At 43.4% G+C, this 57,671-nt stretch carries 42 protein-coding genes and 1 tRNA gene (2 of these 43 only partly in view); 19 read left to right on the forward strand and 24 right to left on the reverse strand.

Annotated features, from left to right (window positions below; translation table 11 throughout):
* The 6 genes from KIH87_RS12915 to KIH87_RS12940 form a co-directional block, all read right to left on the reverse strand.
* Nucleotides 1–9,358 carry the 5' end (the start) of a hypothetical protein gene (locus tag KIH87_RS12915; RefSeq protein WP_232358281.1) on the reverse strand. It extends 13,688 nt beyond the left edge of the window, so 9,358 of the gene's 23,046 nt are visible here — the first part of the coding sequence; it begins with the start codon at nucleotides 9,356–9,358; its stop codon lies beyond the left edge, outside the window.
* A 16-nt stretch (nucleotides 9,359–9,374) separates the two neighbouring features.
* A complete protein-coding gene (locus KIH87_RS12920) occupies nucleotides 9,375–11,129 on the reverse strand; it encodes a ShlB/FhaC/HecB family hemolysin secretion/activation protein (protein ID WP_232358282.1) in 1,755 nt (584 codons plus the stop codon).
* Nucleotides 11,130–11,947: 818 nt separating this feature from the next.
* On the reverse strand, nucleotides 11,948–13,096 hold the full coding sequence (locus KIH87_RS12925) for a DUF4785 domain-containing protein (RefSeq protein ID WP_232358283.1): 1,149 nt from the start codon (nucleotides 13,094–13,096) through the stop codon (nucleotides 11,948–11,950).
* Between the two features lie 13 nt (nucleotides 13,097–13,109).
* On the reverse strand, nucleotides 13,110–13,937 hold the full coding sequence (locus tag KIH87_RS12930) for a lipase family protein (RefSeq protein WP_232361481.1): 828 nt from the start codon (nucleotides 13,935–13,937) through the stop codon (nucleotides 13,110–13,112).
* 364 nt (nucleotides 13,938–14,301) lie between these two features.
* Entirely contained in the window at nucleotides 14,302–15,450 is a 1,149-nt protein-coding gene (locus KIH87_RS12935; RefSeq protein WP_232358283.1) for a DUF4785 domain-containing protein, read from the reverse strand.
* Nucleotides 15,451–15,463: 13 nt separating this feature from the next.
* Entirely contained in the window at nucleotides 15,464–16,291 is an 828-nt protein-coding gene (locus KIH87_RS12940; RefSeq protein ID WP_232361482.1) for a lipase family protein, read from the reverse strand.
* A gap of 573 nt (nucleotides 16,292–16,864) precedes the next feature.
* On the opposite strand from KIH87_RS12940, the gene KIH87_RS12945 reads away from it, so the two are divergent.
* Both KIH87_RS12945 and KIH87_RS12950 read left to right on the forward strand, forming a co-directional pair.
* Nucleotides 16,865–17,617 (forward strand): TonB-dependent receptor, encoded by a 753-nt coding sequence (locus KIH87_RS12945; protein ID WP_232358284.1) that lies wholly within the window; start codon nucleotides 16,865–16,867, stop codon nucleotides 17,615–17,617.
* 45 nt (nucleotides 17,618–17,662) lie between these two features.
* Nucleotides 17,663–18,502 carry a crotonase/enoyl-CoA hydratase family protein gene (locus tag KIH87_RS12950; RefSeq protein WP_232358285.1) on the forward strand — a complete coding sequence of 280 codons (840 nt, stop codon included), beginning with the start codon at nucleotides 17,663–17,665 and terminating at the stop codon, nucleotides 18,500–18,502.
* Nucleotides 18,503–18,616: 114 nt separating this feature from the next.
* On the opposite strand, the gene KIH87_RS12955 is transcribed toward KIH87_RS12950, so the two are convergent.
* The 5 genes from KIH87_RS12955 to KIH87_RS12975 form a co-directional block, all read right to left on the reverse strand.
* A complete protein-coding gene (locus KIH87_RS12955; RefSeq protein ID WP_232358286.1) occupies nucleotides 18,617–19,105 on the reverse strand; it encodes a GAF domain-containing protein in 489 nt (162 codons plus the stop codon).
* Between the two features lie 198 nt (nucleotides 19,106–19,303).
* Nucleotides 19,304–19,753 (reverse strand): DUF3106 domain-containing protein, encoded by a 450-nt coding sequence (locus KIH87_RS12960; RefSeq protein WP_232358287.1) that lies wholly within the window; start codon nucleotides 19,751–19,753, stop codon nucleotides 19,304–19,306.
* A complete protein-coding gene (locus tag KIH87_RS12965; RefSeq protein ID WP_232358288.1) occupies nucleotides 19,750–20,016 on the reverse strand; it encodes a hypothetical protein in 267 nt (88 codons plus the stop codon). The genes KIH87_RS12960 and KIH87_RS12965 overlap by 4 nt, the downstream gene beginning before the upstream one ends.
* Nucleotide 20,017: 1 nt before the next feature.
* On the reverse strand, nucleotides 20,018–20,443 hold the full coding sequence (locus tag KIH87_RS12970; RefSeq protein WP_232358289.1) for a DUF3619 family protein: 426 nt from the start codon (nucleotides 20,441–20,443) through the stop codon (nucleotides 20,018–20,020).
* A complete protein-coding gene (locus KIH87_RS12975) occupies nucleotides 20,427–21,005 on the reverse strand; it encodes an RNA polymerase sigma factor (protein WP_232358290.1) in 579 nt (192 codons plus the stop codon). The genes KIH87_RS12970 and KIH87_RS12975 overlap by 17 nt, the downstream gene beginning before the upstream one ends.
* Nucleotides 21,006–21,305: 300 nt before the next feature.
* On the opposite strand from KIH87_RS12975, the gene rpsT reads away from it, so the two are divergent.
* Entirely contained in the window at nucleotides 21,306–21,569 is a 264-nt protein-coding gene (rpsT, locus tag KIH87_RS12980; RefSeq protein ID WP_232358291.1) for a 30S ribosomal protein S20, read from the forward strand.
* A gap of 76 nt (nucleotides 21,570–21,645) precedes the next feature.
* Here the strand turns inward: rpsT and KIH87_RS12985 are convergent, their stop codons facing one another.
* On the reverse strand, nucleotides 21,646–23,022 hold the full coding sequence (locus tag KIH87_RS12985) for a hypothetical protein (protein ID WP_232358292.1): 1,377 nt from the start codon (nucleotides 23,020–23,022) through the stop codon (nucleotides 21,646–21,648).
* Between the two features lie 184 nt (nucleotides 23,023–23,206).
* Between KIH87_RS12985 and KIH87_RS12990 the strand changes: the two genes are divergently transcribed.
* From KIH87_RS12990 to pulA, 5 genes are all read left to right on the forward strand, one after another.
* Complete coding sequence (locus KIH87_RS12990) at nucleotides 23,207–24,616, forward strand: M28 family peptidase (RefSeq protein ID WP_232358293.1); 1,410 nt, start codon at nucleotides 23,207–23,209, stop codon at nucleotides 24,614–24,616.
* A gap of 18 nt (nucleotides 24,617–24,634) precedes the next feature.
* Entirely contained in the window at nucleotides 24,635–24,967 is a 333-nt protein-coding gene (locus tag KIH87_RS12995) for a hypothetical protein (protein WP_232358294.1), read from the forward strand.
* A gap of 163 nt (nucleotides 24,968–25,130) precedes the next feature.
* Nucleotides 25,131–25,943 (forward strand): UDP-2,3-diacylglucosamine diphosphatase, encoded by an 813-nt coding sequence (locus tag KIH87_RS13000; protein WP_232358295.1) that lies wholly within the window; start codon nucleotides 25,131–25,133, stop codon nucleotides 25,941–25,943.
* Between the two features lie 115 nt (nucleotides 25,944–26,058).
* Nucleotides 26,059–27,780, forward strand: coding sequence for a GNAT family N-acyltransferase (locus KIH87_RS13005; RefSeq protein ID WP_232358296.1), 1,722 nt, complete (start codon nucleotides 26,059–26,061; stop codon nucleotides 27,778–27,780).
* Between the two features lie 470 nt (nucleotides 27,781–28,250).
* Entirely contained in the window at nucleotides 28,251–32,429 is a 4,179-nt protein-coding gene (gene pulA / locus KIH87_RS13010) for a pullulanase-type alpha-1,6-glucosidase (RefSeq protein WP_232358297.1), read from the forward strand.
* Nucleotides 32,430–32,510: 81 nt separating this feature from the next.
* On the opposite strand, the gene dapE is transcribed toward pulA, so the two are convergent.
* The 5 genes from dapE to KIH87_RS13035 form a co-directional block, all read right to left on the reverse strand.
* Nucleotides 32,511–33,683 carry a succinyl-diaminopimelate desuccinylase gene (dapE, locus tag KIH87_RS13015; protein ID WP_232358298.1) on the reverse strand — a complete coding sequence of 391 codons (1,173 nt, stop codon included), beginning with the start codon at nucleotides 33,681–33,683 and terminating at the stop codon, nucleotides 32,511–32,513.
* A 466-nt stretch (nucleotides 33,684–34,149) separates the two neighbouring features.
* Nucleotides 34,150–35,280 carry a sodium ion-translocating decarboxylase subunit beta gene (locus KIH87_RS13020; RefSeq protein WP_232358299.1) on the reverse strand — a complete coding sequence of 377 codons (1,131 nt, stop codon included), beginning with the start codon at nucleotides 35,278–35,280 and terminating at the stop codon, nucleotides 34,150–34,152.
* Nucleotides 35,281–35,286: 6 nt separating this feature from the next.
* Complete coding sequence (oadA, locus tag KIH87_RS13025) at nucleotides 35,287–37,104, reverse strand: sodium-extruding oxaloacetate decarboxylase subunit alpha (RefSeq protein WP_232358300.1); 1,818 nt, start codon at nucleotides 37,102–37,104, stop codon at nucleotides 35,287–35,289.
* Nucleotides 37,105–37,131: 27 nt separating this feature from the next.
* A complete protein-coding gene (locus tag KIH87_RS13030) occupies nucleotides 37,132–37,479 on the reverse strand; it encodes an OadG family transporter subunit (RefSeq protein WP_232358301.1) in 348 nt (115 codons plus the stop codon).
* Nucleotides 37,480–37,546: 67 nt separating this feature from the next.
* Entirely contained in the window at nucleotides 37,547–40,594 is a 3,048-nt protein-coding gene (locus tag KIH87_RS13035) for an FG-GAP-like repeat-containing protein (RefSeq protein ID WP_232358302.1), read from the reverse strand.
* A gap of 1,024 nt (nucleotides 40,595–41,618) precedes the next feature.
* Between KIH87_RS13035 and KIH87_RS13040 the strand changes: the two genes are divergently transcribed.
* On the forward strand, nucleotides 41,619–41,876 hold the full coding sequence (locus tag KIH87_RS13040; RefSeq protein ID WP_232358303.1) for a helix-turn-helix transcriptional regulator: 258 nt from the start codon (nucleotides 41,619–41,621) through the stop codon (nucleotides 41,874–41,876).
* Nucleotides 41,877–42,348: 472 nt separating this feature from the next.
* Here KIH87_RS13040 and KIH87_RS13045 read toward each other — a convergent pair whose 3' ends face one another.
* A complete protein-coding gene (locus KIH87_RS13045; protein ID WP_232358304.1) occupies nucleotides 42,349–44,754 on the reverse strand; it encodes a TonB-dependent receptor plug domain-containing protein in 2,406 nt (801 codons plus the stop codon).
* Between the two features lie 236 nt (nucleotides 44,755–44,990).
* On the opposite strand from KIH87_RS13045, the gene KIH87_RS13050 reads away from it, so the two are divergent.
* Both KIH87_RS13050 and KIH87_RS13055 read left to right on the forward strand, forming a co-directional pair.
* Nucleotides 44,991–45,875, forward strand: coding sequence for an NAD(P)-dependent oxidoreductase (locus tag KIH87_RS13050; RefSeq protein WP_232358305.1), 885 nt, complete (start codon nucleotides 44,991–44,993; stop codon nucleotides 45,873–45,875).
* Between the two features lie 206 nt (nucleotides 45,876–46,081).
* Nucleotides 46,082–46,158 (forward strand) — tRNA-Ile (locus tag KIH87_RS13055).
* Nucleotides 46,159–46,244: 86 nt separating this feature from the next.
* On the opposite strand, the gene KIH87_RS13060 is transcribed toward KIH87_RS13055, so the two are convergent.
* The gene (locus tag KIH87_RS13060; protein ID WP_232358306.1) at nucleotides 46,245–46,628 is read right to left on the reverse strand and encodes a hypothetical protein; all 384 of its coding nucleotides are present in this window, start codon (nucleotides 46,626–46,628) and stop codon (nucleotides 46,245–46,247) included.
* Entirely contained in the window at nucleotides 46,615–47,187 is a 573-nt protein-coding gene (locus tag KIH87_RS13065; RefSeq protein ID WP_232358307.1) for a hypothetical protein, read from the reverse strand. Before KIH87_RS13065 ends, KIH87_RS13060 begins: the two co-directional genes overlap by 14 nt.
* A gap of 342 nt (nucleotides 47,188–47,529) precedes the next feature.
* On the opposite strand from KIH87_RS13065, the gene KIH87_RS13070 reads away from it, so the two are divergent.
* Entirely contained in the window at nucleotides 47,530–47,673 is a 144-nt protein-coding gene (locus tag KIH87_RS13070; protein WP_232358308.1) for a phage integrase N-terminal SAM-like domain-containing protein, read from the forward strand.
* 328 nt (nucleotides 47,674–48,001) lie between these two features.
* Here the strand turns inward: KIH87_RS13070 and KIH87_RS13075 are convergent, their stop codons facing one another.
* Nucleotides 48,002–49,534 carry a hypothetical protein gene (locus tag KIH87_RS13075; protein WP_232358309.1) on the reverse strand — a complete coding sequence of 511 codons (1,533 nt, stop codon included), beginning with the start codon at nucleotides 49,532–49,534 and terminating at the stop codon, nucleotides 48,002–48,004.
* 374 nt (nucleotides 49,535–49,908) lie between these two features.
* On the opposite strand from KIH87_RS13075, the gene KIH87_RS13080 reads away from it, so the two are divergent.
* The 7 genes from KIH87_RS13080 to KIH87_RS13110 all read left to right on the forward strand — a co-directional run bounded on the left by KIH87_RS13080 (nucleotide 49,909) and on the right by KIH87_RS13110 (nucleotide 55,439).
* The gene (locus KIH87_RS13080) at nucleotides 49,909–50,130 is read left to right on the forward strand and encodes a DUF4177 domain-containing protein (RefSeq protein ID WP_232358310.1); all 222 of its coding nucleotides are present in this window, start codon (nucleotides 49,909–49,911) and stop codon (nucleotides 50,128–50,130) included.
* Nucleotides 50,123–50,347: a membrane protein insertion efficiency factor YidD gene (gene yidD, locus KIH87_RS13085; RefSeq protein ID WP_232358311.1), complete on the forward strand. Its 225-nt coding sequence runs from the start codon at nucleotides 50,123–50,125 to the stop codon at nucleotides 50,345–50,347. The genes KIH87_RS13080 and yidD overlap by 8 nt, the downstream gene beginning before the upstream one ends.
* Nucleotides 50,348–50,362: 15 nt before the next feature.
* On the forward strand, nucleotides 50,363–50,758 hold the full coding sequence (locus KIH87_RS13090) for a TM2 domain-containing protein (RefSeq protein WP_232358312.1): 396 nt from the start codon (nucleotides 50,363–50,365) through the stop codon (nucleotides 50,756–50,758).
* A complete protein-coding gene (locus KIH87_RS13095) occupies nucleotides 50,748–51,491 on the forward strand; it encodes a M48 family metallopeptidase (RefSeq protein WP_232358313.1) in 744 nt (247 codons plus the stop codon). Before KIH87_RS13090 ends, KIH87_RS13095 begins: the two co-directional genes overlap by 11 nt.
* Before the next feature lie 245 nt (nucleotides 51,492–51,736).
* Nucleotides 51,737–53,011, forward strand: a complete 1,275-nt coding sequence (locus KIH87_RS13100) for an APC family permease (protein WP_232358314.1) — start codon at nucleotides 51,737–51,739, stop codon at nucleotides 53,009–53,011.
* A 140-nt stretch (nucleotides 53,012–53,151) separates the two neighbouring features.
* Nucleotides 53,152–54,885 (forward strand): SDR family oxidoreductase, encoded by a 1,734-nt coding sequence (locus KIH87_RS13105; RefSeq protein ID WP_232358315.1) that lies wholly within the window; start codon nucleotides 53,152–53,154, stop codon nucleotides 54,883–54,885.
* Nucleotides 54,886–55,052: 167 nt separating this feature from the next.
* Nucleotides 55,053–55,439, forward strand: coding sequence for a hypothetical protein (locus KIH87_RS13110; RefSeq protein ID WP_232358316.1), 387 nt, complete (start codon nucleotides 55,053–55,055; stop codon nucleotides 55,437–55,439).
* Between the two features lie 87 nt (nucleotides 55,440–55,526).
* On the opposite strand, the gene KIH87_RS13115 is transcribed toward KIH87_RS13110, so the two are convergent.
* The 3 genes in view from KIH87_RS13115 to KIH87_RS13125 are tightly spaced (at most 4 nt apart) and all read right to left on the reverse strand, a layout consistent with a single transcriptional unit that may run on beyond the window.
* On the reverse strand, nucleotides 55,527–56,228 hold the full coding sequence (locus KIH87_RS13115) for a histidine phosphatase family protein (protein ID WP_232358317.1): 702 nt from the start codon (nucleotides 56,226–56,228) through the stop codon (nucleotides 55,527–55,529).
* 4 nt (nucleotides 56,229–56,232) lie between these two features.
* Complete coding sequence (locus KIH87_RS13120; RefSeq protein WP_408635746.1) at nucleotides 56,233–57,381, reverse strand: phosphotransferase family protein; 1,149 nt, start codon at nucleotides 57,379–57,381, stop codon at nucleotides 56,233–56,235.
* Nucleotides 57,374–57,671: the end of an SDR family oxidoreductase gene (locus tag KIH87_RS13125; RefSeq protein ID WP_232358318.1), read on the reverse strand. Its footprint extends 548 nt past the window's final position; 298 of the gene's 846 nt are visible here — the last part of the coding sequence; the start codon falls outside the window, past its right edge — the gene reads right to left on this strand; it ends in the stop codon at nucleotides 57,374–57,376. Before KIH87_RS13125 ends, KIH87_RS13120 begins: the two co-directional genes overlap by 8 nt.

Here is a 57,671-nt window from a genome sequence, read left to right on the forward strand (position 1 = left end):
CGCCACTATTAATCAGGCTATTCGCAGTAAGGGTCAACTGAGCAGTGTCGATATTGCCCTGATTATTGACGTTGGTACTTTGAATATTCAGTGTTTGAGCACCAATGTCGCCACCGTTGAGTAAGTTCTGAGACTGAATATTCAATTCAGCATTAGATAAAATCTGGCCTGCATTGCTGTTATCAATCGATGTTCCGTTAACGATAAGCTGATCGCTACCTTCATGTTTGATAACACCTTGCTGGTTGTTCAAATCAGCAGTTGAGATTTGCGCAATTTCACCCGAGCCGTGAATAGTGCCAGACTGGTTATCAATGCTGGTGGTTGCTTGAATATTAAGGCTGGTTCCTGTCGTACCGTTCGCCAGAACCAAGCCGTTTTGGTTGTTTAAGGTATCGGTGGTCAGCGTTAAATTACTATCTGCCAGCAACAGTCCATTGGTGTTGATAATGTTTTGAACATCAGCGCTTAGATTATCAGTAATGATACGCCCGGCCTGATTATTTAGCGTAGAAGCGGTCAGATTCAAATCGCCGCTGGTGTAGATCAAACCCGCTTGGTTTTGAAGTGTATTTAAGGCATCAATAGTCAGCACGCCTGTACCAAAATGCAGAATATCGCCAGCGGTGTTGTCGATAGTCATGTTCTGCAATTTAAGCTGTTCACCGCTACTAACAATGGTTCCACTGTTGCTCAGGCTATTCGCCAATAACTGTAATGATTCGCCTTGTGTTGCCGCAGCAGCAATACGCCCAGAGTTGGTCAAGGCATCCAGAGATAATTGAATGGTGTCGGCTTCAACCAGTCCCTGATTATTAAGAGTCTGGGCGGTCAGACTAATATCATCAGCCAACACACTTCCGGTATTGCTCATGATGTCGCTGGTTAGTTGAGCCTTGGCAACACTGATTTCACCCGCATTCAAAAGCTCTGTACTTGTAGTGATTAAAGTACCGTTACTGGACAACACACCTGCGGCTAAATTGTGTAGCGTAGCTGCATTAATGGTCAGTTCACCTGTACCAGCATGTGCGATATTGCCTGAATTAGACAATGTCGCAGCACTAATACGGGTAGCGTCACCCGCAGAATAAATATCGCCTGTATTGCTTAGTGTATTTGCAACAGCAATGTTCATTGCATCGCCTTGCGTAGAAAAGGCTGAAATATTGGCATTGGCACTGTTGTTCAGTTCATCGGCAGTAATGCTCAAGGTATCTGACTGAATACTGCCTTCATCATTGTTTAGCGTGTCAGTTGTCAACGCCATGGTTCCAGCACTGACGATTGCTCCCTGATTAGTCAGAGTTGTAGCTTGCGCTGTTAATGAGGTTTCTGTCTGAATAGTACCGGAATTTAGTAAAGTAGTAGCTTGCAGCTCTGCCTGATCTGCTTGCAGACTTCCTGCATTGATTAAGGTTTGGCTATTGATTGCCAATTGCTCAGCCAGCACTTGACCATCAACGTTATTGTTCAAAATAGCGGCGTTCAGATTAACGCTATTACCCGAAATCGAGCCATTGTTTTGCAGATTAGTAGCGGTCAAGGTAAGCGTGCTATTGGCATGTAGCTGACCAGCTTGAGTATTGTCGATATTGGTAATATTCAGGTTGGCATTCTCAGCCGCAACCTGACCTTGCTGATTCACCAATGACTGAGCAGTGATAGCCAAATCACCTTGCACTTGCAGCACACCGTTGCTATTCGCCAATTGGTTGGCATTGATAACCGTCTGCAGACTATTAGCAGCAATAGTCCCGGCTTCATTGTTTAACGTATTAGCAACGTCGATGCTCAGAGCATCAGCACCTAAAGCAGCAATACTGCCTTGGCTGTTATCCAGCGCTTGAACATTAATACCCAGAGCTCCCGTTGCTTCGATCTGCCCCAAGGTGTTAGTCAAGTTGGTCGCATTAACCTGCAATGTTCCATCTGCCGCCAGTTGACCCGCATTAACAAGATCTGTGACATTCAGCAATGTATTAGCAGCATTGACCGAACCGGCATTGTTAAGACTATCTGCAGTAACGTTCAAATCGCCCGCGACGATTTCGCCCGTGTTCTGGTTATCAATAGTGCTAATTGCCAGATTCATTTGCCCCTGACTGCTGATCAGGCTACTTGATGTCAGATTGGTCGCGTTAATCGTCAGACCTGCGTTTGAGGCAATAGAACCACTGCCAGAATGGGTGATATTGGCAGCATCAAGTTGCAATACGCCTAATCCGGCATAGTGAATATCACCGTTGTGATTCAGAATTTGATTAGCAGTAATAGACGCATTTTCACCTGCGCCGTAAATCAGGCCGTCGGTATTGGTCAAAGAGCCGGAAAGCTGAATGTTCAGGGAAGTACCTGTCGTTCCCATTGCCAATAACTGTCCCGCAGTGTTGTTTAAATTGGCGGCATTTAAGGTAATTTGAGCGGCTTCAATCTGACCATTCTGGTTATCAATCAGGTTGGTTACCAGCAACTGCAATAGTTGTTCGCCCAACAACGTGATTTCACCATTATTGTTGGTTAAATCATTTAATTGAATATTGGCGGCATCGGCGATCTGCAACAGTCCATTACTGTTGTTCAAGCTGTCGGCGGTAAGCTGTAGCTGCCCACTGGTGATAATGCTACCAGCTATATTTTGCAGTTCACCTAACGTATCAAGGGTTAATACGCCAGTACCAAAGTGCAACAGGTTTCCGGCATTGTTGTTGATTGACGCATTTTGTAATGCGAAGTCCTGACCGTTGCTGGCAATCGTACCGGTATTGGTCAAATCAGACACATTCAGACTCAGGCTTTCTTGTTGCGTACCGGAAATAGCCAAAGTGCCGCTGTTATTAATAGTTGCGACATTAATCGACGCGGTTTGAGCACCAATAGTGCCGCTATTGAGTAACGCATTGCTGTTTAAAGACAGGTTTTGTGCCGCAGAAACCGTGCCGGAATTATCAACTTGAGTAGCTTGAAGATTAAGCGTGTTAGCACTTAACGAACCGACGTTGTTTAACGTGTCTGAAGTTAAGGACAAAGTACCATTGGCAGAAATAGAACCGGTTCCAAGGTTATCCAGTTGTGTTGCTGTCAAGGCTAACTCGCCATTTCCAGCTAAATTGATTTGTCCGTTGTTGTTAGTTAAGACTGGGGTAGTGATAACGCCAGATTCACCGGCACCAAGGATTTGTCCATTGCTATTATTCAGACTATTGGCTATTTGCAGATTGAGCGATTGCCCAATGTCATTCGTCGCCAGTATTTGCCCAGATGTGTTGTTCAATACATCTGCTGTCACCTGAATGTGGCTACCAACCAACGCACCATTGCTATTGTCGATACCTACTGCGGTGATATTTAAGACACCGCCCGCATTAATATTACCTTGAGCATTGTTCAATGACGTTAAGGTCAGGTTAGACGCATTAGTTGATTGAACCAGACCTTGGGTGTTAGTCAGTGTTTCAGCCACTAAATCTAACTGACCATTGCTGATAATCTCCCCCTGGTTATTATTAAGTTCTGCCAAGGCTTCAATACTCAGTACACCCGTTCCCGCATGAACAATAGAGCCTGACTCGTTGTTCAACGACAGATTAGTCAGGTTCAGGTTTTCACCTTGGCTAATAATCAACCCAGAGTTTGTCAGGCTGTTGGTGGTAATTTGTAAAGACTCTAGCTGTGAACCTGTGGCGGAAAGCGTACCTGAATTATTGATAAGGGGGGCATTGATGCTCAGTTGCTCCGCCTGAATCAATCCTTCATTCGCCAGGTCATCTGTGGTCAATGTCATTTGACCGCCAGCCACAATTTCGCCAGTCCCTGTGTTGTTAATATCTGTGACAGTTAAATCCAGATCGCCCGCAATGTTCAGATTACCATTAGTATTCTCAAGGACTGCTGCACTGATACTATTTGTTGCACCAGCACTGGAAATCACCCCATCGGTGTTGGTAATGGCATTGGCGACCTGCAATTGAATGCCTGTTCCATCAGCATCAAACGCGGCTATTTGACCATTTTCGTTATTTAACGCATCAATCTGGATATTGATGCCACCACCATTCACTTGCCCTTGCGAGTTATTCAGCTCTTGTGTGCTAATGTTTAACTGCCCGGCAACATCAATCACCCCATTTTGGTTAGTGACATTAAGCACCGTGATATCCACTTGCGAGCTATTAGCCTGAATAACACCATCGTTATTATTCAGCGTATCGGCGATATTAAATGTAAGGGCATCGGTTCCCTGCAAAATAATACTGCCCGCTTCATTATTCACATCTTGCAAATTGATGTCGGCACTTTGCGCAACGCTCAATACCCCTTTACGGTTATCCAGTGTTTGAGCATTAAAGACCAATGAACCATCGGTACTAATGACACCGCCCTGATTATTCAGATCATTAAGCGCCTCAATCGTCAGCACACCTAAGCCCTGATGCACAATACGGCCATCCTGATTATTAATGTCCATATTGGTCAGGCTAAAATCAGTGGCATTAGTGATGATGGCGCCTTGATTATTCAAGCTTTCGGCAGTAAGGGTAAAGGTGGTTGAACCATCCTCACCAAGCACTTGTATATAGCCACTGTTATCAAGATTGGTGAGCGCTATTGTTGCCGTTTGTGCATCGATCAAACCCGAGTTTGTCAATGTTTCAGCATTGAGTGTTAATTCTGTGGCTTGCAAATCGCCGCTATTGGAAATAGTAGTGGTATTGATATCAACCAATGTGCCAGAAACAATACCTTCACTGACGATATCGGTAGCCGTTAATTGCAAACCGGCATCAGAGACTATCTGCCCTTTACCTGTGTTGTCGATAGTCGCACTTTCTATGTTTAGGGCGCCGTCACCCGACTGGCTGATAACACCATTTAAATTGGTAAGCGTTTGCGCATTAATACGGGTTCCTGAACCGCTAATACTCAAGACACCATCGGTATTATCAAATTGCTCACCTGCATTAATCACAACCGTACTGTTATTGATTTGAATAGTACCGTTTTGATTACTCAACGAACTTGTGTCGATAGAAACATTACCAGCAGAATTTTCATTCCCCGCAACCAGTACGCCATTGCTATTGATAAGCGTACCAGCGCTAATGTTTACGTCTGTCGCAGAAAGCGCAATTGTGCCTCCTGAGTTATCTAAACTCCCTCGAACATTCAGTGATGAAAGACTGCCACCTTGCCCGTTAATGGTGCCATTGTTGTTTTGAAGGGAGGAAGCTGTGATGTTTAGCGCACTTCCTGACTGCACCACGCCTTTAGTGTTATTGAAGCTGGATGTACTGATTGTCGCTTCGCCGCCAGTCACTATCTGCCCATCGGCGTTATTGATACCATTGGAGTTCAGCACCAAAGAACCATCGGTATAAATTAATCCTGAACGATTATCTAACTCCGATTGAAATTCAAGACGCAACACTCCCGAACCTAAATGAACAATCTCTCCACCGTTGTTATTGATGGTGATTTGTGACAAGTCAAAACCATTACCGCGACTTTCAATACGCCCACTATTATTAAGACTGCCAGCATTGAGAGTGAAGGAATTAGAATGGGTTCCTGTGGCTAGCAATAAGCCCGCGTTATTAATACTGCCGCTGTTAATGGTTAGGCTCGAGCCATTGATGGCACTGCCATTTCCAACATTTAATGAATTAGCATTCAGATTGACTTGCTGCCCATTAACCAAGCCATTTAGCCCCAAATCAAACTGATTGGTCTTAATATCGACCTGATTAGCAGCCTGGAGCGTTGCCCCTTGAGCATTAATGTTACTGGCATCAATGGCGAGATCATTTTCCGCAACGATAATGCCATTTGTCGTGGTGAGGGTATTGGTTTGAATATCCAGATTTGCACCTGCAATCAAATTACCACCGGAATTGCTTAGTTGTTGTGCGGAAATGGATAAGTTATTGGTAGCCGAAATGCTGCCTTCTTCATTGTTTAAAGAAGTGGAGTTCAAAACGGTATTGGTTGCAGCCGCAATAGTGCCTTGCTGATTATTTAATGCTGTGGCTGTAATGCTGACATCAGCGTTTTCGGCATAGATAGTCCCGGAGGTGTTATCGATCTCTTCAGCATTTAAGACTAACGCGCCATCATCGGACTGAGTGGCAACCAGAACGCCGGAATGATTATTGATGCTTTGAGCTGTGAGCGAGATCTGTTCTGCAACCAGTCGCCCACCACTGTTATCAATCTCATCACTTTCAAGATTAATCACCGTTGCGCTGATTTGACCATTTTGGTTGATGAGGCTGTCAGCATTAATTGATGAACTTTGAACGCCCTGAATCACACCGTCATTATTGGATAAAGTAGCAACATCAACACTGATATTATTGGCAACAAGGGTTCCCAAATCGTTGTTGAAACTGTCACCTGATATTGAGAGGCTTCCCAGTGCGGACAAGATTCCTTCATTGGAATTAATCGTTGTTGCGCTAATACTCATATCACCGTTAGTCACCAACGAACCCGCGACATTACTCAAAGTAAGCGCCTCTATCGTTAAGACACCCAGGCCAACATGCGCAATACGCCCCGCATCATTGTTTAGGCTATTGGTATTTAAGGTAAGATTTTCTGCATGGCTTTCAATGGTTCCGTCATTACTGTTATCAATGGATTCACTGAAATCAATAGCTAGTGCAATATTGCCCTGCTCGTCCGCCGAATCAGCATTTTCATCATCCGATGCCGCTAATTGAGCAGCGATAATACCGCCCTGATTGATCAAGGAATTACCTGACAAGGACACATTTTCACCAAACAATGTGCCGGCACTGTTATCCAGTGAATAGGCTGAAACTGTTAATGTTTCTGCGGTAATCAGGCCATTTTCATTGCTCAGTGAACCTGCATTGATTTGCATTTCAGTGGTGGCCTGGATCACGCCATCGGTATTCGCTAAAGCATCCAATACCTCAAGGCTTAAAACGCCTAATCCGGTCAATGCAATGGTTCCAGAGCTGTTATTTAGAGAGTTAGCACTGATATTCAAATTCTGACTTTGCGACAGAATAACACCCGATTGGTTATTCAAATCGCCACTTAACGTAATATTGAGCGCATCAGCTTCCGTATCCAGGCTGATAATCTGGCCTTGCGTGTTATCAAGAGTCACGCCCTCAATATTCAGATTATTGGCTTGCAGTGTTCCTTCAATGTTAGTGATTTGCTCACCTGAGATACTCAACTCACCAGCACTGATGACGCCCGCATTGTTACTAATATCAACACCGTTCAGGGCAATATTGCTATTACTAAGAAGCTGTCCGTTGTCGTTATTAATATCATTAGCAACAATGTTGGTGCTTCCCTCTTCCGCCAGCAGAAGAATTTGCCCTTGTTGGTTGGTAAAGCTGTTTGTCTCAATAGATAAATTGGTTGTGGATTGAAGAATACCGTTGTCGTTGTTAATGGATTCACTAAAAGATAACTCAGGAGCATTTTCACCATTGAAAATCAGGGTACCTGAATTCTGCAATTGCTCACCGGAAATAGAGGTGTTCTGCTGAGTTTGTAATGTACCGCTGTTAGCTAATGTGCCTGTTTCAATGGTTAACTGTCCATTAGCCAGCCACTCTCCGGCATTGCTAACAGATTCAACAGCGTTAACATTTGCAGCTCCTTCATGGGCGATTAATCCCGCCTCAATATTAATCTGCTGATTGGTAATATTAAGTTGCCCGTCGGCACTGGACTGGTAAATCAAACCACCCGTTTGATTCAATTGCTCGCTGGTGATGGTGATATTTTCAGCCTGAATCGTGCCCGAGTTGGTTAAGGATGTACCATCAAGGGACAAATCACTTGCCAGCAACAATCCCTGATTCTCCGCCTGAGCAATGTTTCCGGTTACTGTATTCGATTGAATAGTACCCGTTTCAGTATTCACTAATCCGTTGGCATTGATATTGACTTCACCCAGGCTGAGCATAGTCCCGGTATTAACAATGTTGCCCTGCGCATTGAGAGAAATATTAGAAACATTAGTTAGCTGCCCTTGCTCATCAATTCCGGCATAAAGCTGCCCATTCTGGTTCACATCATTAGCGGTAACAGTAATATCTGAGTTTGAAGTCACTGTTCCGGTATTTTCAAATGTCGCGCCAGCGTTAATTGCGACATTTTGCCCATGAGTGCTACCACTCAATATCACATCGCCATTGACCGAGTTGATTGAGGCTTGCCCGTTGGTGACGGTATCCTTGAGACGAATTTGGCCATCGACAGTTAATTCCAGCTGGTTAGTGGAGCTGATTAAACCGTCACTTCTCACACCTAGCCCGGCTTGTGTACCAATCAACTTAATACTGTTGACGTACATGGAACCTAGCGCTGAGGCATCTAATGCAAATAGGGGTTGAGTTTCACTAGCCTGATTAGCAAGTTGACGGACTTCTTCTGATTGATAACTAATGTAGTTATTGCCGGTATAAACATTAAGTTCATTGGCATACAAAGCAGCATTCAGGTACATAGCCTGAGTCAAAATATCAAACTTGCTGATATTGGAAGCATTTAAGCCGTAACCATCAATAACCACACTACCGGAATTAATATTGAAACCGAGTAATTGCCCACCTTGAACATCGGCAGCACCTGTTGCAAAGGTCACTCTGGGGGTATTGATAAAACCACAGCCATTACAGGTTATGCCGTTACGGTTGGCTAAAACAAACTCTGCTGAATCGCCTAATATTTCGGTGAACCCCAGCAAGGTAGAAGCCGAACCACCTGTTACCTCAGCCAAAATAATGCTAGCCGTGCCGCCAGCCAAACGGCGGTTACCGTCGGTCCAGCCACCCAATTGAGAAATGATAGGATCCAGGCTGTTATTCAGGATTAAACCGTTTGCATCAACATTAAACTTGCTGAACAAGTTATGGGATACACCCGCTTGAGAAGCCTCGGCAATATCAATTACCGTAGTGCCATTCGCGGATTCTTTCATTCCCATACCATCGCCAACGGTAGGATCAATCTCAATACCGGTTGATGAATTCTGTTGTGGCAATGCAAATGCTGCTTGCTGCTCAGCCTGAGCGCTTTGAGCAGCTTGTGCTTGCTGTACCGCTTGTGCTGATTGAGTTTGCTGAACTTGTTGCTGCGCCTGTTGTTGAGCAATCTGCATCTGAGCATTTTGCACTTGCTCAGAGTTGCTGGTTGGAATATACCCCTGACCATACACACCCGTTTGTCCAATACGAACCAAACCATGTAAATCCTTGTCTGTATTTAATACTCCAACAACACCTTTAGCCGCTACAACCGCCGGGTTTAGCAGCATAATCAAAGTCAGAAGTTTTGCAGTCAATTGCTTGGCGTTATTACTCAACATTATGATTTACCGTCCGTTAAAAGCTCACTCTGAGTGAAAAGTCCAATTCATGTTCTTCTACATCCAGATAATCAGGCGTTCTTAGTGCGTGAGCGTAGGAAACATTCAAATTCAAAGATTCGTAGTACAGCTGAAGCCCCAAAATAGAACCGGCCACCCAGTCTGTATGATGGCGCTCCAGAATATAGGGGGTGTTACTTGCGCCAACATCCAACCCAAAATGCAGCTGCGCCCCAATTCCCCAAGGCAATTGCCAAGGTAAAGGAGCATGAAAATCAGTACGTAGATAACCGCCTCGATATCCAGATAACCCCTGCGATAGCCCTCGCACAGAATAACGACCACCGACACTGACACCTTCCGATACCAGTATCTGATTCGGGGCATATAACAGGTGCAGACTGGTGCGGTATTGGATTGGGTGAGCTAGTAACTCGAATTTCGATGAAAAGCCCACATCAGCAAAATATTTGGTGAACTGAAAATCGTCTTCGGCAACAGCCAATTCGCGTTTGGCATCCCACCATGGAACGCTTTTGTTCACATGCAAAGTGGCATCCAATGAGCCTTCTGGAAGGTGATGAACATAGGTTCCCGCCAAATCCCAGATGTAAAGAATGCGCGAAGATGTTTCCAAAAAGACATCTTCTATGTAGTTTTTGCTTTGCTTACGGGTAAAGGCGAGTGAAAGCTGTAGTTTCTCGGCCTGATCTCGCATCAGGGTGTAATTGGCAGACAAACTGGAGTTTAGCGAAGTGCCATGTGTAAGGAAGTTAACTTCAGTGCCTATGACTGACTGCTTGTACTCGAAATAGCTGTTATTCAAGCCAAACATCCAGTAACCATAAGGCATGGAAGCAACCAGAGAATAGCTACGAGATTGAGCAACAGGAAGATCATGTCCGCCAACATTAGACGACACAGAAGCAATTAAACTTTCGTTCAAACCAAGCAGGTTTTCGTAGGTAAAATTGGCGTCGGCCTGGTATTCACCAGTATCTGACACCCCGGTATTATTGATGCCGATAGAGCTGCGCCACTGACTCGCTGGCTGATTTTGAAGGCCAACGATGCTTCCTCCTTGCTCTTTACCCGGCTCCATCGCCATGGTTGTGGTGTTTTTGCCCAAGCGATTGAGATTCTCCAGCCCCTGCTCTAAATCACGAATATTGAGTTTATCTTTCAAATCTACAGGAAACGCTAATGCCAGTTCCCTTTCGCTAAGGGTGTTGTCATTGGATTGAATACTTTCAACAAAACCTTCAAGTACAACTAGTTCCAAGTCCCCATCAGATAAGTCTTGCTGAATAATATACGCACGGCTGGTGACATAACCGTTTTCCAAATAAAGATTCGATAACTCAGATACCAGATTATTAATATGAGTGAGTGTCAAACAACGGCTGGTATATCGGCTGGTGATTGCCTGAACAATGTCATTGGAAAAAAGAGTAATGCCGTCAATGTTGACGGTATTAATGGTAAAGCAGGTTGCATCTTCATCTTCGACCTGATTGATTTGTTCAGGTTGATACTCTTGTTGCAGGAAGACATCTTTACGTTCAATGAGAGGTGATAATTCGTTTTGGATCCGATCATTACCTTCTTTAATGATCCTCTCATGACGGTTATTGATTGTATCGGTGATAGATATACCGGTAGGAGGAGAAGATAAATTTGATGCATGAGTGTTCCCTGTTACGCTTCCCAAAGCGAAACACAGCAACAAACCACAAATTCTAGGACTATTCCTTTTAATACAACTTTCCATCTTTCCTGTAACTGCTTTCCAAGTTAACTCGCTATACCATCAATAAAAAATTCTTTTTATTTCAATATTTTAATGCGAAATCATTTATCTTCAATTCACTTAACATTCACCAGTTATACTGACACTTTCTACTTATCTGATTTACAGAAAACCATATCGACAGCATTTGAAACATCTAGCCACTCTTCAAAGAAACTAAACAAGTGCTTCATTGATGAATAATTAGACAAAAGTGACATTGACATGATTTGTATAAAGGCCACTAAACACCCTGAACGGTTATAAAAAAGACCAAACCGGCAAGAATCGAGGCGATTTTACACATTTTTTGAGCAATAGGAAGAGAGGAAAAGTGGAGACAAAACCACATAAAAGATATTTTTATAGCCACAAATAGATGTGATTAATTTCAAAATTAAAGCTTAAAAGTTCAGCTCTAATAAAAAGAATGAGGGGGAAATTAGCGTAACATTTTATTTTAAAAGCAATTTATGCCAGCACATTCTGTTATGAAATGATCGAAGGTGAAAAATATATTACGCTTAGAGTGGACTTGATTATGGCACTTGTCATACCAGTTAATTATAATTTTTAATAACAAGGTATTTTTAAAGATACCATTGATGCCATTTATATGTAATTAAACGTCCCCCTTCATTCTGATGTTTGCCTTGTAAACTACAAACGGAAAGTTCAAATTTAACGACAAAAAACACGGTAGAGTTATTCACAAAAAAACGCCGGAGCTCTTTCGAACTCCGGCGTTTCAATCAGAAATGAATTGCTTCTATGCGTTAATATCAGCAATCAATATCAGCTTACATTTCGCCTTTTACGCCAAATGAAACCGTTTTGCCCAATTCGTCAATCAAGCCCAATTGCTTCTGGTCGAACAAGCGTACATCACGTAACTCATAAGGCGCATTAACTTTAGCATTCGCCAAAATCGCCGCGTCAAATGGTAACTTGATGCTGTCAGCACCCGCAGTGGTGTTTTGCGCTGCATGCGTTTCCATTACAGGAACCATCTGACCACGAGCATTCGTGCCGTATAAAGTAGCACGTACTTCGTAACGGCTCGCTTCTTTCGCCAAAATGTTGATAGTCGCGCTCAAACCATTGTTTTCGCTCATGCTTGCACTTGTCAGGTCTGCACTGTTACGTGACAAACCGAAAGCCACTTTCGCACTACGACGTACTGTTTCACCATTTTGCTCACCAGTAGTATGAACACGTAGTTCATACAAACCATTGATTGGTGATTGAATGGCGTTAACGTCTGCAACACTGAACATCAGGTTGTCGCCGCTACCCATTACATTAACAGGAGTCGTTTCACCGTTAGGCGCTACCAATTCTGCAGAAGCTTTCAACGCTGATGCGCCTGGCAAAGTTGCACTCGCTACTACGCGGTCTTCTGCTGTGAATTGTTGACCTTTGATGTTCAACGCTAAATTGTGCTTGGAGTTTTTCTCTTTAACTGTAATCACGTAAAGAGAATTGGCATCCAGCTCTTGCTCGGTTTTCAACATCAATGCGCCTGCATCACCGTCTTGACGTGTCGTCAATGCGATAGTGTTAGCGAACAAACCTACCTGTGCCAGCTCATCCGCAGATACGCGGTTAGCAATCACAGAAGCGGCCGGGTTGTTAACGTGAGCCAATTGCAACAAACCTGAATCCAGTTGTGCCTGCTCTTTCGCGCCTTGAGCAACCAAAATGGCTACTTTAGCTTGAGTTGTATTCAGCAACACACCTTTGTTCAACTCTGCACCCGTCGCTTTGAACCAGTATTCGTTGCTCTTAACTTCATGCAATTTTTCTGATTGCACTTCCAACGTCGCATTCGCTGCAATCGGGAAGCTGAAGTTCAAATAATCGTTACTCGTTTGAGTATCCAGCACTTGTGCTGAAGCCATCGCTGAGGCAATTAGCGAGAAGCCTAATGTTAATACTTGCTTTTTCATGTCAGGCTCCTTATTAGATATCCGCACGGATAATAGTGTCTAGGTTAAAGCAATCACGACGTGATTGGTGATGGCTCAATGGCTCACTGCCCGCAGTACGTGAAGTGTCATAGAACCAAACGCTACCGGCACCGGCTTGAGAAGTACACTCAAGGAAACCGTCTGAGCAGCTCGCCAACCAGTTTTGAGTAGTTTCAAGAGCAACCTGATACTGGTAACCACCGCAGTAGCTATCGCTGTCCCAAATTGCAGAATCAACATCTGAACCTACAACCGCTTTGAAAGTCTTAGGTAACGCTGGGCGGCCAGAAGTACCGTACAGGTTGTTAGCGTTGTATGAAGCCATCCAGCTGGTTTGCTGCATTCTTACTGCATCACTTTGGTAACCCAGGATCCAGCCAAGAATTGATTCAAACACAGTACCGTTCATTACGGCATTCGCCAAAGGAGTACCTTTGCTTGAAGGAGCCAACGCGATAACTTTGTTAATCTTGTTGATGATGTTTGGATAACGTGAATCATAAGTAGGGTTAGACATGATCCAGCGAACAACGTTACCACCATTAGAGTGAGTAATAACGTTCATGGAAGTAATCCCTTTAGCGCTAATGAAAGAGCTCAATTGACCAGCCAGACAACCAGCTGCGCCGCTTGTCCACATGTATTGTTCAAAGTCACAGTTAATCACGGTGTAACGAGTACCGTTACCAGACATGACTGACTGAACAAAACTACCAGTCCAGTAATCATTGTAGGCGTCAGTTTGTTTACCTGTACCATGTACAAAGGCAACCCCCATGTTTGCATTACTGAACGCTGAGAAGCCCAGCAACAGTAACATTGTGAAGTATTTTAATGTTTTCACTTTGTTCACTCCGATCTTGTTAATTTGCTTCGTTTTAATTAGGCACATCTGAAAACGAATCTAAGTACTGTTGTCTTACCCGTCTCGTTAAAAGCTGACCAAGCGGACAAGATCTAACAATTAGCAATGTAGGTTAAATTTATTACCGTGTAAAGCAAAAAGAAATTCTTATTTTGTCTAATGAAGAAGATTAAGTTTGTGATGTGTTATTAACCTTTGTTATTGATATTTATAAGAAAAGATTATTTCACAAACAAAAACGCCGGAGCTCTTTCGAACTCCGGCGTTTCAATCAGAAATGAATTGCTGCTATGCGTTGATATCAGCAATCAATATCAGCTTACATTTCGCCTTTTACGCCAAATGAAACCGTTTTGCCCAATTCGTCAATCAAGCCCAATTGCTTCTGGTCGAACAAGCGTACATCACGTAACTCATAAGGCGCATTAACTTTAGCATTCGCCAAAATCGCCGCGTCAAATGGTAACTTGATGCTGTCAGCACCCGCAGTGGTGTTTTGCGCTGCATGCGTTTCCATTACAGGAACCATCTGACCACGAGCATTCGTGCCGTATAAAGTAGCACGTACTTCGTAACGGCTCGCTTCTTTCGCCAAAATGTTGATAGTCGCGCTCAAACCATTGTTTTCGCTCATGCTTGCACTTGTCAGGTCTGCACTGTTACGTGACAAACCGAAAGCCACTTTCGCACTACGACGTACTGTTTCACCATTTTGCTCACCAGTAGTATGAACTCGTAGCTCATACAAACCATTGATTGGTGATTGAATGGCGTTAACGTCTGCAACACTGAACATCAGGTTGTCGCCGCTACCCATTACATTAACAGGAGTCGTTTCACCGTTAGGCGCTACCAATTCTGCAGAAGCTTTCAACGCTGATGCGCCTGGCAAAGTTGCACTCGCTACTACGCGGTCTTCCGCTGTGAATTGTTGACCTTTGATGTTCAACGCCAAATTGTGCTTGGAGTTTTTCTCTTTAACTGTAATCACATAAAGAGAATTGGCATCCAGCTCTTGCTCGGTTTTCAACATCAATGCGCCTGCATCACCGTCTTGACGTGTCGTCAATGCGATAGTGTTAGCGAACAAACCTACCTGTGCCAACTCATCCGCAGATACGCGGTTAGCAATCACAGAAGCGGCCGGGTTGTTAACGTGAGCCAATTGCAACAAACCTGAATCCAGTTGTGCCTGCTCTTTCGCGCCTTGAGCAACCAAAATGGCTACTTTAGCTTGAGTTGTATTCAGCAACACACCTTTGTTCAATTCTGCACCCGTCGCTTTGAACCAGTACTCGTTGCTCTTAACTTCATGCAATTTTTCTGATTGCACTTCCAACGTCGCATTCGCTGCAATCGGGAAGCTGAAGTTCAAATAATCGTTACTCGTTTGAGTATCCAGCACTTGTGCTGAAGCCATCGCTGAGGCAATTAGCGAGAAGCCTAATGTTAATACTTGCTTTTTCATGTCAGGCTCCTTATTAGATATCCGCACGGATAATAGTGTCTAGGTTAAAGCAATCACGACGTGATTGGTGATGGCTCAATGGCTCACTACCTTTAGTGCGTGAAGTGTCATAGAACCAAACGCTACCAGCACCGGCTTGAGAAGAACACTCAAGGAAACCGTCTGAGCAGCTCGCCAACCAGTTTTGAGTCACTTCAAGAGCAACCTGATACTGATAACCACCACAGTAGCTGTCACCGTCAAAAGGAGAAGATTCTACGTCAGAACCTACAACAGACTTGAAGGTTTTAGGTAGAGAAGGACGACCAGAAGTGCCGTACAAGTAGTTAGCATTGTAAGAAGCCATCCAGCTGGTTTGTTGCATTCTTACTGCATCACTTTGGTAACCCAGGATCCAGCCAAGAATTGATTCAAACACAGTACCGTTCATTACGGCATTTGCCAAAGGAGTACCTTTGCTTGAAGGAGCCAACGCGATAACTTTGTTAATCTTGTTGATGATGTTTGGATAACGAGAATCCCAAGTAGGGTTAGACATGATCCAACGAACAACATTACCACCATTTGAGTGAGTAATAACGTTAAGAGAAGTAATGCCTTGCGCATTAATGAAAGAAGTCAATTGACCAGCCAAACAACCTGCAGCCGGGCTTGTCCACATGTACTCTTCAAATTCACAGTTGATGATTGTGTAACGGGTGCCGTTACCAGACATGACAGACTTAACGAAATCGCCAGTCCAGTAATCATTGTAGGCGTCAGTTTGGTTACCTGTACCATGTACAAAGGCGACCCCCATGTTTGCGCTACTAATCGCTGAAAAACCCAGCAACAGTAACATCGTCAAGGATTTTAATGTTCTCACTTTGTTCACTCCAATCTTGTTATATTACAACGACTTAACACAACTGAACTGAGAAGCTGACAGGCGTTGCAAATACATTATGAATTTGTCTGTCACCCTACATCCTCATCTCAGAAGGCTGTTCCAGATTAAGCCGACCTTTACTACGTTAGTGTAAATTAGTTACCGTGTAAAGTGGTACGAGCTCTGATCTGAACAGAATATTTATTAAACAGGCTGTTTCACATTTTTACAAGTGTTTCACAAAATTTTTACATCCCTTTATTTTCAAGGCTTAGAAGTATTTTTACCCTACAAGGAGAACAGAAATATTTTATTCAAAAAAATTTCGTTTACACTGTTTACAAAATTACAAACGCGAAATATTTCATATACATGAAAGTTCAAAGACATTTACGCTCAGTAAGCTACTTTTCGGCCATTTTATCTGCAATATTGCTCACAAATGGAGCTTCGGCGAGTTCCCTTTATCTCGGATACAGTCGCTCGGAACAAAATTCAGTAATAGGTGATCGTGAGTTCGATTTAAAACCCGATGGAATGAGTTTTTTGGCTTCATTTGATATATCCGATGATTGGGTGATAAGCCTGGATGTGGGTAGTCAGGAAGATGACGTGCAGGTAAATAACAATCTGCATGCCAGTTCAAACAACGATAGCTGGGGAGCGGGTTTAAGCTATTATTGGGAAAATTGGGTCTTTACCTACAATTATTCAAATTGGCAGGACGAGTTGGTCATTATTGGTGTACCACCCGATGGCAGCAGACCACCAATGACGGTTTATCGCCAAACCAACGATTCCCCTACCCATGCATTTAGAGCAGGATATTACTGGCAAGGAGCAGACTGGCAGCTCGGGGTATCAACAGGTATTCATTTCAATGAATGGGAACAATTCACTCAATTTAATAATCCTCAAGACCCCAGGCCGCCACAAGATGCATTAGATGAAGGAGAAACCACTTTTGTCAGCATTAGCGCCAATGGGGCTAAATTCTTCAGCCTGAACAATTCTCACGACTTGGTCATCGGAAGCAGCATATCCTGGAATGAACTGACCAATGATGACGCCAATGCAGTGGTACGCAATGGCAGACCTGTTAATCAAATTCCCAACCGTAACGCTATCAATCGATTAAATTCCAGTGTTGTATCTGGCTCTGAAAGTTACGGTCAAGCTAATCTGTATGCTTCATGGAGCATGACCAGCAATTGGATGCTTGATATCAGCCTTGGCAGCGATTTTGGTGATAGTGACAGTAGCCAGTTCTGGTCTTTGAATATAGGATACGTGTTTTAAATTTTCTCGTTTTCCAACGAATTGACTATCGTCAGGGATCTTTTCATGCCCCAACAGCCAAACACTGTAGATATGCCCATTGTGGATCAATCCAAACATCCCGTCACATTGGACATAGTAGATAACATTGCCATAGTAACTTTGAATCGACCAGACAAGCACAACGCACTGAATATGGATATGTTTAAGGCCATTGATAAAGTTTCCGGCAAATTACGTAAAAACAAGCATATTCGAGCCGTTATTGTGCAAGGAAGTGGCGTCGATTTTTGCACCGGGCTAGATATCAAATCGATCCTGACCAAACCGCTGAGTGGCTTAAAACTGCTTTGGAAATGGTTTCCTGGCTCTTCAAACCTGGCACAAAGAGTCAGTACCAATTGGCGCAAAATTCCGGTTCCGGTCATCATGAGCATTCATGGCAGATGTTGGGGCGGTGGCTTGCAGATCGCACTTGGCGCAGACTTTAGAATTTGTACTCCTGATAGCACTCTTTCTGTCATGGAGGCTAAATGGGGCTTGATTCCCGACATGGGAGGAACGGTAGGCATGAGAGAAATTGTGCCTCTGGATAAAGCCCTCGACTTTGCAATGACCGCAAGGGAAATCACGGCTCAAGAAGCGCTGGAATGCCACCTGATAACCGAAATTAGTGACAATCCGAAAGAGCGCTCTTTAGCGCTTGCTAAGCAAATCGCAGAAAACTCACCAGATGCAGTTGCAAAGATAAAGCGAGTCTTTCATAAGTCCTGGCATAACAATGATTGGGCAACGCTGGCAAGAGAGTCTTTCTGGCAATGGTTTATGTTGCTTGGAAAGAACCAGCGTATCGCAGTGAAGCGTCATTCCGGAAAATCGGATACACCATATAAGCCTCGTTCTTAAAACCAGGTAACTTGTGTACTCAATCGGGATTAACTGAATAGAAGGTTCCCATTAGTTTTAAATACTAATGGGAATTAATAATCTTTTAAGCAAAAACATAATAATCCGCATGAATTAACGTCCAGCATTAAGTTCAGCTTGAACTCTATTGGCGAGTTCCCTTAACTTATCAAATTCTTCATCATCAAAATATCGCGGTTTGCGATCGATAATACACAACGTGCCTATACGTAGCTCGTCCCGGATGATCAATGGAGCACCTGCATAAAAGCGTATTTTAGGCTCTCCTGTTACCAAAGGATTCGTAGCAAAGCGAATATCTTCCAAGGCATCAGGAATATATAAAATTTCGTCATGATGAATTGCATGACCACAGAAAGAAATATCGCGATGTGTTTCAGATACATCCAATCCCTGACAGGATTTAAACCACTGTCGATCAGCATCAACAATGCTGACCAGTGCGATAGGGACTTGATAATACTCTTTTGCTTCTTTGGTAATATCATCAAATCTTGATTCAGGAGGGGTATCAAGAATATTGAGCGAATCTAATAAACAAAGACGTTCTTGTTCATTACCGGGAATTTCAGGTTTCTTCATGTTGGCTTAATTGAGATATATTCATTCACCCTAAACATTGGGCATTAGTATCTCAGCATTACCTTAATTAAGCCACCAAAAATAGAGTATCTGTTGCTTAGCCTTATATGATGATCTCATTCCCTTTATGTCACCAAAGTGCTTCAAGCGAATCGGAACAATGACTCTCCCCTGCTACCTCGCCCGAGTTACTTCATTTTAGTTACGGCGAGGCTTGGGAGGTCTTGGAACAGGGCGCCCTTCTGATGGCCTTCTTGTTTTGAATTTATCTCTGAGCAGCTTTTGCTTCTCAGGAGGAAGTTTTTTGAAATTATTATATGCCCGCTTGATTTTATCCCTCTCACCAGGAGGTAAACCTTTAAAGCGATCAAATTGCTGGCGTAAATGATCTCGTTGCTCTGGCGATAGCGACTGCCAATGCTGGAATTTTTGAGCGACTTTATCTCGCTGAGACTGATCCATAGACAACCAACGATTTGCTCCAGATAAAAGCCTCTCTTGCCTTTCAGCTCCCAAATTACCCCAATTATCTTTCACCCCAGATAACACCTTTTGCTGTGCAGGTGTTAATGACTGCCATTCGACAGCATGGGCTAATTGCGACAAGAAGACACAAAGCACAAGCAAGACAGCATGAAAAATTCTCATTGCTTGCCTCCTTTGCCGTCTTCATCACTTGGATTGGATAGATTGGAATTCTGCGGTTTATCACCACTAATCAACACTTCGGATGAGTGAGATGATTCAGAAACAGCAGTATCATTAGCCGCCAGATTCGATGTGTCGGTGGCATCAATCCATTCCCCATTCACATCCTCCATATCAGCCAGGTACTCCAGAAAATCCATGCTCAGTTGAGTCTGGTCTTCTTGCGCCATTGCCGATGGAAATAAACAGACTAAGGCCACCATATTACAACAGTGCCTCTTCATCTTGTTGAGCCAACCAATCTGCGAATTCAAGGTCTTGTGCAAACTCCATATCATTGATTAAGGCCATATCGTCAACGGACATATCTTCCATCACTAATTGAACAGGAAGTTCCGGTATCGCCTCATTGGATTGATAGCTTACAAGCAGCGCAGCAACTAACGCAATAGCCAGGGGTGTTCCCAGTGCTAAAGCAGGCATGCTCCATGAACGCCCGAGGCTCTTGGCACCTTTATTAAGTTTGGCGTTTCTGGCCTGTGTTCTTGCTTGCATTAGAGCCCTTTGCCGAGCCATAGCAATATCCTGTGTAACCTTTTCAGGTAAGGCATCGTTGGACGCATCAAGTTGTTCTATAACCTGCTTGGTCAGTTGCAGATCATCAGTCGATTTATCAGATCTGTACGTCATATTCTTCACCCAGGAGTTCTCGTAGTTTATTCACAGCCCTGAAATAATGCGTTTTGACACTTCCCTCGGAGCATCCCATTGCCTTAGCCGTCTCAATCACAGACATACCTTCCCAACTACGCATTAAAAAACATTGTTGCTGTTTTTCTGGTAACGCTTGCAACGCTTTTAATACATGAGCCTGCATTCTTTCTTTGCCAACATCCAGCTCAGGATGATTTTCATCATCATCGCTCCATTCTTCGATAAGGTTGTCATGGTCATCTGATTTCCAGAAAAATAACAAATTCTTCATTTTGTATTGACGCTGAAAATCACGAATCCTGTTCTGCAATATTTTATAAAATAATGGCTTCCATTCATGGCTCGGACGATCTTCATAGTTACTCACCAACTTCAACATGCTGTCTTGCAGTACATCGATAGCATCCGCATGATTAGATAGCGCTAACAAAGCCATGCGATAGGCTTTTTTCTCAATACTCTGCAAAAATGCTTCAATAGAAACATCTTCCAGAGATTGTTGTTCAGCGCTACGTAGCATTAGATTATCAAATCGCATAAGAGTAATTTGTCTGCACTCTAACCAAACAAGCTATTCTTGAGCAAGTCGAATAGTCTAGTCACACTCAAACGACCACGTTTTATTGATGAATTGTTCCTCATCTTTCTTAGCCCCACATTTATTCCCACATTTCCTTTCTTACCTGTTAAAACGCCGCAACGGGCATTCGGTTGACAAACAAATTCAAAAATATTTCACATTATGTATTTTGGTGGCAAAAGGGTTTGACAAATGCTGTCGAAATATGCAGAATTCGCACCCTTGAAAATATAGTTGAATCGTTTTGGGAGTTTCATCTTGGCTAACATCAAGTCTGCTAAGAAGCGCGCGATACAATCAGAAAAACGTCGTCAGCATAACGCTAGCCGTCGTTCCATGATGCGTACCTTCACCAAGAAAGTACGTGCAGCCATTGAGTCTGGTGATAAAGCAGCCGCAGAGCAAGCATATGCTGCAGCTACGCCTATCCTTGACCGTATGGCTACCAGAGGTTTGATTCACAAGAACAAAGCGGCACGTCATAAGAGCCGTTTAGCTTCTCAAATCAAAGCGTTGGGCTAATCGTCATCGTTTCGAAAAAAAGCGCCTCAAGGCGCTTTTTTTATGTCCGAAAAAAGATTTAATTGACTCACCCCGGCTAGTTTAACCAAGCGCGAGGCTCAACTGAATTTGAATCATATAACACCGGATATAGGAAACGCCCTTCAACACCGTTTTTCTCTGCTATTACATGCATTTGATTGGAAGTGCTTAAAGAAGTAAATGTGATAAAAACTTCGACAGGCTCAAGAGGATTTCCCAAGGCTTGTAAAAAAACATCTTCCGTAACAGTTATTATACTTCTCCCTGGCACTTCGCCTAAATCAACATAACTTGCAACTTCTTGCGTGCTACCGTCAATATACCAGCGAACTTCTGCACTGACATTTGCCGATTCAAATTCTTCATTCACCAAAGTAATCCAAGAGCTTGAACCTGATTCATTTAATTGCATTCTTGGTACTTTTGCCTGCAAGCCATTGTACTTCCATCGACCAGCGTCTGTTTTCTCGTCAATAAGTACCAATTCATGCCCGTTAGAAAATTCTAAAACTGTTGAAATCATGAAGCTTCGGGTTTTAATCATCTCTCTATGATCAATTTCTCCGTTTAGAGTCGCAATAATTTGATTAGATGCAAAAGCAAAGGCATCGCTCGCACTTGCCGAAAATTGCCCTTGATTTTCTGACAAATCAAAAGAACCCCTAACAATATTTCCTGTTTTAAAAACAAGGGACTCTATATTGCTCATATCTCCTTGCAATTCAATGCGCACCAGATCCTTATCACGCAAGCTTACCTTGTTATCAAGTGGGAGATTTGAAAAATCAAGTACAATTTGATCACTCAAATTACCATTTGTAAAAGTTTGAGCATTACTATTTCTGTCGATCACTGCATCCGCCAAAACATCAACCGAGGCAGAAAATTCGTTCATGTAACTGAATAAATCCACACCGTCATAATACTCGTAAATACCGATGTAATCTCTGCCAGCAGCTTCAATCTGAACAGTTTCTCCTGCAGCCAATTCTGGCAAATTTATGTTTATGGCATGACCTGGAACGGAAGCCCCTGACAAGATATATTCATCAGATGCATCTATTCCTGCAGAAGTTAATATTACGAACTCCAATTCTGAAGAGCCTGCAACTTCCTTATTAATTAACACAAAATCGTTAATTGAACCTGTAGCGGCTCCAGCAGTGCTTTGCTCCAATACGTAATCCGAATCGGCAAACGTAGCCCCGTTTGTTAACGTAATATATATGCGAAAATGATATCCCATGGAATAATCGGGATTAATTACTATTGAATTGGCAGTAACATCAGCTGTAGCTCTCCCTGTACTTGCCAATTCAACGCTGACGGTTTCCAAAGAGATGAGTGATTCACCATCCAAGGTTCCAGAAGATACATTAAATGACATAAGAAAAGTTGCAGCGGCTATTCGTCCTAAATATTGCTTTTTCATTAATTAGCTCCGAACACCTAGCCTAAGGTAAGCGAAAATTGGCATATCCTCAAAATCATCAAGGCTCAGTTAAACAACCTCATTATTTAGTGCCAGTTTCAGTATAACTATTCAACACTATCGATTTCTCTATATAATCAGACATAATAAAGTAAAAACATTTTTATGGAATATAAAAATATTCATGGCAGTTCAATCAGTTCCCTCAAAAACACTTCTCATATCGGCAATATTTTCACTGTTAGTTGGTTTTCCTTCACAGGCTAACAGCGATAATGTGGAAAAATTAACAACAGCCTCAAGTAACAGTAACTTAGCCTACGAAATTGTGAGCTCCCTGACTTTGGAAGTTGGGCCAAGAATAGCGGGTAGCGAAGGCGACAAAAAAGCCGTTGCCTGGGCAGAAGCCAAGTTCAATGAATTAGGGTTTGATAAGGTTTATAAACAACCCGTGCGAGTCCGTAATTGGTCTCGGGGTTTATCTGAAGCCAAAATCCTCACGCCCTACTCTCATAATCTCGTCGTTAGTGCCTTGGGAGGTTCCATTGCAACGCCAGAAAAAGGCTTGCAGGCTGAAGTGGTCATGGTGGAATCGCTAGAAGCACTACAGCAGACTCCAGCAGATGATGTTGCAGGTAAAATCGTATTTATTAACAAGAAAATGGAACGAGACAAAGCAGGGAAAGGATATGGCCCTGTCGTAGTAGGTCGCTCACAAGGCGCAATTGAAGCTGCTCGCTCTAATGCTGTTGCAGTGCTAATTCGCTCTGTCGGTACGGATAATTCACGCTTTGCTCATACCGGTGCTATGCGCTACAGCCCGGATGTACCCAAAATTCCAGCAGGTGCATTATCTAATTCAGATGCAGATGTGCTTGCCGCAATAATTGAACAAGGCAATCCCGTAAAATTATCGCTTAATATGCAAGCGAAAGAACACGGCTGGCAAACGTCTTACAATGTGATTGGTGAAATCACCGGAACAGAGAAACCGGAAGAGGTTGTATTAATAGCCGCACATCTGGATTCCTGGGACGAAGGCACTGGTGCTCTGGATGACGGTGCAGGCGTTGGTGTTGTTATGGCTGCTGCTAAACTGATTAAAGAGACAATGGGTTCACCCAAACGTACTATTCGAGTTGTTCTTTATGCTAACGAAGAATTCGGTTTGGTTGGCGCAAAACAATATGTTAAAGACAATCTTGATGATTTAAAGAACATCATTGTTGCAGCTGAATCTGACTTCGGGGCAGGCAAAATTTATCAATTCGATACTCGCTTTGCAGAGCAAGCTTTACCTTTCGCCAAAAAAGTCTCGACCTTACTTGCTCCATTAGGCATTGAAGAAGGCAGCAACACGGCAACGGGCGGGCCAGACATATACATGCTTCCCAGCCACGGAGTGCCCGTAGTATCCTTACGTCAGGATGGAACCGAATACTTTGATTATCATCACACGGCTAACGACACCCTGGATAAAATCGACCTTGAGGCTATCAGGCAAAACCAGACAGCCTACGCCATATTCGCCTATATGATGGCAAACAATGATGTCGATCCTCGCCCGGCTCCTGAGCTGGAACCGGTACAATAAACGACAAAACAAGCGCACATGGAATTAAAAAACATTAAACGAAAATATATTGTTATGGGTATTGGAGGACTTTTGGGGCTGGTCTTGTTACTTGTGCCGAAGCCAGAGCTAATCCGATATAAAAGTGCCAATATTGTTTCAGAAGCGGTTTATTGGGATGGATTGGGACATTCAGGAATATTGTCAGATGCCCATGCAAATTTTGTAAAGCTGGATTACGAAACAAACCATCTACACATTTGTTATGGCATAGAAAATGAGAACCCTGACCTGAATTCATCCAGCTGTCAGGTATATAAGGTTATTGAAAACAGAGGCTTCTCTGGAGCCATCGCTCACTTTTTAAAATAATCTTCAATAATGAGGCGCGGGAGAAAAGCTCCCGCTCTTTACAAAATCAAGTTCAATGAGCACTTCACATCGTATAAATTGTCACCATACCGTCATCCATTATTAACGTTTTTGTCATCGCCCCTTTTTATTATTCTTTCAAGCCTCTCGGGAGATAAACGCGATGACAGTAAAACAACATTACCGCACCGTTTGGATATCAGACATTCACTTGGGATACCGCGACTGCAAAGCCGAATATTTGCTCGACTTTTTACACCACACCAAAATAGAAACCTTATATCTGGTAGGCGATATCGTTGATATGTGGGCGATGAGCAAACAGTTTCTGTGGCCAAAATCCCACAATGAATTATTTCATTACCTGATAGGACTCCCGGAAAAAGGCACAAAAGTTATTTATCTTCCCGGAAATCATGATGAACCGGCACAAAAGTACGACGGCATGATGTTTGGCGAAGTGGCAATTCATCGTCAGTGTATTCACACCACAGCCGCCGGCAAACGCTTGCTTCTGTTGCATGGAGATCAGTTCGATCAGGAAGTCTGCTTTGGCCCCATTCACACCTGGATTGGTGATAAAGGCTACGACCTGCTTCTATTCCTAAACCGTTGGTACAACAAGGCCAGAGCCTGGATAGGCTTTCCTTATTGGTCACTGGCGGGCTATATAAAAAGCCGTATCAGCGGGGCAAATAAGGCCATTGAACGCTATCGCAATGCATGTATCGATAAAGCTAAATCGATGGGACTAGATGGTGTGGTATGTGGTCATATTCACCACCCGGAAACCATTGAGCAAGAAGGAATCACCTACTATAACGACGGTGACTGGATCGAAAACTGCTCAGCCTTAACGGAAGACTCCAAGGGTAATATCGAGCTGGTTTACTGGACGCAAATACGCTCAAAAGTAGAAATACTTCAACTCGACAGACAACTGGAACAAAAGTCTTCTGGGCAGAAAGCCGCTTAACGCGTTGCTTTAAATCGGACTTTTATTGTCATCAATCTGACATCTGTCCTGCACAGTTTCGTAACACAGTCCATTTATATTGCTTGTGGAACAAAAACATAGGTAATAACGACAAATGTTCACTGTTGATGAAGTGCTCACCAAACACTATCCCCAGTTGGCAGAACGCCCCTGGTTGTTCAAATCCCTCAGCTTTATTCTACGCCACCTGTTACATGAATCAGAATGCAAGGAATTCGGCGAGCGCTACCCTCACCTGCAAGGGATTGATTTTGTTGAACAAGTGCTTGAATACTTTAACGTCAGCTATTCTGTTCGCGATACCGAAATAGAGAACATTCCCACCGAAGGCCCTGTTGTTATTATTGCCAACCACCCTATTGGTTCATTGGATGGACTCGCGCTTATCAAACTGGTCAGCGAAATCCGCCCCGATGTGAAAGCTATCGCCAATGAAATGCTGATGTCTTTAAAACCCTTACGTTCAATGCTGTTACCGGTGAATGTCATGACTGGCAGTTCTCGCAGAGAAGATATTGAACGTATTAATCAGCATATTAATAGCGGCAAAGCACTTATTGTTTTTCCTGCGGGCGAAGTCTCTCGTTTGCGTCCTCATGGCGTGAGAGACACCAAATGGCACACAGGCTTCGTACGCATGGCAATGTCAGCTAAAGCACCGATACTGCCAATTTTCATTGATGCCAAGAACTCCCCCTTATTTTACAGCGCGTCCATGCTCTACAAACCACTAGCCACCATGCTGCTAGTGAAAGAAATGTTTAAACATCGTCGTAGTGATTTGCCCATGCGTATAGGCAGATTGATCCCCTATGAATCCTACGGTGACATGAAGATCTCCATTAAAGCCAAAACACGACTTTTCAAGCGTCATCTTTACCGCATAGGCAGCAATAAATCGGGTATTTTCAATACCCAAAATGCTATCGCCGCTCCGGAAGACCGAAAAGAGCTGGCAAAAGCCATTAAAACCAGTTGTGAATTGCTGGGATACACTGCCGATGGCAAAGAAATCCATTTATATCGTTATCAGGGAAGCTCTCCTATTTTGCGTGAAATAGGCCGTTTGCGAGAAATCGCTTTTCGGGCTGTAGGAGAAGGATGCAATAAACGTCGAGACACCGACCAGTTCGACACGGAATATTTGCACCTGATACTGTGGGATAAGGAAGATTTAGAAATTGTTGGTGCTTATCGCTTGGGTGACGCCAAAAGGCTCATTGAAACCCACGGCAAAGATGGGCTTTATTCAGCCACGCTATTTAATTATGACGACGCTATGACGCCCTATTTTGAACGCGGTTTAGAATTAGGCAGAAGCTTCGTACAACCAAAATATTGGGGCAAACGCAGCCTGGATTATCTTTGGTATGGCATTGGCGCGTTCCTAACACGTTACCCACAGTATCAATATCTGTTTGGGCCTGTCAGCCTGAGCAACAGCTTCCCGGAAGCAGCGAAAGAATTGCTGGTCGCCTTTTACCAAATTTACTTCGGTAACAAAGACAATATTGCCGTTTCCAAATGCCCCTACAACTTGCCCAAAGAACTACAAAGTGCTTTTAGTGGAGCTGATTACAAGGAAGACTTCACTAAATTAAAACACCTGTTAGCCAACATGGGCGTTGCGATCCCGACCTTGTACAAACAGTACACCGAGCTATGTGAGCCCGGTGGCGTACAGTTTCTTAGTTTCGGCGTAGACCCGGATTTTAGCGATTGTATTGACGGTCTTATTCTGGTTGACCTACACAAGCTAAAAGACAAAAAACGCCAGCGTTATATGCCTGATACCATTCAACAAGAGGTTGCCTAACGGCAGCCTCGGTTTTACTTCCTCCCTATCCTCCCTATCCCCATTCGCCATCCCCCATTCGCGTGCGCAATAATTTATGCATACGAATTCAATGCCCTAAAACTTGTCCCTCAGCCCACAACCCGATAACGTTTATCGGTTTGTTAACAATTTGGTAACCATTCACCTTCTAAATAAGTGTGATTAACTGCAAGTCAGCCACAGAAATTTATCGCAGACTCGCCGCCTCTTTATTTAAGAAAGGAATCCATTGAGGCTCCACAGCCGCTTCGCCGATTCATTAAGTGAAAAGCAGGGCTGAGGGTCTGCTCAAAGCTTTCTGTTGCTGACTGATAGTTTGGAACAGCTATTTAGCGCAATTGACCGGGAAGGCTTCCAGCAAAAACGACAGGATGTACCAATTTACATCACTTGAACGAAGGTAATGAATTACCGGGATCCCATATGGGACACCGACTAATGAGGATAGTATGAGAAGCATCATTAATACCTGTCGCAATACGAGCCTTGCCGCTTCGCTGTTGTTACTACTCACGGGATGTTTTGATGGCAGTAGCCGTGAAAATCCCCCTAGCACTCCACCTACACCCGATCCTATTGTTTGCGAGGCTCCTGAAATCGCCAACGACAGTGGTGATGCCTGTGTACTTCCAGAACCAACGGTGACACCAGCGGACAATGAAGCCATTATTTTCTACAACCGTTCTGATGCAAATTACGAAGGCTGGGTACTGCATTTATGGAACAACGACAACTGCCCCAACACAGTAGCGGAACCTACCAACTGGCCTGAAGGGCCTAGCGTAGCTGGCGTTGACCCTGTCTACGGTGGATATTTCATCATTCCTTTAATGGAAGGCTATTCAGATTGCATGAACTTTATCGTGCATGACGCTGCTGGCGTGAAAGACATTTCACAGCAAGACTTGATGATGAATCTAACGGGCTCACGCATGGTCTGGACATTATCTGGCGTGAATGAAGTCTTTACTGAGCCCACAGTTGAAGTTGCTGTTGCAGTAACAGGCGCAGCAGCACATTGGGTAACGGCCAACACATTAGTATGGAATGTGGATACCGACACCACTAGCGAAGTCAGGCTGTATCATTCCATGACGGCATCGTTGACCCTGGAAGAAGACGGCAGTATTTCGGGTGGTGAATATGTCACTCTGACCATGGGTGCAACAGAGAATGACCCGGCGGCAGAACTGATTAAACATACCAGTTGGCCTGCTTTTCACCTTGATATTACGAGTGAACAAGTCTCGAACCTGATCCGCTCACAGTTGTTAGCTGTCAGCCTGGACGCAGAAGGTAAAGTCATCGCGGCAACGCAAGTACAAATGCCTCGTTTGTTAGATAGCTTATTTACTGCTGGCGACAACGATGCCGACGAGCAAAGTCTAGGCTTGCATTATACCGAGCAAGGTATTCAAGCTGCCGTTTGGGCTCCCACAGCACAGCAAATGAAGCTGAATATTTATAATGCTGACAAATCACTGCAAAGCTCTATGGATATGGCCTACGACGCCAATACTGGTATCTGGAGCAGCGATATCAGTGCCGATATGGATCGCCTGTTCTACCGATTCGAAATCACGGTTTATCATCCTGTCAGTGGCAACGTAGAAACCCTTGAAGTCACTGACCCTTATTCTGTGAGTTTGTCAGCCAATGGTCGCTATTCACAATTTGTGGATCTGACCGATGCCGATCTCAAACCTGACAACTGGGATACTCATAACGTTCCGACCATTGCCAACCCGGAAGACGCTGTAATCTATGAAGGTCATATTCGCGACTTCAGTGTATTCGATGAAACGGTAAATCCCGCTTCTCGTGGCAAATACATGGCCTTTGCGGAACCCAATTCAATTCCGATGCAACACTTACAAACTCTAGCGGACGCAGGTTTAACCCATTTCCATCTGCTACCAGCCAATGACATTGCCAGCATTGAGGAAAATCCTGAAAACACGGTTAATATTAACGATACCGTTGGCGACTTGTGCGCTATCAATAGCAATGCATCCGTTTGTGCCACACACGACAGCACCAGCACCTTATTAAGCGTATTTGAAAGCTTTGACCCAGCCACAACCGATGCGCAACAGTTGTCTAACGACATGCGCAATAGCGACAGCTTCAACTGGGGCTACGACCCTCACCACTTCAACACTCCGGACGGCAGCTATGCCTCAGATGCCGATGGTGTCGCTCGAATCAAAGAAATGCGCGCCATGGTGCAAGGTTTGCACAACGTTGGCCTGCGCGTGGCGTTAGACGTGGTGTATAACCACACCAATGCTTCCGGTATTAACACCAATTCGGTAATGGACAAACTGGTTCCGGGTTACTACCACAGATACAACGCCACGACAGGTAACATTGAACGTTCAACCTGCTGTGAAAACACAGCCACAGAACACCGCATGATGGAAAAATTCATGGTGGACTCGCTAGTGATGTGGGCTGAACAATACAAATATGATGCCTTTCGCTTCGACCTGATGGGACATGTTCCCAAATCTGCAATTTTAGCAGCAAGAAGCGCGGTGCAAGCCGTTGATGCGGATAACTACTTTTATGGTGAAGGTTGGGATTTCGGCGAAGTCGCTGGTGACCAACTGTTTGAGCAAGCCACTCAGAAAAACATGGCTAATACCGAAGTGGGTACATTCAACGACCAAATCCGTGAAGCAGTGCGTGGAGCAGCAATTTTCAGTGGCAACAGCAGCACCGGAACCCTCGTCGTTCAAGATAAGATCCGTATGTCTCTAGCGGGCACTCTCACCGATTATCAGTTGGTGAATTCCAACAATGCTTACGTGAAAACCAGCTCTTTGGGTGGTTACGCTGGCGACCCTGCCGACATTATCAACTATGTCTCCAAACACGATAACGAAACTTTATGGGATCAGCTGAACTACACATTGCCTGAAACCATTTCTTTGGAAAATCGTGTACGCGCACAAAACGTTTCTATGGCGATTCCATTATTAAGCCAAGGTGTTCCATTCCTGCAAATTGGTGGTGACTTCCTGCGCTCAAAATCCATGGATCGTAACTCTTATGATGCAGGTGACTGGGCTAATAGAGTCGATTTCAGCTTACAAACCAGTAACTGGAATTCAGGCTTACCTTCACAACAGGAAAACGGCAGCAAGTACGAGCAAATTGCCGCCATGTTAGCTGATAGCAATCGCGCGCCCAGCGCTTCTGACATCCAGTTTGCCGCCAGCGTCTTTCAAGAATTCTTGCGTATTCGTAGCGGTAGCCCGCTTTTCCGTTTAACCAGTGCTGAAGAGATTAAAAACCGCATCGGATTCCACAATGTGGGTTCTGATCAAACGGGCGGCCTTATCGTCATGAGTATCGACGATGGCACAGGTTTAACTGATCTTGACCCAGCCAATGATGCCCTTGTACTGATCATCAATGGTACGGATTCAGCATTGACGCACAACATCCCGACGGCTCAGGGCTTCACCTTACATGCCATTCAAGCTAATTCCGTTGATGCCAATATTCGCACAGCGCAATTCTCTGCAACTGCAGAAGGTGGCGACTTCACGGTTCCAGCTTATAGCCTGGCGGTATTCGTGAAACCTCAAGGTGGACAGCAAGGTACAGGGTTATCACCCTTTGCAACAATCGGCACACCCGACACCGCTCCTTTTGGTGATACCAGCGTGTATCTGCGCGGCAGCATGAATGGTTGGGGAACAGACAACAGCTATAGCTACACCAGTGACGGCGTGTATCAGCTAAGCATTACTCTTGATGCAGGCACAGACTACGAGTTCAAAGTCGCTAGCGAAGACTGGAGTACAGTGGATTTCGGTGCATCAGGCGACACCACAGTTCAGCTTAACACCGCGCTCGCTTTAACGCGTTCCGGTGCGAATATGCATTTCACACCCAGTGAAAGTGGTAGCTATGTGTTCTCATTGGATGCTTCCGATCCAGTGTCACCAACGCTAACGGTTAAGGTAGAAGAACCTTATGCCGGAACCAGCGTATATCTGCGTGGTTCCATGAATGGCTGGAGCGAAAACGACGCCTTTACCTACATTGGTTCAGGCCAATATGAAGTGTCAGTTGCGCTAACTGCGGGTGACTACGAATTCAAAGTCGCTTCCAGTGATTGGTCTACCGTTAACTTTGGCGCTAACAGTGCATTGGCGGTAAGCAGTACAGTAGATTTGGTCAACAATGGCGGCAATATCGCTCTGTCAGTCGCCAGTGATGGCACTTATGTATTTACATTCGATGCAGCGAATCTCGACAACCCAACAGTGTCTGTTTATGAAGCAGGCATGTATGGTGCAACTGAGATTTATGTGCGCGGCACCATGAATGGTTGGGGAACTGACGATGTCTTTAGCTTTGATGGCAGCCATATTTATACGGCTCAGTTAACACTTGGTGTCGGCAACTATGAGTTCAAAATCGCCTCTGCTGATTGGAGCTCGGTGGATTTTGGTGCTGGACAAGCAGGTAATCAGGTTCAACTGGGTCAGGGTTTACAGCTAGCGCGTGTTGGCGGTGATATCAGCTTGAGCATTACTGAAGCAGGTGATTATCAGTTCCAGTTAAGAGGCCCAAATCCTGATGCACCTAAAATTAAGGTTAGCAAGCTTTAAATAAGGGTTTCTGAGCTAACCTAACCACTGATATAACATCTTAAACAGGTCATCAGTCGAATATACGCGGCTGATGATCTGCTAATACAGCAAATCTGTCAGTAAATCCGCGTAGATATCTTCCAGCGTTACCAAATCTGAAATATTAATTCGCTCGTTAACCTGATGAATGGTTTTATTAGGCACTCCCACTTCCACCACCTGAGTATGTTCTGACGCGAAGAAACGGCCGTCTGAAGTACCACCAGCCGTCGATAACACCGGGAATTTGCCAGTGTTACGATGAATCGCCCTTTCCACAGAAGCAATTAAGCACTGATCCATACCTGTAGCGGTAAAATAAGGCTCACAGGCACGTTCCCATTCAAGTTCAAAGTCGCTAGTAACGGCTGACAACTGAGCACCAATTAGGGCTTCAAGTTGCGCTTGAGTATAGTTATGGCTATAGCGAATATTGAAGCAAATCGAGCACTTGGCTGGCACTATGTTGTCGGTAAACTCGCCGGAATCAATATGGGTGATTTGCAGACTGGTTCCCGGAAAATCATCGCTTCCAGTATCCCATTCAATGGATTCAAGCGCATTAATCACCTTCGCCATTTTATGAATCGCATTGTCGGCATACTGTGGATAAGCCACATGCCCCTGTTTTCCTGTCACACGCACTTGTGCTGACACTGCGCCTCTGCGCCCAACTTTAATGGTATCGCCAGTAGTATGCTTAGACGTCGGTTCTCCAACAATGCACTGGTCGATTTGAATTCCCTGTTCATCCAGGTATTGCTTTATTGCCTTGCTACCAAATTCCGCTTCACCTTCTTCATCGCTGGTGATCAGCCATAAAAAACGCACATTTAAAACCGAAGACAGTTTTAGCACTCGCTCACTCGCTGCCAACATGGCCGCCAAGCCGGTTTTCATATCTGCCGCACCACGCCCAATGAGTTCATCCATGATAATTACAGGTTCAAAAGGGTTAGTCTTCCAACGCCCAAGATCACCGGGGGGGACAATGTCAGTATGCCCGGCAAAGGCCACCGTGCGTTCACCTTGCCCGATTTCGGCAATCAGGTTCTTTACACCCTCAACCTCAAACTGATGGCATTTAAAACCTAATGCACTGAGCTTGCCTGCCAACCAATCCTGGCATCCCGCGTCCAAAGGCGTAACGGAAGGACGATAGATCAATTCAAAACTGTAAGGGATAGATTTGGCATAAGCGGGAACAATGGAACGAGAGGCGGAAAAATTCATGATATAGACCCAAAGCAGTTTTTCATTGGGCGCTAATTACAGCGAAAATGAGTGACAAAATGATGTCGGGAAAACGACAAGCTCATGACATACAATTCCACGGGTAACTGAATTTCCAGAGACTTACTCTATTCACACTGACAAGTTAGCGTCTATACTATTAAAAACATAGACATAAGAATAACAAACTAAAGGAAAATCACTTGGTAAGGCTACTGTTTTTAATCCCGATAATACTCTGCTTGATATGGGGGATTTATCTCCGACAAAACGGCTATTCTCTTGGTCAGGGCAAAAAGGGATTTATCTATATTCTAATATTCTCAAGCGCTATCGCCGCCTTTTATACCTTAATGCTTTTTATTACCTAAAGGACGTGGCTAAAGGGCTGAGCTAAAGAGAGAATAGTGCAAGCTGGCACGCTATCGACAACCAGCTTGCGCAAACAGATGAACTCCCGTCGATATCAACCAACCAACGCTAACAAGACGCCCGCAGCCACAGCAGAACCCAGAACACCTGCCACATTGGGGCCCATAGCATGCATCAACAGAAAGTTATGAGGGTTGGCCTGTAAACCGACTTTGTTTACCACACGAGCCGCCATAGGCACGGCAGAAACCCCAGCCGCGCCAACAAGAGGGTTAATGCCGCCACCCGACAAACGATTCATCAACTTGGCCATTAATACTCCTGCTGCCGTACCAATGGAAAAGGCAATGGCACCCAAAGCCAGTATTCCCAGGGTTTCCAAGGTAAGGAACTTATCGGCTGACAACTTGGAACCGACACCTAATCCCAAAAAGATGGTCACAATATTAATCAACTCATTCTGGGCTGTGCTGCTAAGCCGATCCACAACGCCACTTTCCCGCATCAAATTACCCAGGCAGAACATGCCAACCAAGGGTGTTGCGGTAGGCAAAAACAGAATGGTTAACCCCAATACCGCTAGAGGAAAAATGATTTTTTCGCGCTTACTGACATGACGCAACTGCTGCATTTCAATCTTACGTTCTTCCTCTGTGGTTAAGGCTTTCATGATAGGCGGCTGGATAATTGGCACCAGAGCCATGTAAGAGTACGCTGCAACGGCGATTGCGCCAAGCAAGTCTGGTGCAAGCCGAGAGGCCAGAAAGATGGCGGTTGGCCCATCAGCGCCGCCAATAATGGCAATGGCTGCGGCATCTTTCAAGGTGAATTCAAAACCAGGCACAAAGTTCAGCAATATAGCGCCAAATAAAGTAGCAAAAATACCGAATTGAGCAGCTGCTCCCAAGAGCAACATTCGAGGGTTAGCGATTAAAGCCCCAAAGTCGGTTAAAGCGCCTACGCCCATGAAAATGAGTAGAGGAAACACGCCGGTATCAATACCGACCTTATAGACGTAGTAAAGTAATCCACCCGCTTCTGAAAAGCCCGCCAAGGGAATATTGGTGAGTATTGCGCCAAACCCAATAGGTAATAACAATAAAGGCTCAAACTGTTTAACAATGGCCAGATAAAGCAGTAATAAGCCAACAGTAATCATCACTATTTGACCCAAAGCAAAATTCGCCAGAGCCGTGGATTCCCATAACACCAGTAACTTGTCCATAAGCACTTACCCTAAAGTCAACAAATCTTGACCCGTTTGAACGCTCTCCCCTTCCTTAACCAAAACCTGAGAGATGGTTCCTGTACTGGCGATTCGTACTTCTGTTTCCATTTTCATGGCTTCCATCACGATGACGACATCGCCTTGACTGACTTGCTCACCCGGTTGAACCAATACTTTCACAATATTACCCGACAGCGGTGCTTTTAGGCACTCTCCAGCAGAAACCGATGTTGACTGCGGCATCGACTCAGCTCTCGATTCAACGTCACTGACAGGCTTAATGCTTTGCAACGAGCCTTCTTCAGCGACTTCAACATGATAAACCTTACCATCCACACGCACCGCATAAGATGCTGGCTGTGACGCTTGAGCAGATGATTGATTGGCTGATTGAGCTGAGCCCGCAGACTGAGCTTGAGCTTTCTCAGCTTCATTGCCCGGTGCAGGTTCAAAGGCATCAGGATTATCGCGATTTTGCAGAAACTTAAGGCCGATTTGCGGGAACAGTGCATAAGTGAGCACATCGTCCACCAGGTTATCAGCTACCCGAATACTATGTTCTTTAATGTGGCTTTCTAACTCTGCGGTTAATTTATCCATTTCAGGTGTTAGTTTATCAGCCGGACGACAGGTAATCGCTTCTCCGCCTTCAAGCACCCGAGACTGCAATTCCGCGTTAACGGGTGCGGCCGTTGCACCATATTCACCTTTCAAAACGCCAGCGGTTTCTTTGGTAATGCTTTTATATCGTTCGCCAGTTAATACGTTCAGTACCGCTTGAGTACCAACAATCTGCGATGTTGGCGTCACCAGCGGAATAAAGCCCAAATCTTCACGCACCTTGGGAATTTCACGTAACACCTCATCTAAACGATCTTGTGCGCCTTGCTCACGTAGCTGATTTTCCATATTGGTTAGCATACCACCAGGAACCTGGGCAATAAGAATTCGAGAATCAACGCCTTTAAGGCTACCTTCAAATTTCGCGTATTTTTTACGAACTTCACGAAAATAGGCGGCTATTTCCTCCAACAAGCCCAGATCCAGCCCGGTATCTCTTTCTGTGCCTTCAACAATAGACACCATGGTTTCTGTGGCGCTATGCCCGTAAGTCATACTCATTGACGAAATAGCGGTATCCAACATATCAATGCCGGCATCAATGGCTTTTTGGTAAGTTGCCGTGCTTAAACCTGTTGTAGCGTGGCATTGCATTGCGATAGGCACGTTAACAGTTTCTTTTAATCGGGTAATGAGTTCTTCACATTCATAAGGCTTCAACAGCCCGGCCATATCTTTGATACAAATGGAATGAACACCCATATCCTGTAACTGCTGTGCCAGCCCTAACCAGGTTTCCATGGTATGCACAGGGCTAACGGTATAGGAAATCGTACCTTGCGCATGAGCCCCCACACGAATGGCGGTTTTAATCGCCGCTTCCAGATTACGCATATCATTCATGGCATCAAAAATGCGAAATACATCCACGCCATTCTCATGAGCTCGCTCGACAAAGCGCTCTACGACGTCATCAGCATAATGGCGATAACCTAATAAATTCTGCCCTCGCAGCAACATCTGCTGTTTGGTGTTCGGCATCGCCTTTTTTAAGGCTCGAATACGCTCCCATGGATCTTCACCTAAATAACGAATGCAACTATCAAAGGTTGCACCGCCCCAGGATTCCATCGACCAATACCCGACTTTATCCAGCTTCTCTGCAATAGGAAGCATATCTTCCAAACGCATACGTGTAGCCAATAGAGACTGATGGGCATCTCGAAGTACCAGCTCGGTTATCGCAAGAGGTTTGGACATAGTAAGGCTCCTTATGATGTGGGTGCGTTATTGTTTTTGTCGATGTTGATGAATAGCTGCAGAGATTGCAGCAACAACGGCGGGAGAAACACCAGCATTACCAGAACTAATACCTGATGATCGGGATTTGACCTTTTGTGATACTTCTTCACCAGGAAAACGGGCACAAAATTGCTGGATCAGTTTTATTGCAACAATCAGTATGGCAAGAAATGAATAGACAACCGCCATACCAATAAAAAGGAGAAGTAAAGAGTCCTGGAGGAGAACAAAAATATCGTCGTGCATACTGTAGGTATTTATAACTGTATGTTGTACATGATAATTAGCACGCAGACGGTAAAAAAACAATGAATAGATAAAAAAGGGGCTCACAATGAGCCCCTTGAAATATTATTGTTCGATGAATCTAGATATTAGCTACATGAAAGCTAATTTAACATTAATTCAAAACACGTACCTGTTGTGATTCTGTCAAGACAACATCAAGATCTTGGGTAGATCTGATACTCGTACCATTTAGATGATACACTCGAACATTGTTGCCATTTCTCAATACAACATCCGCTTTACCATCAAGATTAAAATCATCGGCAACATTAAATTGCCATTCAGCATCTTCCGGTAATGCTACGTCATCAGTAGAAATTGGCGCTCTTCCATTCATAAAGATAATTTTCCATTTTCTTGTGTCCTTGTTACGTATAAGCACGTCACTGGAACCGTCACCATTGAAATCTGCAACTCCCTGAATTTCGTCTTTCAAATCCGTTGTTAACGTTGAAAGGTAACCTCTATTAATAATATTGGTATTTTCATACAGGTAGATATACCAACCACCAGATACACGATTTCGAATTAAGATGTCGGGACTACCGTTAGCATCAAAGTCTGCTGCATCAACAATCTCCCAGGTTAGAACCTGAGACATTGGGGGATTTAAAATGGATGCCACTTGTCTGGTGTTGATTAATGACATTGTCCATTGACCCGTTTGCTCATTACGTAAAAGCACATCGGCCATGCCATCCTGATTAAAATCAGCAACAGCCTGCACCCCAACTAATTTGGCATTCTCTATATTGCTGTAGCCTCGACTAATCATGGTAGAGCCATTGAAGAAATAGATATACCACTGCCCAGAGGTAGAATTACGGATGATAACATCGTCGTATCCGTCACCATTGAAGTCACCAGTACCATTATATTGCCAGGAAGCAACTGCAGACATCCCTTCAATATTGTCAGTTTGAGTGACCTGACCGTTGTTAGTCAGATGAAAACTCCATTTCAAGGTATTTTCATTACGATAGATAATATCTGCATACCCATCCCCATTAAAATCTGTGCGAATAAACGTCGCAGCATCTTTATGAACAGAGGGATCCGTACCAGCGATAACTTCGTCACCATCACTGATGCCATCATAATCACTGTCTAACATTGAAGGATTTGTGCCTAACTGAAACTCTCGTAAATTTGTTAGCCCATCATTGTCTAAATCCAATTGAGCATCAGCATCAGACAAAGGATTCAAACCATACAGGGTTTCAAATTCATCGCTCATCCCATCATTATCATCGTCGGTATCGGAATTATTACCTAAACCATCACCATCAAAATCCGAAGATTCACTAGGGTCTAATGGAAATAAATCATTCTCGTTTAACACTCCATCAGCATCGATATCATTAGCATTGCTAGCATCAAACGGCGCACCATCGGTAATATCATCGATCCCGTCATTATCATCATCCGTGTCATTTAGATTGTTAATCCCATCATTATCAAAATCCTCAGAATCATTGCTAAGGGACTGACATGAACCAATACGTTTAAAATCATTGATAGCCCATGCGTTTTGAACAACATTCACTTGTTGGCATGACAGGTTATCTACTGATAGCCATAAGATTCTCAATAAATCCTTAACACCTGATAACGGTGACAGATCGGATACATTCGTGTAATAGAGATCTATTGCCTCAAGACGGGTAAGCCTTCTCAACGCGGAAATATCCGATACATCAGCACTTCGAAGATCTAATACATCGACATAGGAAAAACGTTCTATCCCTTGAATGGAAGTTACATTACGGCAATTTAAAAAGTCGACTTCTGAAGTTAGTCGCTCAGAAGAAATAGAATTTCGTACACATTGTTCGAAACTGCTATCAACCTGATTCAAAGCCTCTTCAATAGAAAAATAAGGATTATTTTCATCATAGATGGATGAAACTTGAGTAGCGACCTGGTTAATCGCATATACAGCATCTGCACCATCGCTACTCTGCTTATCAACTCCACATGCGAAACTATTGAGGCAGGTTAAATCTGGAGAGGAAAATAATGGAACAGGAGAAGCCGAACCAAATGCCGATGGATAAGCCATCACAGTTGAGAACTGATCATCAACGCCATACCCGCGTCCAAAATCAAAAACGGTTCCAACACTACCTTGAACCAGTGAATGCCCCAAGCCCATATTATGGCCCAACTCATGTCCTAAAGTGTCGTATCCACACGAACCCAGCGGTCTGAAAAAATCATGGTATGTATCAATAACAACGCTCACTGACTTTTTGAATTGAAAAGACTTTGAGGAGTTTCCATTCAAAAAGCCTAACCCACAAAGATCATCTCTATTTCCATATTTCATTACAACAATGAAATCAGCCTTCTCTTCTATTCGTTTATCCCAAATAGAATTTAACATTTGATCAGTAAATGGATAGAGTGCAAAACCAGTAGAATCACTTAACGAATCTAATATAGTTTGCTCACTTGCAAACTCGATATCAGCCTGAATAAACCCGGCATTAACAATATTCAGATTTATACCACTAGAAGAATAAATGCTGTTATTTGCAACCACCCATTCGGTTAATGTTGCATTTACATCGGGATAATTCTGAACAAATTCATCAGTCACAACAAACAGCACCTTAAAGTCTTTTCTGGAAGTAGACGATGAAGTTACTGTGCTGCTAACAGACTGCGATGAGGAAGACTTATATTGTTCTCCAACATCAACGACTGAAGAACTGTGGTCCGTAGTCTCTACAAAATCGTCTTTACCACCAGTTCTATTTATTTCCTTGAATATACGTCCGTTTTTAACTCGGAAGGTACCTGATTTAGTAGGGATCCATGCAGAGAAATAATCAGGGTGTTGGAACAACAGTATGGATGGTAAACGAATATCGGCAGTATTTTTTGCATGAACGATACGAATCCCTTCAACTTGCTCGATATGTGTGACCTTTGCATTGAGGACGCTATTTTTCAGAGGAATGTTAATACTTTCCCCTTCACTCAATGATGCTAATTTTACTTCATTAATAACGATGGAAACTGAATCACCACGCTGGTTTTGACCTAATGTCCAAACATCAACAGGCTTATCCAAAGCAAACACTCGTCCAGACAGGGCGATAAAAATCAACCCTAAACACCTTATCCCATTCAACTTCACAACTTGTAACTCCATAATCTTGCTATATACACATAATGGTCATTATGACCGAAACTACAGCGCAGATTATAAGTTATTTTTTAATCAACTCCCAAAGCCTTTTTATACAAAGTTCTTTTTAAAAAAACCTAAACACCGGTATTAAGAGGTTGTATTAAGCCTGTTATTTCACGTTCTAATTAACATTTTTTGCTTACATCAAATCCCATCCATCAACTTTTTTCTTTCATTTTAAATTGATAGATCAAGCATTCATCTCCTTAAAACCATCAAAACTTACAGTCATTTAACCAGGTCATCAGGCATGCATTTATCCTTAAGTTAAGCAAAGCCATTTCAAGCTATCTTCATCGTTATTTAACAATCACCTAATATGAATAAAAAACCTACTTTAGATAAATAAAAATGCATAAGAAATTCAAAATTTACTCCAATTACAGTGATTTTGAGAGTTCAATCATCAATTTCCAATATGCAAAGCGATATACGTAATATCTACAACCACAAAACGAAAAATTTATAATTTTTTAATAAAATACAAATAGTTATAAAAAACCCATACGATACAACAATAAATAAACTATAATCACACAAGTAATACTTTCGGTAGGTAGTATTGGTGTTTGGTTTTCGGGAACTTATATCAAGCATTTCTAAACAAATGAAAAAATATACCCAAGAATTACTAGACATACTCTTAAGTAAATGCGATGTTAATAGCGAACTCGATATATGGACATACACTAAACATCCATAAACGCCTATAAAGTTGTAATATCGGTCACAAACAAGACCTAAGATGTAACAGATTGTTAACAATTGTGGTTTTTTAATGACATAGATATAGATTGTTATTTTTACCCAACAAGCTGATTTAGCAGGCTTTTCCGGTAAACAAAGATACCTCACAGAACCTTCATGCATAAATACTGGATAAAAAATTCCAGATTCCCCCTTGTATATTTTTTATTATCGGCTACTATTTTTACCTAATGGGAGAAGGCTTCGAGTTCAATTTTATTAACAGGAGGCGATTAGGATGGAAACTATTCATACATTTAGCGGGAAATTATTGCGCGGTATCCGCAAAGAGGCTGGTTTTACACAAGCTGAGTTGGCTCAACGAGTTAACATCAGTCGCGAGACCGTGGTTGCAATTGAGAATGAACATCCTCGTACAATTCAATCATTGGAGTTGGATATTGTAAGAAGATGGTGGCGTGCCTGCCACATTAAAGTTTCAAGCCAAACAAAACATACGTTTGTTGACTACATCATGCAGTTTTTGAAGCTGTAGATGCAGGTTTGAAATAAGAATTACAATTTTTCCAGATAAGAGATGCTATCCAGTGCTATGGATAATGCGAATGTAGTGTCTTGCAGGTCTGTAGCAAGTTGTCGGGTAATGTGTTTTTTAAACCATGACTCGCAGTGAGCTCGCGTGCTCACTGCCTAGAATACTAACATGTGATATCTGAAAGCAGAGACTATAAATGATATCCATCACAATAACAGATGTCTCATAATCACAAGCGACCAAAGCTCCCCATCATTTACGCATCACTTTGCAAACGATTTCAACAATACAGATGTACTTGTACAACCCTCTACTATTCATCATAAATACACATTAACGTTTATAGCACCACAGCCTCTCCCCACATTTATTATTATTCATCAATAAGAAAGAACTGCTCCCTTCCCTCTTTATTACAAGCAATAAAAAGGAGCCCGAAAGCTCCTCTTACACTATCAACAATAAGGGTTGCTTAGAACTTATATGACGTTCTCAAATACCATGATCCTCCCTCATAGTTTGCAGCACTACGACGAGGGTATTGCAAACCTACACTCAAACGGTTCGCATTAGGAGGGCCAATTTCATCAATGTATTCATCAAAAATATTGGCTGCACCCAGGCTAATACGCCAAGCATCCGTTGGGTCATAATTTAATTCCATATCGAAATACACTACCGAATCAATTTCAGCAGATGGCTCAACATCAGCATCAATAGTACCGCGTTCATCATAGTGCTTACCGTAGAAGTTAGCACGAGCCATCAATGACCACTGCTCATTGAACTCAGTAATAGCGCTTAATACAAATCTTTCTGTAGGGAAGTTATTCTCGATATCTTCGATTGTTGCATCACTAACAGGGTTCACACCATTAATCGCTCTTTGACCTACCACTTCAATTTCGTTGTAGTTAAAAGCAAGGGATAACTCAGTGCTGAATCCACTCCAATCAAGTTGTGAAGTAAGCACCAAATCGAAACCTGCATGCTCTACATCCAACGCATTGGTGTAGAAAGAAATGGTAGTTTCTGGAGCACCCGCTTCATCACTAATTGGAACCTGAATATCACCCGTACGATAAATACGATCATCAACCGCAATCTGGTACAAATCGAAGGTTAAGCTGGTGTTTTCCCCAAACCTGGTCGTAAAACCGATACTGAAGTTAGCAGATTCCTCTTCTTTTAATCCTGTGCCACCTGCACGCATAGCCAATTCGCTGGTAGCAGGAACCAAACCTTCTTCAACTTGCTGACCCGTAGTGCCATCGAAAGTGGTAATAGTGGTTCTTACATTGGCCTGCCCTGGCGTTGGAGCATGGAAGCCCGTAGAAACAGCCGCACGCAAGATAAAGTCGTCAGTGATGTTATAGCGAGTCGCGATCTTGCCATTTGCGGTACTACCAAAATCCGAAAAGTCTTCGTAACGCAATGCATACTGCATCAACCAGTTATCAGAAATATCGTGATCTAGTTCAGCATAAATAGCATAGTTATCACGACTGAACTCTCCAGAATCTTCCGGGCGGAAACCGCCTAAACCATTAGAGCCTGCGCCAATGTAAGAGTTTTCTTCACCCGCATGAACAGTGTAGGTTTCATCACGCCACTCAGCACCAAATGCCAAATTCATATCCAAGCCAATAGGCATTGAAAAATCAGCATTAAAGTTAACTTCTTCCTGTTCGTAACCACCAACATCAAAATCACGTTGCAATGGTTCCCCATCACTCCCCAATCCTAATGTTGGGTTAGTAGAATTATTTAAGAAGTAATCTAATTGATTATTACCAATAGACGCACTGAAATCATAATAAATGCCATTACTGAATTGGCCTTCAACTCCAGCAACAAAACTGAAGTCGGTTTGATCGCCATCAAGATAAGGCGTATAGCCCGTTTCTAACAGAGCCCCATCATAACCAAAATCATTCACCAAAGAGGCTAAAGAAGAATGGCCTGGGTCACGATAGAAAAAGCGGTATCGACCTTCGGTATCACCATAGTTGCCATGCATGTACAGATTAGCATCTTCCGACAGTTTAAACCCCGCATTAACAAACAAACGTGTACCGCTGGTTTCAGGTCTTCCCCATGTTTGAACCAAAGGAGCATCACCAAATGGTGAATCAGCACCAACCCCTACGACACCAGCATCAATAAGTGCTTGAGCCGATGGATTTTGAATACCACGCGACAAGGCATCGTTATCAGTATGTTCAATACTCAGATTAAGAAAACCATCACTTCCAATAGACAAGCCTTTGTTCGCAGCAAACTTAACACTCTGTTCACCTTCATAAAATTGACCATACTGAAGCATGACCTCTCCACCATGATCAGCATCTTTCATGCGGAAGTTCATTACACCAGCAATAGCGTCAGAACCATATTGAGCCGCCGCACCGTCACGCAAAACTTCAACCGCTTTCAGAGCGATGTTAGGGATCATGCCAACATCAGGCCCATGAGCACCGTTACCCGCAGCAGGCGCAAAGAAATGCACTAAAGCCGAACGGTGGCGACGTTTTCCATTAATCAAAACCAAAGTTTGATCAGGAGCCATACCACGCAATGCTGTAGGACGTACAAACGCACTACCATCCCCAGTTGCGGGACTCGCAGTATAAGAAGGCACCAATGTTTTCAGATTATCAGTAATATCTGCCGCATTACCCAGTGAATTGAATTGCTCACCAGAAAAAACATCTACGGGAACCGGAGAATCATCAACAGAGCGAGGGTTAGGACTACGACTAACAATTGAAATGACTTCCACTTTGTCATCTTTTTCCTGGGCAACAGCCATTGGTAAGGGAGTAACCAATGATGCCGCAACAGCAAGCACTAAAGGCTTCAGCTTGTAACGTACCATGTGTTTTTCCTTTGTTGAGTTTGATATAAATAAAAGGAATTAAAAAAGACTCTTAATAACTCCAACCACATTAAGAGCAAAAAATTGACCGCATTATGACATAATACAGTAATAAATTTTCCTTTAATTTCTGATAACTTATCTGAAAATCATCTAGTAAAACTGGATCTGGCAGTTTTCCCCTAACCCTGCTACCTTTGCCACACTCGCAATCAAGACGCCCGAATAGTAAAACCATGAGTAAAAAAGTCGCATTTATTGGACTCGGCGTAATGGGATACCCCATGGCTGGATACCTTAGCAAAGCCGGACATCAGGTAACTGTATACAACCGTACTTCCTCAAAAGCCCAACAATGGACTAACCAATATCAGGGAAGCATTGCCACCACTCCTGCAGAAGCAGCTCAAAACGCAGATTTTGTTTTTGCCTGCGTAGGAAACGACAACGACCTCCGCGAAGTAACAATCGGGGAGCATGGCGCTTTTCAATCCATGCGAAAGGGTTCCATTTTTATTGACCACACCACCACTTCGGCAGCCGTTGCCAGAGAATTGGCGAGCATCAGCGCCAGTAAAGGCATTGGATTCCTGGATGCCCCCGTGTCCGGTGGTCAAGCTGGTGCTGAAAACGGCGCCCTTACCGTCATGGTTGGCGGTGAACAAGCTCACTACGACGCAGCAGAACCGCTTATCGCTTGTTTCAGCAAAATGTGCAAACGCCTGGGAGAAACAGGTAAAGGCCAACTGACCAAAATGGTCAACCAAATCTGTATAGCTGGAGTATTACAAGGCTTATCAGAAGCCATGCACTTCGCCAAAGCCAGCGGATTAAATACCGACGAAGTAGTTGAAGTTATCTCCAAAGGTGCCGCACAATCATGGCAAATGGAAAACCGCGCTTCAACAATGGTAAAAAATGAATTTGATTTTGGCTTCGCCGTTGACTGGATGCGTAAAGACCTGGGAATAGTGCTGGACGAATCGCGACGTAACGGCACTCACCTGCCACTAACAGCCCTGGTTGACCAATTCTACGGTGAAGTACAATCACTAGGCGGCGGTCGTTGGGACACATCAAGCCTGATAGCTGTACTAGAGAAAATTAAACATAACAACTAATGCTAACCAGCCGAAGTCGATGTAAATCCAAAGACTTCGGCAACTTTCACCTTAATAAACAGCATAGTTGATGCAAATTTATCCGCTTGAATAGCCCAGCAACAGCACAATGGTGACAAGCCAATAAAAACTGCTTATACTTCGCACCGTTTTTTATGTACCGGTTCTGGCGCAATTCAAATAAAAAGCACGTTACATTTCAAAATGGCCCTATAGCTCAGTTGGTTAGAGCATCCGACTCATAATCGGCAGGTCCCCTGTTCAAGTCAGGGTGGGGCCACCATTCACAGCAAGACATTCAAGCGTAGTAAACACTAACAAAATTACATTAAATAGTTATTTATAGCATATTTATAGCAGACTAAACATTTACTTGAATTTGGACTGTTTCACGAACAGCCTATACAGCAAACTACCATTAAAAATGACAAAGGCTGCTAAAGCATAAACGACCATAACATACAGAGTGTCATCTACATCAAAGTTCCAGACTGCAATTTCGCTTGACGAAATGACCTTTACTGCTGAAGGAAGGTTGATGTAGAACAGTACAAAAAATGCAACGAATATGGGTAGTACTGTTCCGTATAAAGTTTTATTGATTTTTTCTCGGCATCTCTTCTTTGCACTGTCCCCTGACGTAGCCTCATCCTGGTTTAAAGCTTCCGTAATTTTTGGCCAAGCCAGATTAAAAAGGAATGTTACGAGAGTAAGCAGTAAGCCCGATACTGCAACAATGTCATTCAACTTCATTTAGGCTCAGCTCCCGACAAAGTAGTGCGTGAGAGTCCTCACTGATCTCAAATTGGCCAGCACTGCCTTTTCTCTTAGTAATAGGCTTATAAGTTGGCTCGTTCTGCGTAATGAGCATATTAAGCTCGTCTTTTACAACATCAGAGTTTATGACAACTAGATACATTTCATTGGCGTACTCGGCTGACTCGATAACTGTCTTCATTGTACTGAGGAGGACGTCGTCTAACTTATGCCTAAATCGAGAAACTGTATTTTTTAGAAGTGTCTTGCTTTGACTTTGCGTTAACTGGAAAATTGTTGATATCTGAGACTCGGTCGGAAGACTCTCCGCAAAATAGCTTTGGATTAAATAAAGCAATCTATCTTGCTTTGCTTCATCTGCTCTATTTGGCATTCCACCTTCGACGAGCATTGTTAAATATTCTGTAAGCGATGCCTTCGCGATTTTGTTTAAAGCACCTTGAATATCCTGGTCATTAATCTTTAAAGTCTTCTTTATCAGCTCTTTCTGTTCTAGTTCAAATTCATTGTCATCAATATGGAAAGTAATCTCCATTTCTGCCCCTTATGTGTAACAGTTGTATTAATGCGAATTTTCAGCATGCCCGTTTTTAATCCCATACCAATCATTCAAGTAATTTGAATTTTCCCAATATTAGCAATAGTTTAAATCAAATTACTAGCCTCTTATTCATATGGCATATTTTGGAAAGCAAGAATTGGGATTTATACCTCCCTGCAAATTTGAATCATCCACTTAAATATCAACGAGTTAAATCATTACCACCTATAAAAAAAGAGAGTCACATTAAGTAAAATGGATAATAATAACCACTTAATAAACATAATTTCATTATGGTTTGTATATATACATACTTGTAATGAAGAAGGGAATCACATGTCGCTGTTTATTGAATCCGTGCGGGCAGAACTAAGAGTAAAGCACTACAGCCTACAAACCGAAAAATCATATTTAGCCTGGATCAGGCGCTTCATTCGATTTCATGACCTAAAACACCCAAAAAGCTCTCTTCAACTCTGAGATTGAGCAATTTCTCAGCCATCTAAGTCTGAACCGCCAAGTAAAAGAAAATGAATAGTTGAGATTGGGAAGCTCAAGCTTCCCCCAAGTGACTTTGTTTAAAAAAACCATCAAGCCAATTATCAAGATCCTCTCTCAAGTAACGAACAGATCGACCAATCTTGATAAACCTAGGTACAGGAGTTTGAATCGCCCCGGGTTTGCCGGAGACTCAATAACCTGAGAAACTGGAGTCATGAAAAAAGCTGGCGCTCCTAACAAGCCACCAGCCTTTATCCAATCTGCTTTAAAAATGAAAATAGAAAGCAATAATTCAAAGAATCAGCAATTAGCCAGCCAGCATTCTTCTTTCAACGTCTTTCATGATCTCGCAAGCCGGTTTTAACACTCGCGCCAAACGAGATTGTTCTTTATCATGAACGGTCAGAGCGTCAAGAAACAGGTTAGCAACTCGTTTTTTCTTCTCGGATTCTGTGCCATCAGCTTGAAGAGCTTGCAGTTTAAGATCCAGATTTTCCAGAACACAGCCATAGTTACCCAGTCTCTTGGTGTATTCAGAAGACACGCAGGTCTTTTTCACATTTGAATTATTCAGGAAACTAAACCCTAAATTTAAATAGTGGTAAATGTCTCGATGCCAGGTAGATAAATCATCATTTACCCAGGGACTATCGCAACCCGCAATCGCCTGACCAGGTTGATTAGACGTTTGCGTATAGAGCGCCGCCTTGGCTGGTGGAACCCATGACTCACCTCGCCCTAAATGGGAAGACGAGGGTGGAAACCCGGTTGCATACATATAGGTAGTACAAGGAAAACAAGAAGAAATTTTTGTTGTTTGGCTACCAGTAGAAAGTTCAAAAGGTTCAGTCCAAGGACCACATTCACGACATTTTTGGATGGCGGAACACATGCCATGTACGTAACCCACTAAATGACTACCTTCCTGTTGCACTGGGTCGCCGGCTGTCCAGGTTCCCATGCCTTCTTTAACATCGTTCGATAAATTGATTTGCGAGTTTGGAGAGTCTGCGCCCACTAATTGCCAATAATGTCCTTCAGGATCCCCTTTCCAGCGTTCACCATTTTCATTCTTCACTTTTACACGAATGGTAGGCTGCAATATCTTTTCTTCATTCACAGAGTCATGAATCACCCCTGTGTACGCCCCTCTTCCTTCGTAGATTTTTCCCCAGTTTTCACTAGATTTGGCCCCCTGAACCACTTCTGCCGTTTTCTCTAGTTCAATAGCCTGACGTTCTTTGTAGTACGAATGAGCCCCACCTTGAACACCGCTAATTAGCTCGCCTGCGCCACCATGAACAGATTGCCCATCTTGCAGATAACGCCCCATGTCCTTATCAATTTTACTCAACGTATAAGAAACACCATCCAGCACATTCATAAATTGTGATGCTTCCGCCACCAAACTCTCATCTTTAAGAGCAAACGCAATGGTTTTGATGTCTGCTTCCAATACACCACGACGTTCAGTATCCGCTCTTCTGGTACTTTCCCAATAGGTTAATCCTCCTTCACGAATTCGGGTCTTAACCTCTTCCAACTCCCTTTTTAAATGCTCTAAAAGCGCTTCATCATTGAGACCAAGCGCACTATAACGCTGACGGACTTTGACAATATCGTTAACCGCTTTTTCAATTTCTTCCAGAACATTGGGAGACTCACGCTCATAATCAAATTGACAAGGTTGACCAAGATGATAACGAGTTGCAGTAAAGCCAAGGATAACACTGACCACAATGGCATCGGCTTCTTTCTTGTAGATGTCTTTAAAAGATAATGTTCCATTATCGACATTCACGGGAACATTCAATCCCGCTTTTAATATGGTATTAGGCATAACCACTCCTGATTTTTGATTGCTAATTTCATCTCAGGAGACTGTTTCATTTTCACGAATACATATCGCGTTATTACAGGCTAAAAATGCGTTGATTCATACTAAAGTTAAGAATTATCAGTCAGCTATAAAAATATTGCCTGAACACTACAAGCTGGCGGATATCATCAATGGCATGAATATGGGTGATTTGCAGCCAATCAAATGCAAAATAATTTTTCGACGATCTGTATCCAAATGGAGATAAATACAAGGCAAAATCGTCAAAAAACGCCAATTCCTCCGAAAGCTTCAACATTTTAAACTTTGCATTTCACATATTTAGCGTATATTTACCACTCTTCAAACAAAGCAAATATTAAAGGATTACTCGCATGCAATACGATGAATATAAAGTCATACATGTCGTTGAAGGTGGTTGTGGAACTCTTCTATTAGGCTCCAGTGGTCTCCCTCTAAAAAAAATGGAATCAACGTTAAACGCAGAAGCGGCCAATGGTTGGCAGCTTGTATTTCAGGTTATTGAAAACAAGCGTTTCATGTTGTTCTGGACCCGTGAAGCCATCATTGTGACACTAGGCAGAAAGCATGGTTAAAAACCTGATTCTACGAAGCATTCGTAAATATCAGGCAACTGGAGGTTCAAAAAAGCATTTCAATATTGAATGCAATTTTGAACCTTCCTGTTCTGAATATACTTATCAAGCTATAGCCAAATATGGTGTATTGAAGGGATGCTCTTTGGGATTAAAGCGTATCAAGCGCTGCAATGATCCTGATTGTATTCACAAAATATCCGACCCACTCATTTAACAGCCGGAGGTGTATATGGACATGGAAACTCTACAACAGGAAGAAGATGCGCTAAGAAAAGAGATCTCGCAACTCCCCCCTGAAGCCAAAAAACATTATTACGAACTTGAGAAGCAATGCGTCAAAGACCCAGACACTTATGCTGTGCTGAACTGGTTTTTCGCAGCAGGGTTGCATCACTTTTATCTCGGCAATACCGGGCGTGGAGCGATTAACGCTGTAATCATGCTTATCGGTTTATTGATGATCCAAACCTTTGGCATTTTCCTTATTCTTCTTGTCATCATCATTGAATTACCGCAGCTTTTTAAAAGCCAAAGCATCGTTTATCAATACAATAACAACGTAATGCGACGGCTTCTGGCAGAAGTGAAAAATGAAGTAGAGGAAGCCAAGCACCATGACTATTAATGACAACCGCACCTGGTTAACCATTATTCTTGTCGCTCTTCTCACTATTGCTGTATCTGTGTACCAATTTTTTGTCGTAGGTGTTCCCTATCTTTCCGAACAAATTGCCAGCGCACTGCCAGCAAAAGCTTATGAATATGTCGATGAGGCAGCTTTAAAATCATTGTCAGATTCAGATTTCAAACCCTCAAAGCTAAGCGACGAAAGACAAAATGAAATTAAAGCCCTCTTCACCAGGCTAACCGAAAACCTGGATACCGAAAGGCAATTTCAACTGAAATTTAAAAGCTGGGAAGAAAAACCCAATGCCTTCGCCTTTGCCAATGGCACTATAGTAATGACAGATAAAATGATTGAGCTGGCAGAAAACGATCAGGAAATAGAAGCCATTTTGCTCCATGAAATAGGACATGTTACTCACAATCATGTTATGGAAAATCTGGTTGGGATGTCGGTTGTCTCTGTCACTGTTTCGCTGATTATTGGTGATATATCAGCCTTATCGGATATTCTAGTGCAAGGTGCTACATTTGGAATTTCACTTAACTATTCAAGGGATGCCGAATTGGAAGCTGACCATTATGCATCTGAAAAGTTGACTGAGATTTATGGCAATACCGAGGCGATTGTTTCTATTTTTAGCAAGTTGAAAGAGTTTGAAGACGACTCACAATCCTGGTTGAGCACTCACCCTGATTTAGATGATCGCATTCAGATAATGCAACAGCATTAATCATCATTCAAAATTTGTAAATAGACCATAGAGTTACATTTACCCTCGCAGGCAACTTAAGTACAATATTGTGCGCACAAAAACAGCATAAAGAGTAAAACGCGAATAAATAAAGCGTGATTAAACGTTGCCTGCAGCTTCATTTTCCTCGCATACAAAACCTGAGCTGTACTTGGTTTTTATGGTTGTCGAGAGTTGGCTTTAACCCAAACGGAATAACAAAACGCCTGGAAAACCAGATACCTATGCCTAAACGCAAACTCTCATCAACCGATCTCGTTGGTTTCTATATTTCATCCATCCTGGGAGCTGGCATTCTGGTCATACCGGGCATCGCAGCCCAACTAGCCGGCCCAGCATCGATTTTAGCCTGGTTTTTATTAATTATCGGTACGATCCCTATTGCCCTCACCTTCACCATTATTGCTGGGCGTTATCCCGGCCATGGCGGCATAACAACAATCATTTACCCGGGTCTGGGTGTTACCATTGGTAAAAGTGCTGCGTTAATGCTTGGGTTAACCATGATCATTGGCAACCCCTTTAGTGGATTGGCTGCTACAAGCTATTTAAGTGAGCTGATTGCCATTCCAGAAGGCTGGCCTTTTGCCACCGTTGCCTACGGCTTTCTACTGCTCAGTGTGGCGTATAATTTTATGCCACTGAAATCTTCTGCTCTTGGGCAACGAATACTCACCGCCAGTATCATTTTGATCTTGCTGATCGTCTGCTTGCTTGGACTGCCGAATGTCGAAACCAGCCGCTTACAGCCCTTTATGCCACATGGTTGGGATGGTGTTGCAGGTGCCCTGGTTGTGGGATTCTTTTCGTTCTTGGGTTGGGAAAATGTCGTCGCCATATCAAAAGATGTAAAAGACCCTGTAAACAGCTTTCGCAAAGCCTTTTGGGTATCTCTTGGCGTTATCGCCCTGCTCTACCTTATGCTAGCCTTCTTTGTAGTAACGGCCGCCCCCACTGATGTCATCAAGGAAAAAATCACTATTGTTTCTTATTTGTTACCCGTTGGATTAGGTGACTGGGTTGGCAAGTTTGGAGCTATCTTCGCTATCGTCATTATTGTGATCTCCAACAATGCCTGGGTTATGGGAGCCGCTCGTTTAATGGTGTCATTATCGCATCAGGAAATACTGCCAAAGAGCATTGCCAAAGAAAACGAACATGGTGTGCCTACCAATGCCTTGCTATTTTTAGCCGTGGGATATGCGCTGGCGGTTGCAGCATATCAAGCACTTGGCTTGAGCGAAGAAGATTTATTAGCTTTGGTGAATGCGGTCTTCGTTATTTTATACAGTTTGGCGTTTTACTCGGGTATTGTGCTGTTTAAACACAAATCGGAAAAGCGATGGGCAATATCAGCATTGCTGCTCTCAATGGTATTTGCCTTTATCGTTGGTAAAACCCTGATTTGGGCAGTTCTGATCGCCACGGCTTCCTACATTTTGGTATATGGACTAGGTTATCGTAGCCAACAGAAACTTCAGCTCGAACAATCGGAATAGCCTCTTACCATAGTGATATACGGCCTCAGATAGCGTTGAAAAATCGAAAGGTATTTGAACTTTCATGCTTTAACACTAATAATCCTATGCGATCTCAAGGCCATTCAATAACGATATAAAGAAGCAAACGGGGAACCTCCATGATGAAATTAAAGAATGTATTCATTACCGGTGCGGCCTCCGGCATAGGCAAAGCGACAGCGGAAAAGCTTTATGCGCAAGGTTGGAGCCTCGGGCTTCTGGATCAAAATATCGAACAACTTCAAACCCTCACACAGGAATGGGATAGCAAACGAATTTATTGTTATCACGCCGATATTACCGATGTAAGTGCTCTACAGGCTGCTATCAGTGATTTTTGTGGTCACTTTGATGATTGCCTGTCGGTGTTGATTAATAATGCCGGAATATTAAGAGTCGGTCGTTTTGAAGACGTTAGCCTGCAAGATCACAAATTAACAATTGATATAAATATCACAGGCACTATCAATCTGTGCCATATGGCATTTCCCTACTTACGTAAGTCAGGCAATGCCACCGTTATCAATTTGTCCTCTGCCAGCACGGTTTACGGCATACCCGAATTTAACAGCTATTCAGCCTCCAAATCGGCCATTAAAGCCTTTACCGAAGCGTTATCATTGGAATGGCGAGAATACGGAATTCGCGTTTGTGACGTGGTTCCGCCCTTCGTTGCTACCAACATGTTGGCCACTCAGAAGGCCGTTCCGCCTATCGTTAGCCGATTGGGCGTTGATGTCGTCGCAGAAGACGTTGCCGAGACTATTATCAGCCAAATTAACGGCTGGTTAATCCATCGTCCGGTAAGCGTTAAGTTTGGGCTGACTCATTTTCTCACTGAAATATTGCCGACATTTGTGCGTCGCCCAGCCATTCAATTTCTTAACCGACCAAGCTTCAAAGGGCTTGACCCCGTTCAGCACTGGATTTGTCGATTTATCGCAGCAGGCCCAGGTTTACATCGTTTTCCAGTACCTCAGATGCGCACTATTTATAAAACGCTGGACGCATTGCTCGGCCTGCCCGAAGAAACCCATGTTCAGGTAGAAGAACGCAGAATATCCGTCACCGACGAGCAACAATTAGGAATACGTATATACCGCCCGGTACAAGACCCCGCTCATACCAGTGCCAGCATGGTGTTTTTTCATGGTGGGGGATGCGTGATTGGCGATCTGGATACCCACGACAACTTCTGCCGCCAATTAAGCAAAAGCAGTAATATCAACGTTATTTCTGTCGGTTATCGCTTAGCACCGGAAGCCACGTTTCCTGCCGCTATAGTTGACGCGATTCATGCATGGAACTGGGTTTGTAAGCATACCGATGAACTACAAATTTCAGACCATAGTATCGGTATCGGCGGTGATAGTGCGGGAGGTTACATTAGCGCAGTAGTAGGGCGAAGATCGTTGCAAGACACGCTTTCCGTCCAGGTTGAACGCAAGCCAGATTACCAATTCATTATGTATCCGGTATTTGATTTTCGTTTTCAATCCGAAGCGCAAAAGCTCTACGGACAAGGGCTCATTCTTACCAGCAACATGATGAACCTGTTCCGTAATAGCTATCTAAACTCACCCGACGAAATTACCTTGCCGCAAGTGAGCCCTCTTTTAGATGAAGATGTGTCTGAATCTCCCGCGACCTTTATGGTCACAACGGAGTTCGATGTTTTACGTGATGATGGTCTGGCCTATGTGAAACTATTGAAAGATGCAGGTATAAAAGTCAAACATATACATCTGCAAGACAGCACTCACGGCTTTTTATCCATGGCTCGATTTAGCAAGGCTATTAAACGACATTTAAGTTCGATCTATCAGGAACTGGCGGAGTTTATTAATGATTAAAAATAGCAACTCTCGATTAAGTCAAACTATCCAGGCAACGTAGAATTCTATTTTTTTACATATTATTAAAAACTGTAAAAAAGAGGTTGGAAAAGCGACAAATTCCATTATTATAGGTGCGCTGAAATATTTTTTTACATTTATTAAACTGGACGAAGGAATCGTAAATGAAAAACATTTACCGTACTTTAGGGGTATTAGGAGCCTTAGCACTAGGCGGATGTGCATCCCATTCTAAAGATATCGCTGCGGCTTATGTATCGCCAATCGAATTTGAAAATCACTCCTGTGAACAACTAAGTGAAGAGTCTCGCCGAGTAAATCGCAGAGCCACTCAGTTAGCTGGAAATATCGATGAAACTGCAAGCAACGACAGCGTGCAAATGGGCGTTGGTCTAGTGTTGTTCTGGCCAGCATTATTCTTCCTTGATGGAGACGGCACTCAAGCCCAGGAATACGCTCGCTTAAAAGGCGAAATGGAAGCAATTGAAATCGCTTATTCAAAGAAAAGCTGCTCTAGCGCAGAAAAAGAAAGCTCAAAACAAGAAGGCTAAACTCAACTCATTCATGATGGGGAATTATTTTAAATTTCATTCTCCATCATGAATCATTAAATTACTCTTCATCTTCCTAAACACACTTTAGGTGTAAGTCAGAAACTCTCTGAGATCATCCCCTTCAAAAGCGGTATGCTCATTGAGTGACGCCAGATAAGGCTTACCTTTTGAAAGCACAATCTTGGTAATACCACAATTCACCAAGGTACGATTCATACGCATCAACTCAGTGTCATTGACTCCCAAACAGGCTTGCGAAATTAACGAAATAGGCCCGCCAGAAGTGAACACAAAAGCCTTTTGCTGAGACTGTAATTGCTCGCTTAATGTATTCAAACCTCCATGAACCCGCTGCTTAAACGCACTCCAGCTTTCAGGATAATCTCCGTCAAATTCACCACTCATCCAGCGGGCAATTGCCGATTCAAACATCAGCATAAACTGCTGTTTAGGGTTGGTGGCATCAGCCAGGTATTGTTTGGTGGAAGCAGGAGTCGCTAGCCGAGCATCAAAGGCCCCCAGAATGGCTTGATGATCATACTCATTCCAGTCTGGGGATGAAATCGTACTCGCCCCTATTCCGTCCCCAAACGCTTGTAACGCCTTATCTGCGGTTTGTTTATGGCGCAACATAGTACCGGTAATAACAACATTGGGAGCACGGGTTTTTGCCGCTAAGCTATGCCCAACCATTTCAGCTTGCTGATGCCCAAGCTCAGATAACTCATCATAGTTGTCTTTGCCAAAACTGGCTTGCCCGTGACGAACCAAATAAATAACAGCCATGCGCTTATCCTTGCTGACGAGTCACTTTCCACGCTCGCCAAATCAAATAATTCACAAAGATCCAAAAACGCTTATAGGCAGGGTTACGAGTTTGCTTGTGATGATATCGATAGTAAATCTGCTGCACGATAACGGCTAATCGGAACAAACCATAAGCTTCATAAAAGGTGAAATCTGACTTTTCGAACCCCATTTTCTGGCAGTAATAATCGATCACTTCATCACGAGTTAGCATACCCGTCAAATGAGTCGGTTGGCGTCGCATCATTTGTGCCAGAAAATCATCCTTAGGTTCTACCCAATAAGCCAAGGTGTTACCCAAATCCATCATGGGATCGCCCAGCGTCGCCATCTCCCAATCCAGTATGCCTAAAACATGAGAAATATCTTCAGGGTCGAGTACGGCATTATCGAAGCGAAAATCGTTGTGAATAATGCAAATACGCTCTTTGGTTGGCATATTTTGACGTAACCATTGAATGACGGATTTTCCCGAGGTGACATTCCAGGTTTTGGCTTTTTCATAGCGACCTATCCAACCTTCGATCTGTCTTTCAACGTAACCCGCTCCTTTACCAATATGCTCTAATCCAGCGCTCTGATAATCAACACTGTGCAGCTCAATCAGGCAATCCAGCACAGATTTACACATTTGGTTAATACTAATTGGATCGACTTCAATATCTTTAGGGAGATTCTTACGAGGTATCACCCCCGTAAGCTTTTCCATCAAATAAAACTCGGCACCAATCACGGTTTCATCTTCACAGAAAGCCAGCATTTGAGGCACATAGGGATAAACCGGTTTAAGCGCCTGTTGCAGCTTAAACTCTCGCCCCATGTCGTGAGCGCCTTTGGCTTTTGTTCCCGCAGGAGCTCGACGTAATATCAATTCTTTACCTGGGTAGCTCAGACAATATGTCCAATTGGACGCTCCTCCAGAATATTGCGTCACCACTGGTTCGTCTTGCAGCATGTCCGGGCTGACCCAACTGTGTTGTTCCGGATCCGCATAATGCTCACGCAGCCATTGTCTAAAACTGGTAGTATCAAGCTCTTCTCCAGTTCGAACCGAACCGGCTCTATCCAGCACCTTGGAATGATTTTCCATACTCTTCTTTGAATTCGTCTTTTCCAAAGTCTTATCAGACATTGCTTTTACCCTTGCGACGGAATTTGGTAGTTTGTTTGGTCATCATGTTCAAGTACCAAGATTCAGGCAACCAGCGCTTTAAACTAAAGACTCGTTTGCCTTCAGCGTGAGTCTGGATCATGAATTGGCCTTTCTGAACCGCCTTATAAGCGATATCGGCGACTTGATCAGCGTTAACACTGGAACGCTCCAGAAGCTTATTCACAACCTCTTTCATAACCGGATTGCCACTACGCACTGATTCATGAAGATTGGTTTTGAAAAATGCCGGGCACAACACACTCACGCCG

The sequence above is a fragment of the Paraneptunicella aestuarii genome (assembly GCF_019900845.1).
GTDB lineage: Bacteria > Pseudomonadota > Gammaproteobacteria > Enterobacterales > Alteromonadaceae > Paraneptunicella > Paraneptunicella aestuarii.

Bases quoted from the DNA above. Each gene is read 5' to 3' on its own strand.
- KIH87_RS13120 (WP_408635746.1), bottom strand. From the start codon at position 57,381: ATGTCTGATAAGACTTTGGAAAAGACGAATTCAAAGAAGAGTATGGAA.
- KIH87_RS13100 (WP_232358314.1), top strand. From the start codon at position 51,737: ATGCCTAAACGCAAACTCTCATCAACCGATCTCGTTGGTTTCTATATT.
- KIH87_RS13040 (WP_232358303.1), top strand. From the start codon at position 41,619: ATGGAAACTATTCATACATTTAGCGGGAAATTATTGCGCGGTATCCGC.
- KIH87_RS13050 (WP_232358305.1), top strand. From the start codon at position 44,991: ATGAGTAAAAAAGTCGCATTTATTGGACTCGGCGTAATGGGATACCCC.
- KIH87_RS12965 (WP_232358288.1), bottom strand. From the start codon at position 20,016: ATGGTGGCCTTAGTCTGTTTATTTCCATCGGCAATGGCGCAAGAAGAC.
- KIH87_RS13065 (WP_232358307.1), bottom strand. From the start codon at position 47,187: ATGGAGATTACTTTCCATATTGATGACAATGAATTTGAACTAGAACAG.
- KIH87_RS12995 (WP_232358294.1), top strand. From the start codon at position 24,635: ATGGAATTAAAAAACATTAAACGAAAATATATTGTTATGGGTATTGGA.
- KIH87_RS12930 (WP_232361481.1), bottom strand. From the start codon at position 13,937: ATGTTACTGTTGCTGGGCTTCTCAGCGTTCAGTAATGCAAACATGGGG.
- KIH87_RS12920 (WP_232358282.1), bottom strand. From the start codon at position 11,129: ATGGAAAGTTGTATTAAAAGGAATAGTCCTAGAATTTGTGGTTTGTTG.
- KIH87_RS13000 (WP_232358295.1), top strand. From the start codon at position 25,131: ATGACAGTAAAACAACATTACCGCACCGTTTGGATATCAGACATTCAC.
- KIH87_RS13110 (WP_232358316.1), top strand. From the start codon at position 55,053: ATGAAAAACATTTACCGTACTTTAGGGGTATTAGGAGCCTTAGCACTA.
- KIH87_RS13080 (WP_232358310.1), top strand. From the start codon at position 49,909: ATGCAATACGATGAATATAAAGTCATACATGTCGTTGAAGGTGGTTGT.
- KIH87_RS13070 (WP_232358308.1), top strand. From the start codon at position 47,530: ATGTCGCTGTTTATTGAATCCGTGCGGGCAGAACTAAGAGTAAAGCAC.
- KIH87_RS13075 (WP_232358309.1), bottom strand. From the start codon at position 49,534: ATGCCTAATACCATATTAAAAGCGGGATTGAATGTTCCCGTGAATGTC.
- KIH87_RS13020 (WP_232358299.1), bottom strand. From the start codon at position 35,280: ATGGACAAGTTACTGGTGTTATGGGAATCCACGGCTCTGGCGAATTTT.
- KIH87_RS12935 (WP_232358283.1), bottom strand. From the start codon at position 15,450: ATGAAAAAGCAAGTATTAACATTAGGCTTCTCGCTAATTGCCTCAGCG.
- KIH87_RS13045 (WP_232358304.1), bottom strand. From the start codon at position 44,754: ATGGTACGTTACAAGCTGAAGCCTTTAGTGCTTGCTGTTGCGGCATCA.
- KIH87_RS13090 (WP_232358312.1), top strand. From the start codon at position 50,363: ATGGACATGGAAACTCTACAACAGGAAGAAGATGCGCTAAGAAAAGAG.
- oadA (WP_232358300.1), bottom strand. From the start codon at position 37,104: ATGTCCAAACCTCTTGCGATAACCGAGCTGGTACTTCGAGATGCCCAT.
- KIH87_RS13035 (WP_232358302.1), bottom strand. From the start codon at position 40,594: ATGGAGTTACAAGTTGTGAAGTTGAATGGGATAAGGTGTTTAGGGTTG.
- KIH87_RS12925 (WP_232358283.1), bottom strand. From the start codon at position 13,096: ATGAAAAAGCAAGTATTAACATTAGGCTTCTCGCTAATTGCCTCAGCG.
- KIH87_RS12975 (WP_232358290.1), bottom strand. From the start codon at position 21,005: ATGCGATTTGATAATCTAATGCTACGTAGCGCTGAACAACAATCTCTG.
- KIH87_RS13060 (WP_232358306.1), bottom strand. From the start codon at position 46,628: ATGAAGTTGAATGACATTGTTGCAGTATCGGGCTTACTGCTTACTCTC.
- KIH87_RS12950 (WP_232358285.1), top strand. From the start codon at position 17,663: ATGCCCCAACAGCCAAACACTGTAGATATGCCCATTGTGGATCAATCC.
- KIH87_RS13115 (WP_232358317.1), bottom strand. From the start codon at position 56,228: ATGGCTGTTATTTATTTGGTTCGTCACGGGCAAGCCAGTTTTGGCAAA.
- KIH87_RS12955 (WP_232358286.1), bottom strand. From the start codon at position 19,105: ATGAAGAAACCTGAAATTCCCGGTAATGAACAAGAACGTCTTTGTTTA.
- KIH87_RS12990 (WP_232358293.1), top strand. From the start codon at position 23,207: ATGGCAGTTCAATCAGTTCCCTCAAAAACACTTCTCATATCGGCAATA.
- KIH87_RS12985 (WP_232358292.1), bottom strand. From the start codon at position 23,022: ATGAAAAAGCAATATTTAGGACGAATAGCCGCTGCAACTTTTCTTATG.
- KIH87_RS13105 (WP_232358315.1), top strand. From the start codon at position 53,152: ATGATGAAATTAAAGAATGTATTCATTACCGGTGCGGCCTCCGGCATA.
- dapE (WP_232358298.1), bottom strand. From the start codon at position 33,683: ATGAATTTTTCCGCCTCTCGTTCCATTGTTCCCGCTTATGCCAAATCT.
- KIH87_RS12960 (WP_232358287.1), bottom strand. From the start codon at position 19,753: ATGAGAATTTTTCATGCTGTCTTGCTTGTGCTTTGTGTCTTCTTGTCG.
- KIH87_RS13095 (WP_232358313.1), top strand. From the start codon at position 50,748: ATGACTATTAATGACAACCGCACCTGGTTAACCATTATTCTTGTCGCT.
- KIH87_RS12940 (WP_232361482.1), bottom strand. From the start codon at position 16,291: ATGTTACTGTTGCTGGGTTTTTCAGCGATTAGTAGCGCAAACATGGGG.
- yidD (WP_232358311.1), top strand. From the start codon at position 50,123: ATGGTTAAAAACCTGATTCTACGAAGCATTCGTAAATATCAGGCAACT.
- KIH87_RS12970 (WP_232358289.1), bottom strand. From the start codon at position 20,443: ATGACGTACAGATCTGATAAATCGACTGATGATCTGCAACTGACCAAG.
- KIH87_RS13005 (WP_232358296.1), top strand. From the start codon at position 26,059: ATGTTCACTGTTGATGAAGTGCTCACCAAACACTATCCCCAGTTGGCA.
- pulA (WP_232358297.1), top strand. From the start codon at position 28,251: ATGAGAAGCATCATTAATACCTGTCGCAATACGAGCCTTGCCGCTTCG.